Here is a 55557-nt window from a genome sequence, read left to right on the forward strand (position 1 = left end):
CTACAGCGACGGTTCGGTGAAGGAAGTTCCGCTTCTTTGCCGCATCGATACGCTGGATGAAGTGATCTACATGAACAATGGCGGCATTCTGCAGACGGTTCTTCGCGATCTGGTTGCCTGACAAAGCTCAGACCAGCAAAGGACGCCGGGATTTTTCCCGGCGTCTTTGCGTTTCATCATCTCTTTTTTTGTGATTGCCACTCACCCCTTCGTGACTTTCTATTGAAGTGGAATAGACGTTATTTTCCGGTTTGAATCCGGTTGGGTTGATCGCATCAATTCGTCTGGATATCTGCTCCGGACAAAGGTTCTTGTAATGCCGCTGAAATTGCCCCTGTCGATATGTCTTCTCGGCACGTTCCTCGTCACATCCGCGCATGCGCAGGAAGCTGTGAAGGGCGTTGTCGAGTTGTTTACATCGCAGGGATGCGCGTCCTGCCCGCCGGCGGACGAAGCGTTGCGCAAGATGATCCAGAAGGGTGATGTGGTCGGCCTCTCCTACCATGTCGACTACTGGAATTATCTTGGCTGGACAGATTCCCTGGCATCGAAGGAAAATACAGAGCGGCAATATGGCTACATGCGCGCCCTCGGCCGCAACGGTGTCTATACGCCGCAGGCCATCCTGAACGGTCGCGACCACGTCAAGGGTGCGGATGTCCGCGGGATTTACGACAGGCTGGATGCTTTCAAGCGGGAGGGCCAGGGGCTGAACGTGCCGGTCGCGTCCAAATTTGCCGGTGACGAGGTGGAGATCGATATTGGCGCCGGTAGCGGCAAGGCCGATGTCGTGGTCGCCTATTTCACGCGCGAACAGACGGTGGATGTGCAGAAAGGCGAAAACCAGGGGAAGAAAATGTCCTACTGGCACAGCGTCTATGACGTGCAAACGGTTGGAATGTGGGATGGTTCACCGATGACGGTGAAGCTCCCGGCGAGCGTGGTGGCAAAGGTGAAAAAGGGCGGCTGCGCCGTGCTGTTGCAAACGGCAAATGCCAGCGGCGATCCGGCGGCAATCGTCGGCGCAAGTATTTTACTGGGGAATGAAACACCCTGATCGCCTGTCTGGCGATGGAAGATCCGATCCGGGCATTGGGGGCTGGGGGTAAAGGGTCAATGCACCGGATCGGGTCATCTTGGTGCCTAGGCATCAATTGACAATAGGACTATTCCATTCAATTCGGGCCATGGTTTGACCGAAATACGGCAGGCCGTGCTAAAATGGCTGCCTAAATGGTTACCTTTTTTACCCCTGCTTTTTTCTAAGGCAACGTCCTTATGGGCATCGGAGGGCGTCTTTCTGCGTCGCAGACGCCGGGTTTCGCTGCCGTCCTAAGACCGTAAAACCCGCCTCCAAAGTTGCGATCTCATGTTCAATGGCTGTTCGAGACTTGCAATTTTGTCTTCTCCGGCTCACATTAATCGGACGACTTGGGTGGAATCGGAGGTATTGGATGACCGATCAACCGGATGTGCAGCAGGTTCAGACCGCTTCACGCGACAGTTCCACCGTTGTCGATCTCCGCGAGTACAAAAAAGACAAAGACCCTCTGCCAATTACATTCCACCGGCGTGAGCTAGATGCGATCCTGCGCATCTATGGCCGCATGGTGGGAGAGGGCGAGTGGCGCGACTATGCCATCGACCACTTGAGGGAAAAGGCGGTATTTTCAGTCTTTAAACGCTCGGGTGAAATGCCGCTCTACAGGATCGAGAAGAACCCCAAGCTGGCGGCTAAACAGGGGGCCTATTGCGTTGTGAATACGGATGGCCGCATTCTCAAACGTGGCCACGAACTGCCGCAGGTTCTCAAGGTTTTCGACAAGGTCCTGAAGCTCATCGAGTGAGATGAGACGGGACGAGCTACCCTGCCGCAGCTTCATGCGGACACGCGGGTGGAGAGGCGATCAAGTCTCGAATTTCGGTAAATAAAAAGGCGGCCGAATGGCCGCCTTTTGCATGTTTGCCAGTTGGGTTCCTGCCCTTACTTGTCACGGTTGCCCATGAACTGCAGGAGGAACATGAACAGGTTGATGAAGTCGAGATAGAGCGTCAGCGCACCCATGATCGCCTTGCGGCCAGCCACGGCAACTTCGTCGCCATCGAAATACATTTCCTTGATCTTCTGCGTGTCATAGGCGGTGAGGCCAGCGAAGATCAGCACGCCAATCGCGGAGATCGCGAACTGCAGCGCGGAAGAGGCGAGGAAAATGTTGACGATGGACGCGATGATCAGGCCGAACAGACCCATGATCAGGAACGAACCCATGCCCGAAAGGTCTTTCTTCGTGGTGTAACCGTAAAGCGACAGCGCGCCAAACGAGGCAGCGGTCACGAAGAACGTCTGTACGACGCTCTGGCCGGTATAGACCAGGAAGATCGAAGACAAGGACACGCCCATCAGCGCCGCATAGACCCAGAAGGTCATCTGGGCGGCAGAAACGCTCATGTTCTGGATACGGAAGCTAAGAAAGAACACCAGTCCGAGCGGTGCGAGCATCACAACCCAGCGCAACGGCGATGCATAGAGCAACTGGGCGAAAGCCGGATTGGTGGTCGCGAGCGTGAAGGTAGCGAACGCAGCAACACCGGTGATGACCAGAGCCAGTGCCATAAGGTTGTAAACCTTAAGCATGTAGGCGCGAAGACCTTCGTCGATCATCGCACCAGTCTGTGCACGGGTCTGGGCCATGCGGTTCTGGTAGTTATTGAAGTCAGCCATTGTTTCCTCTTTTGAGCTCCGTAATTGCTACGGTGTCGGGATACCTCCCGGGCGCCGCTGCGGAGCTTCAGCAAGCCTGCCCAAGAATATGATGGCAGAACGTGTCCGATACAAGGCCTTTCACAGTCGAAAAGACACCATATGCGCGAAAAGCGCTCACGTTTCAGCGATCATTACAAAGAATTAATCGTTAAAGTTAAGCAGCGCACAACCGAAGATTATTCACCCGCCTGCCGCAAAACCGGAGCGGCCTTCTGCCCGAGAATTCGCCATGTGCCCATGAGGCCGATGCCTACCGTCATGACGAGGGCGACGACGACCGTGCCGATCGCCACATCCGGCAGGAAGCTGGAGGGCAGCTTCATGATGCGGGAAATGACGAACCAGGCGGAGACGCCGCCGGCGAAAAGCGCAAAAACGGCGGTGGCGAGACCGAGCATCATATATTCATAGGAGAAGGCGCGGATCAGCAGGCTGCGTGTACCGCCCAGTGTTTTCAGGATGACCGCATCATGGGTGCGGGCACGGTTTCCGGCGGCAAGAGCGCCGGCGAGGACGAGGACGGAGGCTATGAGCGCAACGGCCGCTGCGGCGCGAATTGCGGTGGCAAGCTGGCCGACCAGCCGGTTGACCACATCGAGCGCGTCCTTCACGCGTACGCTTGTTATCGTCGGGTAGGCGTTGGTGACGGCGCGCAATATCTGGCCCTCCTCGCTTGCGGATGCGGAGGGGTCAGCGAGTGTGGCAAGCCAGGTATGTGGTGCGCCACGGAAGGTATTGGGTGAAAACACCATGACGAAATTGATCGACAGCGATTCCCATTCGACATTGCGCAGATTGGCGATCTTTGCCGTGATGCTGCGGCCGAGCACGTTGACGGTAACGGTGTCGCCGATCTTGAGGCCCAGTTCCTGCGCCTCTTTCGCCGCAAAAGAGACCAGCGGCTCGCCGCTATAATCCGGTCCCCACCATGTTCCTTCGGTCAGCTTGGCGTTTTCGGGAGCATCCTGCGAATAGGTTATGCCCCGATCACCGCGCAGCAGCCAGCGACCGGATGGCGGCACGTCTATCTTCGTCACGTCCTCGCCATTGAGCGCCAGAATGCGGCCGCGCAGCATCGGCACCTCGGTCAGCGTGCCCTGAGGCGCTTCTTGCCTGAGAAGATCGCGGAAACCCTGCAACTCGGTGCCCTGAATATCCACGAAGAAGAAATTCGGCGCTCGTTCCGGCAGGCTGTCGGTCAGTTCGCGGCGCAGATTGCCGTCGATAAGCGTCAGGGTCACCAGCAACGTCAGCCCGAGGCCGAGGGAGAGAACGACGGAGGGGGTGAGCGCACCCGGCCGGTGAATATTGCCGATCGCCAGGCGAAGGGCGGCGGAATGAACGCGCGGGCTGCGTTTGGCGATGGCCTTGACGCCCGACGCCACCAGTCGCAGCACCACAAACGCGAAGGCGATGGCGGCAAGGAAAACCGAGGCGATGAAACGTTCTTCTGCCGAAAAGATGGCAAGTATGGCCAGCGCAGCCAACAACAAGCCCGTCACTGCGAGATAAGGCCAGGACGGCCAGCTGCCCTCCTCGAACCCCTGCTCTCGAAAAAGGGCGGTCGCGGGAACTTCGCGCGCCTGGCCGAGTGGCACGATGGCGAAGGCAAGTGTCGTCAAGATGCCGAACAGGGCGGCAAGACCAAGTGCTGCCGGATAAAAGGCAAGCTCTTTCGGCACCGGAAGCACACCCTCCAGAAACCGCATGGCAATCAGCGGGGCGATGGCGCCCACAGCGAGGCCGATGATGATGCCAACGGCGGCAATGAACACGATCTGGAAGAGATAGGTCATGGTGACCACGGAAGCCGGCGCGCCGAGGCATTTCAGCGAGGCGATCGTGGTGCGCTTGGAATCGAGGAACGCGCGAACGGCGTTCGCAACGCCGACGCCGCCAACGATGAGGGCGGTCAGGCCCACCAGCGTCAGGAATTGCGAGAAGCGGTTGACGTTTTCGGTAAGCGATGGCGCTGCCCGGTCACTCGTGCGGATGGACCAGCCGGCATCGGGAAACGTCTTGTTGGCCGCATCGGTCATCGTGGCCCGCGCTGCAGGATCGTTCAGCATGATCTTGTAGGCGTGTTCGACCAGACTTCCGTTCTGAACGAGGCCTGAGGCGAAAAGCGCATCGCGGCTGACCATCAGCCTTGGGGCAAAACCGAAGCCGTCGGACAGGGCATCCGGCTCGTCGACAACCGTGCCGGTCAGTTTCAGCTTCACATTACCGAGAAGGATGTCGTCGCCGACCTTAATGCCCAGCCGCTCCAGGAGAAGCGGCGCGGCCACGGCGCCATAGGTATCGCCGTTCGCAGCCAGAAGCTCGCTCAGAGGCCGGTTTGGATCTGCCACGAACGCGCCGTAGAGCGGATAGGCGCCGTCTACGGCCTTGACTTCCGTCAGCGTCTGTTCGGAACCATCGGCAAGGCGCGCCATGGAGCGCAGCCCGGTGGAAACGGCGATTTTGCCGAGGCCATCGAGGTAGGCCCGTTCCTCTGCGGTTGCCTCCCTGTTGCGCAGCTCGAAGCGCACATCGCCAGCCAGTATCGATTGGCCTTCCGTCGCAATCGCGCTGGTGACGGCGCGTGACACGGAGTTAACGGCGGCAATGGCGCCGGTTCCGAGCGCGATGCAGGCGAGGAAAATATAGAAGCCACGAAGGCCGCCGCGAATTTCGCGCCGCGCGAGCCTGAATGCGTTTTTGATGTTGGCAACAGACGGGAGAATGGAGCCGATCATGCCGATACCGCCCGGGCCATATGTGCAGTGGCGCTGTCACCCTCTATCTCGCCGGAGCGCACCTTGATCTGCCTTGAGCAACGGGCGGCCAGTGACGGATCATGGGTGACAAGGATCATCGTCATGCCGCGTTCGGCCTGTTTTGAGAAAAGAAGATCGGCGATCTGCTGGCCCGTATCCGCATCCAGATTGCCGGTCGGTTCGTCTGCGATCAACACGGCGGGGGAGGGTGCAAGCGCGCGGGCGATCGCAACACGCTGCTGTTCGCCACCCGAGAGCTGGCCGGGATAATGGTTGAGGCGTTCGCCGAGACCGACAGCAACGAGTTCCCGTTTGGCGATCTCGAAGGGGTTCGGCACGTTGGCCAGTTCCAGCGGAACGGCTACGTTTTCCAGCGCCGTCATATTGGCGATGAGGTGGAAAGACTGGAAAACGATGCCGATATTCTTGCCGCGGAAATCCGCGAGAGCATCCTCGCCGAGCTTATGCAATTCCGTGCCCGCTATGACGATCTCGCCGCTATCCAGCCTTTCGAGACCGGCAAGCACCATGAGAAGGGTCGATTTTCCCGAACCGGAAGGGCCGACGATCCCCACCGCCTCGCTTTCGCCAATGGCAAGATCGATGCTCTTGAGAACGTGAACGGAGGCGGCGGCGTTGCCGAGCGTGAGGTCGGCCTTCTTAAGCTCTATGATGCTTTTCGTCACAATTCTCGTTCCTATATATGATGAAAACAGTCTGGCGGTGTCGATGCGGACGGTATTTCAGACAATGCAAACCAAGTTAGGAAAGCCGTGATGAGATTTAAAGCTGCCCTGTTTCACTTCATCGTCATTTTCGCCGCCGCCTTTTCCGCCTCGGCGGCCATGGCGCAGGAGCGGACATTGCAATTGGTTGGCCTGGGCGACAGTCTCATGGCGGGTTACCAGTTACCCCCCACCGATGGCTATACGGCACAGCTTGAAGCTGCATTAAAGGCCAAGGGCATCAATGTTACCGTCACCAATGCCGGTGTGTCCGGCGATACGTCCTCAGGCGGTCTGGCTCGGGCGGAGTGGTCGGTTCCCGATGGCACGGACGGGGTCATTCTGGAACTCGGCGCCAATGATGCGTTGCGCGGTATTGCGCCGGAACAGACGGAAAAGAACCTCGACGCCATCATTTCCAGCTTTCAGAAACGCAACATAGCGGTGCTGCTAGTCGGCATTATGGCACCGCCGAACATGGGTGACGATTACGCCAAGCGCTTCAACCCGATCTATCCGAAGCTAGCAGAAAAATACAACCTGCCGCTTTATCCGTTTTTTCTGGATGGCGTGGTGACGGATGATAAGTTGAAGCTGGAGGACAAGATGCATCCCAATGCGCAGGGTGTGGCGATGATGGTGGAGAAATCTTTGCCGGCTGTTGAAAGCTTCATCAAGACAATCGGTGCGCAAAAAAAATAAGCACTTGCGCCCGCCTGCATTGCATGATTCGCTATGCTTGTTCTGCCAAGAGATTCGGGGAGCTCGCCATGCCGAGACTGTTTATCGCCCTCGAAATTCCGCGCAATGCGGCTATGAGCCTGTCATTGTTGCGCGGTGGTCTGCCGGGAGCCCGGTGGATCGATGTGGAGAATTATCACATAACCCTGCGTTTTATCGGCGATATCGACGGGAGAACCGCCGATGAGGTCGTTGACAGGCTGGACCGGATCGACAGGCCGGAATTCCAGCTCAGTCTCAACGGGATGGGTTCCTTCGGCTCCAAGAAACCGCATTCGATCTGGGCGGGGGTTTCCCCCTCGCCGGAAATGAATGCGCTTCAGTCGGAGGTCGAAAGAATCTGTCAGAGGATCGGCCTGCCGCCGGATCCGCGCAAGTTCATGCCGCATGTGACGCTGGCGCGGTTGCGCTCTTCACGGCTGGACGATGTGGTGCAGTATCTTTCCGGGCGCGGCAATTTCCGCACATCCGCCTTCACGGTCGGTCGTTTCGTGCTGATGTCGTCCAAGGAATCGGTGGGTGGCGGACCCTACATCGTGGAAGAGGTTTTCCCGCTTCACGAAGCGCGGTCCAGCGCCATCTTCTCGAGCAACGAGCTGCATCCTGCAAAAAGCATGTTGTAGACGGCCAGAAATCCGTCGTCGCCACCGAAGTAGGGATCGGGCACGTTTTCGTGGCGTCCCGAAGCGTAGTCCAGGAACAGGTGGATTTTGTGCTTCCGGTTTTCGGGCGCCTTTCGGAGCAGTTTCGCGAGATTTCCTCCGTCCATGGCAAGGATGAGATCGAAGGTTTCGAAATCGGCCTGGCTGACCTGCCGTGCACGCTGCAGGGAAATATCGATGCCATGCTTGCGGGCGATTGCGATGGATCTGCGATCCGGGGCGGTACCGGTGTGCCAACCGCCGGTGCCGGCGGAATCGACAGTGAGTTGGCGAGATACGCCTTCGGTTTCGGCAAGGTTTGTCAAAATGCCTTCGGCAAGCGGTGAGCGGCAGATATTGCCCATGCAGACAAAAAGAACGGCTGTATGTTTCATTGAATATGCGTCGATCCGGTCGTTGAGGCGTTAATGTTTGTCCGAAACAGCGGATCGCATGTCAAGCGGAGGCAAGATGCATGAAATATCCCAGACTTGAACCGGAAGCCGTCCGGCAGGCGCTTTTAAAACTCGAAGGCTGGTCCTTGCGCGAGGACGGGGCGGCAATCGTCCGGTCGTTCAAATTTGCGAGTTTTGCGGAGGCTTTTGGTTTCATGGCCGAGTCCGCACTCGTGGCAGAAAAGCTCAATCATCATCCAGAATGGTCCAACGTCTATTCGCGCGTCAGGGTCTGCCTCACCACCCACGATTCGCAGGGCGTTACCGAGCGGGATTTTCTGCTCGCGGAGGCCATGCAGAAGGCGGCAATGGGCCGTGGGAATTGAACGGCGGGCTTTAACTCCCATATAATAACCGTGACCGGAGGACCGTCGATCATGGATGATGTGAAAATCGGTGAAATTCTTTTGCCCGGGGAAACGGGCAGCCAGGGCGAACGCGAACGCGTCGTGCGCGCCAAATTCTGGCCGAAGCTGAAGCGTGTGATGACCAAGGTGCCCTTCGCGCGCGATGCGGCAGCAGCCTATTATTGCGCGATCGACCGGGATACTCCGCTGCGTGCCAAGGGCATTATTCTGGCCGCGCTTGCCTATTTCATCATGCCGTTTGATGCCATACCGGACATGCTGGCGGTCGTTGGTTTTACCGACGACATCGCGGTCATTACGGCCGCGCTTGCGATGATCCGCGCCCACATCAAGATGGAGCACTACGATGCAGCGGATGCCATGCTGAAACGGCAGCAGGAGGCCGAATAACACGTCTGTGATGACGAGGCTCCTCGGAGCCGGGCAGGTGACAAATTGTTGCCTGAATTTGTGTGTCATAGACATGACGGGGAGGGCGTGCCACGCCTTTCTTCTCAGGGTGCGGGCGTAGCCGATCTGTAACACTTCAAGACGTTTTCGGCATTTTATACGTGTTGTTGACGGTTTGGTAACCGCTTCCTGACCACAATGAGAAAAGACGATCCGCACCTGAACGTGGCCGATCCATAAACATGGAGCCCGCCGCTGCTTCGGGCCAATGGAAGACAATAACCCGGCAGGAAATTCTATGTTTGTAAGAAGTGTAGCAACCGCAGTGGCCATTTTGCTGACCAGCGTCGGCGTAGCATCTGCACAGTCGCCCACGCGCATCCAGCAGTTCAATGCATGGGGCGCCTATTCGTACAAATCGGGCAACAGCACCGTCTGCTACGTTCTTTCCATCCCCACTTCCAAGGAACCGGCGAGCGTCGATCACGGCGATATCTTCTTCATCGTGTCGCAGCGTCCGGGCCAGAATATTTCCTACGAGCCGCAGGCCATGGTGGGTTACCCGCTGAAGCAGGGCTCCAAGGTCAATGTCACGATCGACAACAAGAACTTCGTGATGTTTACCAAGGACAAGGCTGCCTGGGTTGAAAATGCTGCCGAAGAACCCGCTCTCGTGGCCGCGATGAAGGGCGGCAAGTCGATGACGGTGAAGGCGGTCTCCGGCCGCGGCACCGCGACTTCCTATTCCTATTCGCTTTCGGGCATTTCGGCTGCTTTCAAGCAGATCGAAAGCTGCAAGTAATCCTGACGCTTCGTCAGCTTTGTGATTGGCCGGTCATCGACCGGCCATTTGCGTTTTTGCTTGTTTGATGCTAAAGGCGCGGCAACATTGACAGGCGGATGCGCGAAAAGTGCTCCGCCTTTGATTTTCTCGACATGCAGACGATTTTCCGCCTTTCCTAAAGGCCGGTCGTGCGATGCATTGGATGATGGGATAGCGTGATGTCCGTATTGCATGCCCCTGCCGGTCTGGCAGTCAAAACTCCCCTGATCGCCAATAGCGATCTCATGTCCGGCAAGCCGTCGCTGATCGGCATGACGCGGGAGGAAATGGGCGAGGCGCTGGCCGAGATCGGCGTGCCGCAGAAGCAGGTGAAGATGCGTGTCAGCCAGTTGTGGAACTGGCTGTATGTGCGCGGCGTCTCGGATTTCGACAACATGACCAATGTTGCCAAGGAACTCAGGGAAAAGCTGAAAGCAGCCTTCACCATTGCCCGCCCGGAAATCGTCGAGGAGCAGATTTCCAACGACGGCACCCGCAAATGGCTGATGCGTTTTCCGCCGCGCGGTGCGGGACGTCCTGTCGAGATCGAGACGGTCTATATTCCCGAAGAAGGACGCGGCACGCTTTGCATTTCGAGCCAGGTGGGCTGTTCGCTGACGTGTTCCTTCTGTCACACCGGCACGCAGCGTCTGGTGCGGAACCTGACGGCCGAAGAAATTCTCTCCCAGCTTCTGCTCGCCCGCGACCGGCTCGGCGATTTTCCTGACGGTTCGACGCCGGTCGGCGCCTACGTGCCGAGTGAAGGCCGCAAGGTCTCCAACATCGTGATGATGGGCATGGGCGAACCGCTCTACAATTTCGAACATGTGAAGACCGCACTTCTGATCGCCACCGATGGTGACGGCCTGTCGCTCTCCAAGCGTCGCGTGACCCTGTCCACCTCGGGCGTCGTGCCGGAAATCTTCCGCACGGGCGATGAGATCGGCGTCATGCTGGCGATTTCACTGCATGCGGTGCGCGACGATCTGCGCGACATGCTGGTGCCGATCAACAAGAAATACCCGCTGAAGGAGCTGATCGAGGCTTGCCGCAATTATCCGGGTGTCTCCAACGCCCGCCGCATCACCTTCGAATATGTGATGCTGAAGGATGTGAACGACAGTCTGGAAGACGCCAAGATGCTGGTGCAGCTTCTGAGGGGCGTTCCAGCCAAGATCAATCTCATTCCGTTCAATCCGTGGCCAGGCACGAATTACCAGTGCTCCGAATGGGCGCAGATCGAGAAGTTCGCGGATTTCATCAATCAGGCGGGTTACGCTTCGCCGATCCGTACGCCGCGCGGCCGCGATATTCTCGCTGCCTGCGGCCAGCTGAAATCGGAATCCGAGCGCATGCGCAAAACCGAAAGGCTGGCTTTCGAGGCGATGATGATTGCCAACCACGGTGCAGACGACTGAATCGACGCCAATCGCGGCAGAAAGCTTGGTTCGTTACGGTTCTTTGATTGATTTCGGGCGGTCTTGTTTCTAATAAGACGGCAATAAGAAACCAACTGGAGGATACCTATGCGTGCATTCATTCTGGCGCTCGCGGCCGCGAGCGCCCTCGTTCTGCCAGCCAAGGCTGAAAACGTCACCGTTGCCGTCACCGCCATTGTCGAACATCCGGCGCTTGACGCCGCACGTGACGGCGTCAAGGCAGCGCTTGCCGAAGCCGGTTACAAGGAAGGCGAGAACCTCAAGTTCCTCTACGAGTCCGCGCAGGGTAATCCAGGCACCGCAGCGCAGATTGCGCGTCAGTTCGTGGGCGAAGCCCCCAATGTCATCGTGCCGATCTCCACACCGTCCGCCCAGGCTGTCGTTGCAGCGACGCGCGACATTCCGGTTGTCTTCACGGCTGTTTCCGATCCGGTTGGCGCACAGCTCGTTAAGGACATGCAAAAGCCCGGCCGCAACGTGACCGGACTTTCCGACATGCTGCCGGTTGCTGAGCATCTGGCGCTGATCAAGGAAATTTCGCCCAACGCCAAGTCCATCGGCTTTATCTACAACTCCGCCGAGGCCAACTCCGTCTCGACGCTTGCAGCGCTGAAGGCTGAGGCCGAAAAGGCCGGCCTGAAGGTCGTTGAATCTGTCGCCACAAAATCCGCCGAAGTGCAGGGCGCGACGCGCGCACTGGTCGGCAAGGCCGACGTGATCTACGTGCCGACCGACAATACCATCGTTTCCGCTTTCGAGGCGGCAGCTGGCGTTGCGAGTGAGGCGAAAATTCCGCTTTATGCCGCCGATACGGATTCCGTTGCGCGCGGTGCGGTTGCGGCTCTCGGCTTCAATTATTTCGACGTTGGCAAGCAGACCGGCGCTGTCGTTGTTCGCATTCTTAAGGGTGAGAAGCCCGGCGACATTCCGGCAACCGTTGCCGTCGGCACCGATCTGGTGATCAACAAGAAGGCTGCTGAAAAAGCTGGCGTCACCTTCCCCGAAAGCGTGACGAAGCGCGCCACCAAGGTCATCGACTAAACCGGACTTCGGGCGGCGGTCACTCGCCGCCCGCTTTGCGCGGCACGCAACGGTGCCCGTATCCGCCGACGCGGCGGCAATAACAAGGACATTACCGTGAGCCAAATCGCTTTCTGGGGTGCCGTGGAACTGGGACTGGTCTTCGCCTTCGTGGCGATCGGCGTCTATCTCGCTTTCCGGGTACTTGATTTTCCTGATCTGACCGTTGACGGTTCCTTTCCGCTCGGCGCAGCCGTTGCGGCCGTGATGATCATCGCCGGCCTCAATGCGTGGGTCGCGACGGCGATTGCGATGGTTGCCGGCGCCGGTGCTGGCATCGTTACGGCCACGCTCAACGTTCGGTTCAAGATACTCAACCTGCTTGCGTCAATCCTGACGATGATCGCGCTATTTTCGGTGAACCTTCGGGTGATGGGAAAACCGAATGTGGCGCTGCTCAATCAGGATACGATGATCTCGCCGTTCTACGGTCTCGGTCTTTCCGAATATCTCGTGCGGCCACTCTTTATCGGCGTTCTGGTGTTGCTCGCTGTCATTCTCGTCTGGCGTTTCCTTGAGAGCGACGCGGGCCTTGCCATGCGGGCGACGGGCGCGAATGCGCGGATGGCGCGCGCCCAAGGGGTGAAGACAGGCAACCAGATCTATCTTGGCATGGCGCTTTCGAATGCACTGGTCGCGCTCGGCGGCGCGCTTTTTGCGCAGACCAATGGCTTTGCCGATGTGACTGCCGGTGTCGGCACCATCGTCGTCGGGCTTGCGGCCGTCATCATCGGCGAAACGCTGTTCGGCTCGCGGGGCATTCTGATTGCGCTCATCGGCTGTGTTTTCGGCTCCATCGCCTACCGCCTTGCCATCCAGCTCGCTTTGTCGAGCGATGTGCTGGGTCTCAAGGCCTCCGATCTCAATTTCGTTACGGCGGTATTGGTAGCCATTGCATTGATCCTGCCTCGACTGCGCCGCGGGGGAGCAACATCGTGATTTCCCTTTCCGACATTCAGGTCATCTTCGGGCGTGGCACACCGCTGCAAAAGCAGGCGCTGGCCAAGATCGATCTTACCATCGAGGATGGTTCCTTCGTTACCGTGATCGGCTCCAACGGTGCCGGCAAATCCACGCTTCTCGGCGTTCTCGCGGGCGATGTCCTGCCTACGGCCGGAAAGGTGATGGTTGGTGGCGCCGATGTCACACGCAAAACGACCGCCAGCCGGGCTGGGCGGGTGGCGCGCGTGTTTCAGGACCCATTGGCTGGCAGCTGTGGCGCGCTCACAATTGAGGAGAACCTTGCGCTTGCGGCGTCTCGCGGAGAGCGTCGCGGCTTGTTGCCGGCGCTTGGGCGCGGCAGGCGGGATTTCTTCCGGGAGCGTATCGCTTCGCTCAATCTCGGTTTGGAAAATCGTTTGAAGGACCGCATGGACCTGTTGTCCGGCGGGCAAAGGCAGGCGGTCTCGCTTGTCATGGCAACGCTTTCCGGTTCGGACGTGTTGCTGCTTGACGAACATACGGCAGCACTCGATCCCGGCATGGCGGAGTTCGTGATGGAGCTGACCCGCAAGGTGGTTTCCGAGCGCAAGCTGACGACACTGATGGTTACCCATTCCATGCGTCAGGCGCTGGACTATGGCGACCGCACGATCATGCTGCACGCCGGTGAAATCGTGCTCGATGTGTCCGGCGAAAGCCGCAAGGGTCTTCAGGTCGAAGATCTTATCGACATGTTCCGCAAGATACGCGGCCAGACGCTTGATGACGATGAGCTATTGATCGGCTGATGAGTTATCCGAAAGGCGCCTGCGGGCGCCTTTTTTATTTGTGCGTCATCGCGTCTGGGTGAGGAAAATCTTGACGGCGAAAAGCGAAAATACACCGGCGATCGTATAATCCAGCCCGCGCAGAACCTTCTTGTTGCGCTGGAGCCAGGCCGACAGCACATCGGCGGCAACGACGATGCCGATGCCGATCGGCAGCGCCACGATGATTGACCAGAGCCCAAGGAAAATAAGCTTGCCGGTGACATGCGGATCGGATGCGCTGACGAATTGCGGCAGGAAGGTCATGAAAAAGATGATGACCTTTGGATTGAGCAGATTGACCCAAATACCGTTCAGCAAGGCGGATTTCAGTGAGGATTGCTGTTTTTCGCCCGTGGTCTTGACCATCACGAAATCCGAGCCCTTGCGGATCGCCTGAATGGCGAGCCAGACAAGATAGGCGGCCCCGCCGGTCTTCAGGATGAGGAAGGCTGTCGGCGATGCGACGATGAGGGCCGCGACGCCGAAGGCAACCAGCATTGTATGCACGGTAATACCGAGATTGGTGCCCACAAGGGTCATGAAACCCGCTGCCCGGCCCTCGCGTATTGACCGGCTGATCCATAGCGTCATGTCAGGCCCGGGCGTTACCGCCAGAAGCAGGATGGCGACGGTGAAGGCGGCAAGTGTTGGCAGGCTCGGAACGAAATCCATCGCGGCACCCGTAAAGCTGGAGACTGCCGTTGCTTAACGCGAATTCGCGTTTCTGCCAATGTTTTTGCGCGCCGGGACATTGGTACGAAAACCGGGGATGATCAAAAGTGGATAGCCGCCGCAACTTTCAAAGTGCGGCGGCGTCGGGCGATCAGTTTTTGAGGAAGCTGGTGAAGGCGGCGGAATATTCGGTGTGCCAGCGCGACAGTGGCGGACGATTTTGGACGATGTCTTGAGCGGCCCACAGAATGCGTTTCTCGTCCGTCGGGCGATCCACTTCGCCATCCGGGCAGAGAATGTAGAAATCGCCCCTGGCGATGCTCTCGATCATGAAATCAACGGTCTGCTCGCCGGTCCAGGCTCCTGCTGGTTTTTCCGTCCTGCCATTTGCCGTGAGGCCGGTGAAGACGAAACCGGGGATCAGGAGATGGGCGGAAACCGCGCTGTTCGGAATATTGCGCAGCTCGTGCTGTAGCGCTTCCGTGAAGGCTTTGACGCCGGCCTTCGAGACATTATAGGCCGGATCGCCCGGCGGGGTGGTGATGCCCTGTTTCGAACCGGTATTGATGATGAGCGCGGCCTCGCCATGGGCGACCATGCCCTGCCCAAACACCCGGCTGCCGTTCACGACACCCATCAGGTTGACGTTGATGACTTTTTCCCAGTTGGCCTGAGCGCCGAAGATGGCGCTGCCCGGCTGGATGCCGGCATTGTTCATCAACACATGAACCCGCCCGAAACGCTGGATGACAGCGCGTTCCAGCGCCTCAAGCTCATCGAGTTTCGACACGTCGGTCGGTATTGCGACGATCTGTGCTTCGCCGTCCTTTGCGATGGTCAGAATATCAGCATGCGCTGCGGCAAGCCTGTCACCGTCGAGATCGACGAGGACGACGCTCATGCCGAAACCGGCAAATTTCCGGGCCGCGGCAAGTCCGATACCGGAGGCCGCGCCGGTGATGACGGCGACATTATCTTCCTTGAATGCGGGGTGGATGGTCGTCATAGGTTTTCCTTTCGCGTCGTTTTGTGCTGTTTCCAGCCGTTTGCAACGTTGCCTGAACCCTGAGTGGCTTCATTCACGGTCTTCAAGTTGATCGCGCCGCTTCATGTTAAAGCGCGAAATCGCATAATGCATGTGACAATTCGTTCGTTCCAGTCATGACGCGCTGTTGCGGGGATCTGACCTTTCGCAAATGCCTATTGCCCTTTCGTCCTATTCGTTGTTTTGTCGGGCATCTTTTCCGAAAATCGCTTCACAGTTTTCGGGTTGCACTGTAAAAGTGCCGAAATCCCAAGGAAATGGCGGTACCCCGATGCCGTCATCATGCAGATGGACATCATAATGGCACTCCCGAAAGACGTTAAGAAAGTCGTTCTCGCCTATTCCGGCGGCCTCGACACCTCGATCATCCTGAAGTGGCTTCAGACGGAACTCGGCGCTGAGGTCGTGACCTTTACCGCCGATCTCGGCCAGGGCGAAGAGCTTGAGCCGGCGCGCAAGAAGGCCGAGTTGCTGGGCATCAAGGAAATCTTCGTCGAGGACGTCCGCGAAGAGTTCGTGCGTGATTTCGTTTTTCCGATGTTCCGTGCCAACGCCGTTTATGAAGGTGTCTATCTGCTCGGTACCTCCATCGCCCGCCCGCTGATTTCCAAGCACCTGATCGAGATCGCCAAGAAGACCGGTGCCGATGCCATTGCGCATGGCGCCACCGGCAAGGGCAACGACCAGGTCCGTTTCGAGCTTTCGGCCTATGCGCTGAACCCGGATATCAAGATCATCGCCCCTTGGCGCGACTGGACTTTCAAGAGCCGGACCGACCTTCTGGAATTTGCCGAAAAGAACCAGATTCCCGTGGCCAAGGACAAGAAGGGCGAAGCGCCTTTCTCCGTCGACGCCAACCTGCTGCACTCCTCGTCCGAGGGCAAGGTTCTGGAAGACCCGGCTAAGGAAGCTCCGGAATATGTGCACATGCGCACCATTTCCCCGGAAGCGGCGCCTGACAAGGCAACCGTTATCAAGGTCGGTTTCCGCAAGGGTGATGCCTGCTCCATCAACGGTGTGGAAATGTCGCCTGCCACGCTTCTGGCGACGCTCAACAATTATGGTCGCGAAAACGGCATCGGCCGTCTCGATCTGGTCGAGAACCGCTTCGTCGGCATGAAGTCGCGTGGCGTCTACGAAACGCCCGGCGGCACCATCCTGCTGGCTGCGCATCGCGCGATCGAATCCATCACGCTCGACCGGGGTGCCGCGCATCTGAAGGACGATCTGATGCCGCGTTACGCCGAACTCATCTATTACGGCTTCTGGTTCTCGCCCGAGCGCGAGATGCTGCAGGCCCTGATCGACAAGAGCCAGGAGCATGTGGAAGGTGAAGTGACGCTGAAGCTCTACAAGGGCAATGTCATGGTGACCGGCCGCGAGAGCGCGAAGTCGCTCTATTCCGACGCGCTGGTGACGTTCGAGGACGACCACGGTGCTTATGACCAGAAGGACGCAGCTGGCTTCATCAAGCTTAATGCCCTGCGCCTTCGCACCCTTGCGAAGCGTAATCTCGGCAAGTAATTCTGCTGAAGCATGAATTGGAAAAACCCGCAGGTGGCAACGCCTGCGGGTTTTTTCATGTCTCTCTTCTGGAAACGGCGCGAAAGCCGATGTAGCTGGCAACGGCCACGAATTCCATAACCGGAATGATGATGCCGAAGCTGGTCAGCGGGGAACCAATGAGCGAGGCCATTGCCCCACCCGCAAAACCAGATCCCATCTGGATGAAACCCATCATGGCCGATGCCGAGCCGGCGATATGCGGGAAGGGGGCAAGGGCCGCCGTGACCATCGAAGGCGTCAACAGCGCGATCCCGACCGTCGCCACTGCGACGGGCCCCATGATGGAGAGGAAGGATGGCGGCACGAGGAAAACCGACAGCATGATGAGAAGACCGCCCGTGCCGGAAAAACAAAGGCCAAGCACGACGGAACGCCGGTCGCCCAGTCTTGGCGCAATGTAACGCAACGCAATCGAACCGAAGAAATAGGCGCCTGTTTGCATCAGCATGCCGACACCGAAGGCCGTGGGGGACATGCCGACTTCGTTGATAAGGATGAAGGTCAGCATGGTGGCTTGCGCATAAAGTGCGCCGATGGAGCCGCCGAGCACGAGGGCGGCCAGAAGAAAACGCGGCTGCTTTAGCAATGTGGCATAGGCAGACAGAAGGTGTCGGGGTCGGATCCTGGTTTTGTCAGGCACCGTCGTTTCACGCAGAAAAAGCACCACCGAAAGGATGGCGATAGCTCCGAGACCGGCCATGAGGAAAAACACCGATTGCCAGCCAAAAGCCGCAAGCGACAGACCACCGATCGTCGGCCCCATCGCAGGGCCGATCGCCAGCATGATGCCGATGAGGTTCATGATGCTGGAGGCTTCCGGGCCGGTGAACTGATCGCGCACCACGGCGCGCGCAACAGTCATGCCAACGGAAGCGCCGATGCCCTGAACGAGGCGCGCGAACAGCAGCACTTCGATGGTTGGGGCCAAGAGGGCGAGCACACCACCGCCCAGAAAGATCGACAGGAAGACGAGGCTCGCCTTGCGCCGCCCGAAGGCGTCGGATGCCGGCCCGGCAAGCAATTGGGCTAAGGCAAAACCGGCAAAATAGAGCGAGAGGCTGAGTTTTATGGCAGATTCGGTGGTTGCGAAAACCCGTGTCAGTTCCGGCATGGCCGGCGTGTAAATCGACATGGAAATGGGCGCCAGCGCTGTCAGCAATGCTCCGAGCAAAGCCGTGCGTTTTCTGGACATGATCGTTTTCGACATTGCGATCAGCCGTTCTGGCCCTGCTGTTCCGGTTGCAGATTGTTGCGAAGTGTCTGCAGGAAGCTACGGAAAAGCGCGACTTCCTCTTCGTTCAGTCCCTGTGTGGCCTGAAGAACGAGCTGGTCGATTTCATGACCGACAGCTTCCAGCATGTCGGCGGATGTTTTCGTCAGGACGATACGTTTGGAACGCCTGTCCTGCGGGTCCTGCTGGCGTTCTATCAGATTGAGTGACTGCAACTTGTCGAGATAGGCGCAGATCGTCATGGGTTCGATGCCGAGACGGGCGGCGATGTCAGCCTGTTTGCTGCCATCGATAACCGCAACTGTCAGCAATGCTCTTGCTTCGCCGGGGGTAAGGCCCAGTCCGGCTTCCGAGATACGGCGCTCAAATGCACTGTTCAGCAGGCGTGCGCCGCTGTTCAGCAAAAATGCCAATGAATCTTTTTCGCGTGTGCCCATGCTTCGCCTTTTGGTAAGTCAGCCTTACTAAGTTTCGGACGATAAGCAATGGCGCATAAATCATATTATCGAAAATTGCGTAAAGTATTCGTCAGTTTGATTGCGGGACGTCCAACAACATTGCCTGTCATCGTCACGTCGAAGCAAAAAAAGACAATACACCCTGCATTTTTTCCACTTCATCCGTCGTGCCAATGGAACGGGCAATCTCGATCCGGTCAGAAAAATACGTCACAAAGTCGAAATCCGTGTCGTCGGTCACGTCGGCAATGTCAATCACCTCGCCATTGGCATTCAGCGTCTGTGCCGGAAGTTCGGACGAAAGCTCAAGCCAGGTATCGTGGCTGATTTTTCCGGTATCGTAATATTCCTCCGCGATTTCCCGCAATTGCCGGGGGCTGACGCGGGTGAAATCGATTCGGTCTATCGTTTCTTCAAAGCCGGTGGCCGCGTCGGATGGGGCTGCCTTGCCGAAATCGGGGCTTCCCACGGGTCTGCTGTTTTTGGAATTGTCCCTGAAAAGGAAACTATTGGCAGACCTTAAAGAATAAATCTCCATAATACATATCTCCATCATGGGATATTATTACGATAAATCAAAACATGCCGTCGACATGCCAGTCAATACTTGGCGGTGTTGACGATCATGTCTTCCACACCAAATTCCGGCATATTGAATTGGCGGTGGAGGCATGCCCATATGGGCGTAAACCGGAATTGTACAAGGAAGATGAAATGCCATCCACGACCGCGCCCTATCCCGCACTCGTTACCTGGAACGGTCAGAACGGTCTGCCGAAATTCGATGCGGTCAAGGATGAGGATTTTGCTCCGGCCTTTGAAGCCGCCCTTTTGTCCCATGAACAGGAAATCGATGCGATTGCCGGCAATCCGCAGGCGCCGACCTTCGAAAACACCGTGACCGCGCTTGAAATCGCAGGCGACGAACTCTCGCGCATTTCGGCGCTGTTCTGGAACAAGGCGGGTGCCCACACCAACGGCGTCATTCAGGCACTGGAGCGGGAAATCGCGCCGAAAATGTCACGGCACTATTCCAAGATCGGCATGAACGAGTCGCTGTTCAGACGCATCGACACGCTATGGGAAACGCGCGATGCGCTTTCCCTGACCGGCGAGGAAAAACGCGTTCTCGAACGGCACTGGAAGGGTTTCGTGCGCTCCGGCGCAAAGTTGCAGAAGGACCGTCAGGAGCGTCTGGCGGCCATCAATGAAGAGCTTGCCGGTCTCGGCGCCAAATTCGGGCAGAATGTTCTGGCGGATGAAAAGAGCTGGAAACTTCTGCTTTCTACCGACGACGAGCTTTCCGGCATTCCCGGTTTTCTGCGTGATGCCATGGCGGGTGCCGCGCGCGAACATGGCGAAGACGGCAAATTTGCCGTTACCCTTTCCCGCTCCATCATCGAGCCATTCCTGACCTTCTCCGAACGCCGCGACTTGCGCGAGCAAGCCTTCAAGGCCTGGGTGGCTCGCGGCGAAAATGGTGGCGATACCGACAACCGCGCGACCGTCCGCCGTACGCTGGAACTGCGTGAGGAAAAGGCACAGCTTCTCGGCTACAAGAATTTTGCTGCCTACAAGCTGGACGACACGATGGCAAAAACGCCGGATGCCGTGAACGGTCTTCTGGGCCAGGTCTGGGAAAAGGCCGTGCTGCGCGCAGGTGAGGAGGAGGCTGAACTTGCCGCCATCATCGCCGCGGAGGGCAAGAACCACGAGGTGATGCCCTGGGACTGGCGCCATTACGCCGAAAAGCTGCGGGCACAGAAATTCAGCTTCTCCGAGACCGAATTGAAGCCGTATCTGCAATTGGAAAAGATCATCGATGCGTGTTTCGATGTGGCCAACCGGCTCTTTGCAATTCGTGCCGTCGAGATCAAGGGTGTCTCCGCCTATCATCCCGATGTGCGGGTTTTTGAAATCCGCGACGACAAGGGCGACCTGAAGGCCATGTTCCTCGGCGATTATTTCGCCCGCCCGTCCAAGCGTTCCGGCGCGTGGATGAGTTCGTTCCAGTCGCAGCACAAGCTGCCTTTGAAGAACGGCACCGTCGGTGAAATGCCGATCATCTACAATGTCTGCAATTTTGCAAAACCGGCAGAGGGGAAGCCTGCGCTGCTTTCGCTCGATGATGCGCGCACGCTGTTTCACGAATTCGGCCACGCCCTGCACGGCATGTTATCTGATGTCACCTATCCTTCCGTTTCTGGAACGGGTGTGTCGCGCGATTTCGTCGAGTTGCCGTCGCAGCTTTACGAACACTGGCTGACCGTGCCGGAAATTCTGGAGAAATATGCCCTGCATTATGAAACCGGGGCACCGATGCCAAAGGCGCTGCTGGACAAGGTTCTGGCAGCACAGACCTTCAATGCCGGCTTCAGCACGGTGGAATTCACTTCTTCGGCTATCGTCGATATGGCGTTCCATACCCGTGACAGCGTCGGCGATCCCATGGTCGTGCAAGGTGAGGTGCTTTCCGCCCTGAACATGCCGAAGTCCATCGTCATGCGGCACGCGACGCCACATTTCCAGCATGTGTTTTCCGGTGATGGTTATTCGGCCGGTTATTACTCCTACATGTGGTCGGAGGTGCTGGACGCCGACGCGTTTTCTGCCTTCGAGGAAACCGGCAACGCCTTCGATGGTGAAATGGCGCGCAAGCTGAAAGAGAATATCTATTCAGTCGGTGGCTCGATCGATCCGGAGGAGGCGTATCTCGCTTTTCGCGGCAAGATGCCAAGTCCCGATGCCATGCTTTTGAAGCGCGGCCTCGTATAAAAGACTGTCATATTCTTGAGCTAGAACCTGAGCGCAGGGGGCATATGACAATGCCCCCCTTTCGCATTTGCAAAAAAAAGGTTATGAGCGCGCCAAACTAAATTGGCGCATCTCACGACGGTAGCGCCCAACCTCAGAGATTTTGAACAATGGCAATTCGCAACATCGCGATTATCGCGCACGTTGACCATGGAAAAACGACGCTCGTTGACGAGCTTCTGAAGCAGTCCGGCTCGTTCCGCGACAACCAGCGCGTTGCGGAACGCGTGATGGATAGCAACGATCTCGAAAAGGAACGCGGCATCACCATTCTTGCCAAGGCGACTTCGGTGGAGTGGAAGGGTGTTCGCATCAACATCGTCGACACCCCCGGCCACGCCGATTTCGGCGGCGAAGTTGAGCGTATCCTGTCGATGGTGGATGGCGCGATCGTTCTGGTCGATAGTTCCGAAGGCCCGATGCCGCAGACGAAGTTCGTCGTCAGCAAGGCGCTGAAGGTTGGTCTTCGTCCGATCGTCGCGATCAACAAGATCGACCGTCCGGATGGCCGCCATGAAGAAGTCATCAACGAAGTTTTCGACCTTTTCGCAAATCTCGATGCTACCGACGAGCAGCTCGACTTCCCGATCCTTTACGGTTCCGGCCGTGACGGCTGGATGAACGTCAACCCAGAAGGTCCGAAGGATCAGGGTCTTGCACCGTTGCTCGATCTGGTTCTCGAGCATGTTCCGGAGCCTACGGTTGAAGAAGGTCCGTTCCGTCTGATCGGTACCATCCTCGAAGCCAACCCCTTCCTCGGCCGTATCATCACCGGCCGTATCGCTTCCGGTTCGATCAAGCCGAACCAGGCCGTGAAGGTACTTGGCCAGGATGGCAAGACGATCGAAACCGGTCGTATTTCCAAGATCCTCGCATTCCGCGGCATTGAGCGCACGTCCATCGATGAGGCCCATGCGGGTGACATCGTCGCCATCGCTGGTCTTTCCAAGGGCACTGTTGCCGATACCTTCTGTGACCCTTCCGTCACCGAGGCGATGACCGCGCAGCCGATCGATCCGCCGACCGTTACCATGTCCTTCATCGTCAACGACAGCCCGCTTGCCGGCACCGAAGGCGACAAGGTCACGAGCCGCGTCATCCGCGACCGTCTGTTCAAGGAAGCCGAAGGCAACGTCGCGCTGAAGATTGAAGAGGCTGAAGGCAAGGATTCGTTCTTCGTTTCCGGGCGTGGCGAATTGCAGCTGGCAGTTCTCATCGAAACGATGCGTCGTGAAGGCTTCGAGCTTGCAGTTTCGCGTCCGCGCGTTGTCATGCACAAGGATGAGAACGGCGCCATGATGGAGCCGATCGAAGAAGTCGTGATCGACGTCGATGAAGAGCACTCCGGCGTCGTCGTTCAGAAGATGTCCGAGCGCAAGGCTGAAATGGCTGAACTCCGTCCATCCGGCGGTAATCGCGTTCGTCTGAAGTTCTACGCTCCGACCCGCGGCCTGATCGGCTACCAGTCGGAACTTTTGACCGACACGCGCGGCACGGCGATCATGAACCGTCTGTTCCACGACTATCAGCCGTACAAGGGTGCGATTGCTGGTCGCGTTAACGGCGTTCTTTTGTCGAACGGTTCGGGCGAAGCTGTCGCCTACGCCATGTTCAACCTGGAAGATCGTGGCCCGATGATCATCGAGCCGGGTGAGAAGGTTTATGCCGGAATGATTATCGGCATTCACTCTCGCGATAACGATCTCGAAGTGAACGTGCTGAAGGGCAAGCAGCTGACCAACATCCGCGCCGCCGGCAAGGATGAAGCCGTAAAGCTGACGCCGCCGATCCGCATGACGCTCGACCGCGCGCTTTCCTGGATCCAGGACGACGAGCTGATGGAAGTGACGCCGAAGTCCATCCGTCTGCGCAAGATGTTCCTAGACGCCAACGATCGCAAGCGTTTCGAAAAGGCGAAGCTCGCAGTTTGATTGCGGCTTCCCGTCAAGAATTGAAAAAACCCGGCCGCGAGCCGGGTTTTTTTATGCGCATGTTTTATTTGTGCATGAGTCGAAAGACCCTTGTGTCAAAGGTTAAGGATGCGTTAATTTTTCTCGGTCGTCCACATGAATAGGCTGTGGGTAAGCTTGCTGTCGTTAACCTTTATGGCTGGCAAGTTTTCATGGTCGGGGCCAGAATCGCGTTATGAAAACGTTATCCATAGATGTTCGCCGAGCCGAACCGCAAGATGCGCGCGCAATAGCCGAAGCGCACCGTCTGTCATGGCAACAGGCCTATGCCGGGCTGATCCCGCACCGACCGCTGACGCAGATGCTGGAGCGCCGCGGCGAAATCTGGTGGAAGAAGGCGACCCGGGGTTCCGCAACCATGCTGGTGGTGGAAGTGAAGGGCGTGGTTGCCGGATATGCCACGCTGGGCTTAAGCCGTGCGCGTGGGCTGCCGCATGACGGCGAGATCTACGAGCTTTATCTGCGGCCGGAATATCAGGGCATCGGGCTTGGCTCGCTGCTGTTCACGGAAGCTCGCCGGCTGCTGACCTCGCTCGGCTGCAACGGTGTTGTGGTCTGGTGCCTCGAAGATAGCGAGGTCGCCAATCGGTTTTTCCGTTCGCATGGCGGCCGGGACATCGCCGAGGGCATGGAAGATTTCGGCGGCAGGTCGCTGCGCAAGATCGGTTTCGTCTGGAACTAAGTACGCAGCCGGGTGATTTCACGCCGGTTTCATTTTTTCCGGTCGGCCATTCACAATCCCGATGCCCTCAAATTCGGCATTCTGCCTTATCCGCCTAAAGCCATGTTGCAATACGGCGACTTTCCCAGTATCGAAAACCAAATCCAACCCCGTCGAATGAGGGAAGCGAATGCGTATCGATGCAATTTCCATTGGCAAGAATCCGCCGGAAGACGTGAATGTTATTGTCGAGGTGCCGGTTGGCGGCCAGCCGATCAAGTACGAGATGGACAAGGACGCCGGTGCGCTGATCGTCGATCGCTTCCTCTACACGCCGATGACCTATCCGGGTAACTATGGCTTCGTGCCGCACACGCTTTCCGACGATGGCGACCCGATCGACGTTCTTATCTGCAATACCCGCCCGCTGGTTCCCGGCTGCGTGATCAATGTGCGCCCCATCGGCGTCATGATCATGGAAGACGACGGCGGCAAGGACGAGAAGATCCTCGCCGTTCCGGTTCCGAAGCTGACGCGCCGTTACGACAAGGTCCACAACTACACCGACCTGCCGGAAATCACGCTGAAGCAAATCGAGCACTTCTTCGAGCACTACAAGGATCTGGAGCCCGGCAAGTGGGTGAAGATGGGCGGTTGGCAGGATGTCGACGTTGCCAAGAAGCTGATCGTCGAAGCCATCGAGCGCTACAAGACGCAGGGCTGATTTCAGCCCGTTGCCTTAGACTTCCAGCTTTCTAAAAAGCTTTTCGAAATCCTCCGGGTCGGTATCGATCCGGAGGATTTTTTTACGCGCTGTTTCACCTGAAATGAAGGTGATGGACGATTTGGGCAGGCCGAATTTTTTCGCCAGCAAAATGACCAGGGCCTTGTTCGCCTTGCCGCCTTCAGGCACTGCGCTGACGCGGGCCTTTAGATGGGCATTTCCGGCAGCATCCTGCTCCACGCCGTCAATGGCATCGCGTCCCCCGTTCGGGGTGAGGCGAACGGACAGGCGTATGTGATCGCCGTGTCTTTGCCAGAGGTCGCTCAAGCGACCATGGGATAGAGCGTATTCCACATGAAGGAGCGAATGAAGAAGATGATCAGCAGCAGGATGATCGGCGAAATATCGATGCCGCCGAGATTAGGCAGAATGCTACGGATTGGGCGCAGAACCGGCTCGGTGACGTTGACCAGAAAGCTGCCGATGGCATTCACGAACTGGTTGCGGGAGTTGATGACGTTGAAGGCGTAAAGCCAGGAAAAAATGGCGCTGGCGATCAGCACCCACGTATAGAGGTTCAAAGCCAGATCGATGGTCTGAAACAGGGCAAGCATCAATATCTCCGTATCTTGATTGCAAGACATTTAGACATTCGCTCGTGAACCGGCAAGTGTTGCGCCTATAGGGCTGGCGATTCTTGTCGTATCGCTCTATTGCAGACTTCTCATATTGTCTCGAGAGCACCCAGCCGATGTCCCTGCCTTCTGCCGAAAACCGCTTCGGTGCATTCCGGCATAGTTCCTATCGCCGTTTTTTCAGCGCCCGGTTTTTTTCGGCCTTCGCAATCCAGATCGTCAGCGTTTCCGTGGGCTGGCAGATGTATGAGGTCACCGGCAATGCCTTTTATCTCGGCTTGATCGGTCTTTTCCAGTTTCTGCCATCGCTGCTTTTGATCCTTGTCACTGGAACGGTAGCGGACAGGCACAATCGCCGGCGCATTATGGCCGTATGCCTTCTGATCGCGGCCGGTTGCGCGGCGGCTCTGCTTGGCCTGACGCTGGCACACAGCTTTTCTCCCTGGCCGGTCTTTGCCATTCTCGTCGTGTTCGGCATAGAGCGGGCTTTCATGGGGCCGGCGGTGCAATCGCTGGCTCCCAATCTTGTGCCTGTCGAGGATTTGCCGAACGCCATCGCCTGGAACTCCTCTTCATGGCAGATGGCGTCCATTCTTGGCCCTGTCGCCGGTGGCCTGCTTTATGGTCTCGGCGCTTCCGTGGCCTATAGCGTGGCGCTCGTGCTGTTCATCGTGTCCGCTATGCTGGCGGTGACGATCCGCAAACCGGAGCAACGGGGTCCTGCAAAAGCGATCAGCCTCGAGACCATGCTGGCCGGGTTCAAATTCATCTCGCAGGAAAAAGTGGTTCTCGGCGCCATCTCGCTCGATCTTTTTGCCGTGTTGCTCGGCGGCGCTGTCGCCCTGATGCCGATTTTCGCCAAGGAAGTGCTGACACTCGGGCCTTGGGGGCTTGGGCTTCTGCGCGCGGCACCCGGTATCGGCGCCATAACCGTCGCGGTCATTCTGGCCTTCAGGCCCATCCGCCACCATGCCGGCCTGCTGATGTTCGTCGGTGTCGGGTTTTTCGGCATTTCCACCGTGGTGTTCGGACTTTCTCAAACCGCATGGGTGTCCATTGCCGCTTTGGTGGTCATGGGCGCATCGGACATGGTGTCGGTTTATGTGCGGGAAACGTTGATTGCGCTCTGGACGCCGGATGAGGTGCGCGGACGCGTGAATGCGGTGAACATGGTGTTTGTCGGGGCGTCCAACGAGCTGGGTGAGTTCCGCGCCGGCACCATGGCCCATGTCGTCGGGGCCGTGCCAGCCGTCGTCATCGGCGGGGCGGGCACGCTTGCGGTTGCGGTCATCTGGGCACTCGGCTTTTCGAAGCTGCGCAGGATCGATAATCTCGACGCACCACGCTGACGCTGACGCGCCTCAGCGCTGCGGTTTGCCTTCGAAAACCAGATCAAGGAAATTGCCAAGCCAGGACCGGAGCGGTGTGTCGAACAACATGCGCCCCTCCAGATGCTGGCTGCCGACCTGCGCATTGGGCATGCCGAAACGCTGTGCGCCACGCACCACCCAGCTGTGCATCATCGCGCGGGTCAGTTCTGCGTGAAACTGAAGGCCCCAGGCGTTTTTTCCGTATCGGTAAGCCTGGTTGGGATAGGTTTCGCCCGATGCCAGAAGCTCCGCTCCCCGCGGCAAATCGAACCCTTCGCGGTGGAAATGATAGACCATCTTCGGCCAATGCGGCATCAGCAATCGCCCGTGTTCGGTCGCATGAAGCGGATACCAGCCGATTTCCACCTTGCCTTCACGGTCGGCCTCTACCTTACCACCCAGATGTTTGGACAGCATTTGTGCGCCGAGGCAGATACCGAGAAAGGGTTTGTTTTCCTTCAGCGGCACTTTTAGCCAGTCAATTTCGGCTTTGATATAGTCATGCGGGTCGTTGGCGCTCATGGGACCGCCGAAGATAATGGCGCCCGCATGTTTCTCCAGCGTTTGCGGCAGATCGTCTCCAAGCGCGGGGCGCCTTATATCCAGCCGATAGCCTTTTTCCACCAGCATCTGGCCGACGCGGCCGGGCGTGGAACGTTCCTGATGCAGGATGACGAGCAGCGAAGGCTGTTTTCTCTGTTGCCTGGAGGGGTCAAACAGCATCGTCTTCGTTTTCGCTTTCTTCAGCGGGTCCGGACCTGGTGGCGGCCTGCTGACGTTGCAGAACCCTGTCGCGCACGGAAACACCGAGTAGATCGGCCACGCGCCAGATCACATGATCTTCCATCTCGCTTCGTTCGCCGTCAGCGTAAACAATATCCCAGAGGATGCCAATAAGCTCCACGCGCTGCTCTTCATCGAGATGGCGGCGGATATCGGTGGTGAAGCGATAATAGTCTACGGCTTCCTTGCCGGCCTCCTGGCCGGCGGCAAGAAGCGCGTCCAGCTTGCCGGCATCGAGATGATAATAGTCGTGGAGGATCTCACGAAGGCGATCACGCTCGCTTTTGGAGACCGTGCCGTCCGCTTCCATCACCTGAAAACAGAGGGCGGCCACCGCGACCCTCAGATCATCGGGGCTGAATTCATCCGCATGCTGGCCAACGAGGTTTTGAATAAACGACTGGATCTGGTTGAACATCGATAGCCTGTCAGAAGAGTTTTAGCCGGGTTTTGGGTTCGGCTTCCACGCCGGGTTTCTTGACGCCGGGATCATCCGGTGCACCACCGAAAAATGGCACCGGTTCTGTCTTCGCATCCGCTGGCCTGGCTTCCACCGGAACTTCATTTGTTGCCGGCTTTTTCTCCTTCGGGGCAGATACGTCCGGCTTGACCTCGATGGGTGCGGGTTTCGTCACAACAATGGGCTGAGGTGCCACTTCAACAACGATCGGAGTCGGAGCCTGTTCGGTCCTTGCCGGTGCTGCTGCAATCGCATTTTCGATTGTCAGGTCTTCGACAGGTCCTTCAAGCTGGCCAAAAGGCGCCTTCCACTCGAAGGCGTCGAGACGGCCCGTCACGGGCGAAACCGGAAGCCATTTTTCCGAAGTGACACCATCTGCCACCCAGACGGGATCACGCGGTGCGCGCAGCGCCTGCGCCATCCAGTAACGCACCCGTCCCTGATCGCCGGTTTCGGCTTCCTCGATGTCGGCCATCAGCAGGAAGATGCTTTCACGCGGCTCGATCCGGGCGGCGGCTTCCGCTTTGGCACGCGCCTTGGCAAATTCCTTGGCGTCGAGAGCTGCCTGCGCCACGGCAAACAGGGATTCGATGTTGTTGGGTTTCAGGCTCTCAAGCCGTTCGGCACGTTTAAGGCGATCAATGGCCGTATCGCCGCTGCGCGCCCGAACATAGAGATCGGCGATCTGCGAGTGGGGATCGTTCTTCCATACCGGTTCCAAAACCGCTGCGGCCTTGCGTAGATTGTCTTCGCGCAGATAGGATTTTGCTGCGATCAATGCTGCGGGCACAAGGCTTTTTGCAAGCTTCAGGGCTTGTTTTGCGTCTTCGCGCGCGCCCACCGGGTCGCTCTCCAGTTTTTCACCGGCCTTTGCGGTAAGAAGCACAGCTTTCAGCCGCTCAGCCTCGCCGCGTTGGATGACGCCTGCTGCTTTTTGCTGGTCGAGCAGGCGGATCGCGTCATCCCACTCGCCGTTGCGGCAGCGGGTTTCCAGCGTCGCCTGTGCTGCCCAAGGCAGGTAGGGGGCTTTTTCGGCTGCGTCCTCGGCATATTGCTGGGCTGCTTCATGGGCTCCCTGTCGGCGCGCCTCGATGTAAAGGCCGCGAAGGCCAAGTTCGCGGGTTTCAGGATCGCGGGCCATCGCCTCGAATTTGCGCCGCGCCTCGTCATATTTGCCTTCGATGAGGTCGGCCTGCGCATCAAGCAGGTGGATCAGCGGCTCCTGATCAGCACTGAGAAGCCCCTGCGTGCGGGCCGTCATCTTGCGGGCCAGAATGGCGTTGCCGGCGCCGGCGGCGATGAGGCCGGTGGAGAGCGCCTGATAACCACGGTCGCGCTTGCGGGCGCGAAAATAGCGTCGTGCCGCGTTCGGCGATGTCCATATGGCATTGACGACCCACCAGACCAGCATGACGGCCGCAACGAATGCAGCAACGATGGAGGCGGCGACCATCAGGCTCATTTCGATCAGCTGGCCCTGCCAGACGATTGAGAGGACACCGGGCCTGTCCGCCAGCCAGGAGAAACCGAAACCGAGCGCCAGAACGATGAGGACGAAAGTCAGAATTCTGGTCATGCCTTACCCCTGCTTGCCGGTGCTGGTGATGGCGCGGTTTAACGTGCCTCCCACCAGGTTTTCGACCTCGATGCGCGCATCCAGAGATTTTTTATAGTCGGCGGATGCTGTCTTGGCGGCCTCCGGAAGCCCATTCCATTCAAGTGCCGCACCCTGCAGATCTCCGTTGCGCAACTTGTTTTCCATGCGCGCGATCATGGCGTCGGGGGTCTCGCCTTCGATGTTTCCGACGGGGCGGACCTTCACCAGCGAAAAGGCGCTTTCCGTCAGACGTTCCATGATGCCCTGATTGGGGTCGGGCCGATTGATCGCCGAGAGCATCGCATTCGCAACGTCGGGGAATTTCTGCATCAGCTCCGAGCGCGACGGCACGCCGGTTGCGGCGAAAGACTGCAAGGATGCGATTGCCGGATCGTCCGGGGTTACCTTGGACAATGTGTCGAGTTCAGTGAGGAACGGCCCACCGCGATCGATCGCGGCTTTCAGTGCAGCCGACGCAATGGCGCGGGCGACTTCTATATCGTCGCGCGGTTCATTGATCTTGGTTTCCGCGTCAGTCAGGCGGCGTGTCAGCTCCGCCGTTGCCGAGGCCTGCGCGGAACGCTCTGACGTGAGCGCCGATTCCAGCGCGGTTATTTTTTCCGAAAGTGCGTCCACCTGCGGGGCTTCGCCCTTTGCGCCCTCAAGAGCGGCGATGCGCTGTTCCAGCGCCGAGGTATCCCCTCCTGCCGCGGGAACATTGGCGAGCTGCTGACGCAGGCTCCCTAGCTCGGTTCTCAATGCGGCAATCTCATCGCTTCCGGTCTTGCTCACATTAAACGAGGGCAGAATGCCGGCATATTGCATGCTGCCGGCAGCTGCGAGCGCCACGAGTCCACCCACGATACCCGCCGCGATCACACCGGAGGTTGCCGCCTGTTTGCGCTCGGGTTGCTGTGGCGTGGATGGCTTGGCCGGTCCGAAGGATGACGCGCCTGTCGATGGCTTTGCACCAGTAGTCGCGCTTCCGGATGCTGCGGACGACGATGTGGAAGCAAAAGTCGCAGGCCTTGCGCCCGCCGCGGAAACGGAAGCAGCGTTTGCGTCAATCGCGCTGGTCACCGGTTTCGCTTCGGCTTTTGGCGAAGTTGTCTCGGGCTGTTTGTCGGCAGGTTTTTCCACCTGGGGCTTGCCGGTTGCCGGTTCTGCCTTGTGAACGTTCGGTGCAGGCTCCATGGGTGTTTTATGCGTCTGTTCCCAAACGGGAGCCGGGCTGGACGTTTCGGCTGCTTCTGGCTTGGGAGGAACGTTTGGCTGAGCTGCTGCCGGTGTCGTCTCGCCGGTCTTGTCATCAGTCTTCGCAGCATCCACGTCGGCGGAAATTGCTTTCACGTCTTTTGCGTCCAGGTCGATGGTGACCGGTTCGGCGTTTGACTTGGAGTGGCGTGGCGGCTTTCCCGATACCATGACAACCTCATTTCTGCCTGCAATAGTCTAAACCTAGTCAGTGACGGCGGCAAAGGAAAGAGGCGAGCCTGAATTAGGTTCCAGACTTTCGGTGGAGAAGTTCAAACATGGCTGCCTCGTTTGCCCCTTCGGCGGCTGCGGCGTTCGCGCGGAAGATTTCCGGAACCAGTGAAAGCACATTGCGGCTGATGCAGACGAATTGTGTGGTGGTCAGCGCCGCCACATATTTTTCCGACGATGCGTGGCGGAAAAAGGCCCGTGCGGCTTCCGACGAATAGAGCAGCACCACATCAGCAGCTGTCTTCATAAGTGCTGTTTCGAGCATATCGTCTGAAAGATCTGACGGCTGCATTTCGTAACAATCGACGGTCCGGAAGGAAATTCCCGCAGCGGCAATGCCGTCCTCGAACACGTCGCCTCGCGGGGTGCCGGCAAGATAGAGCAATGGATCTGTGCTCTCCGTTAGGGGGCGATGCTCCGAGACAAGCCCGGCGAGAGCCACCGCATCGCCAGATCCGGTGAGGATGTTTTGGAAGCCGATTTCCCTCGCCGCTTCCGCCGTCGCCTCGCCGACGGCGAAAAGCGGTTTTGAAAGATGGGGCGCAAGTCGGTGGCGGAAGTCTCTAAGCGCCCGCAAGGCCTCGGCGCTGGTCACGGCGATGGCCGACAGCGGCTCCGACAGCGCTGATATGGCGCGCTCGCCGTGGTGGACGGGATGAAACAGCGGAAGAAGCACCGGCTCGTGACCGAGGGCTTCAAGCTTTGCGGCCGTCTTTTCGCCCGAACGAAGCGGCCGGGTGACGACGATCCGCATCGGCTCAGCTCCAGCCGTCGAAGAAGTTGCTGCCTGCCCTGGCGCGCACGTCTTCACCGGCCTTTCGACCCAAGTCCTCGGCATCCTTGCGAGCACCGGAAATCTCGACGCTGTGGCTCGTCTGTCCATCCGGTGTGAGGATCAGGCCGGAGAAATGAAGTTCCTCGCCGTGGCAGGTAGCAAAGCCTGCAATCGGGGTGCGACAGGAACCATCGAGGGCGGCCAGAAAGGCGCGCTCGCAGGTAACGGCATCGTAGGTGGGTATGTCGTTGATAGGTGAAAGCAACTCGTCCATGCGTGTGTCGCCAATACGACTCTCGACGCAGATCGCGCCCTGCGCGGGGGCTGGTGGAAATTCCTTCGGGTCGAGAATGTCCGTCGGGACGTTCTCCATGCCCAGCCGTTTCAGGCCGGCAAAGGCGAGAAGCGTGGCATCCGCCTGGCCTTCCTCCAGTTTGCGCAGGCGGGTTTCGACCTGGCCGCGAAAGATGATGACGCTCAGGTCGGGACGCAGGCGGCGGATCAGCGCTTGGCGGCGCAAGGATGCGGAGCCGACAACGGCGCCCTGCGGTAGTTCCAGAAGCTTTGGTGCGGTGCGACCAATGAAGGCGTCGCGCATATCCTCGCGCGGCAGGAAAGCGGAAAGATAAAGGCCCTTCGGCAAAACGGTCGGCATGTCCTTGGAGGAATGCACGGCAATATCGAGCTCTCCAGAAAGAAGCTGGCTCTCCAGTTCTTCCGTGAACAGGCCCTTGCCGCCGATCTCCGACAAAGCGCGGTCGGTTATCCGGTCACCCTTGGTGGAAAGCACGACGATTTCGAACATATCTTCCGGCAGACCGTGTGCCGACATCAGCCGGTTACGGGTCTCGTAAGCCTGTGCGAGCGCCAGAGGGCTGCCGCGCGTGCCGATTCGGAAAGGTTTTGTTTGCATCCGCGTCTATCCATTGTTACCGGAGTTGTCTTAGACCAACTCAGCGCATGATCGCAATGAACGAACAGAATTGATGACCCCCTTTCTTCGTATCCTCGGCATAGAGACAAGCTGTGACGAAACCGCTGCATCCATTGTGGTTCGGCATGCGGACGGACGTGGCGAGATCGTGTCCGACGTCGTTTTGTCGCAGCTTGAGGAACACAGCGCCTATGGCGGCGTGGTGCCCGAAATTGCTGCGCGCGCCCATGTCGAGGCGCTGGACACGCTGGTGGAAGAAGCGCTGGAACAGGCGGGTGTCACCCTTGCGGACGTCGATGCCATCGCGGCCACATCCGGCCCCGGCCTCATTGGCGGTCTGCTGGTGGGCCTGATGACCGGCAAGGCGATTGCGAAGGCTGCAGACAAGCCGCTTTACGCCATCAACCATCTCGAAGGCCATGCGCTGACGGCGCGTCTGACCGACGGTCTTTCCTTCCCCTATCTGATGCTGCTGGTCTCCGGCGGCCACACCCAGCTTGTGCTGGTTCGCGGTGTGGGTGAATACGAGCGCTGGGGTACGACCATTGATGACGCGCTTGGGGAAGCCTTCGACAAGACTGCTAAGCTTCTGGGATTGCCCTATCCCGGCGGGCCTGCGGTTGAAAAGGCAGCAGCGAAAGGCAACCCTGACCGTTTTGCACTGCCGCGCCCGATGGTCGGCGAGACGAGACTTGATTTTTCCTTCTCCGGTCTGAAGACAGCGGTGCGGCAGGCGGCAACTGCGATCGCTCCGCTTTCGGATCAGGATATTGCCGATATCTGCGCCTCCTTCCAGAAGGCGGTGTCACGCACGCTGAAGGACCGTATCGGCCGTGGCCTTGCGCGCTTTAAGGAAGAGTTTCCGCATCTCGAGACGGAGCCCGCTTTGGTCGTGGCCGGCGGCGTTGCCGCCAATACGGAAATCCGCCAGACCCTCCAGGCGCTTTGTGATGCCCACGGGTTCCGCTTTGTCGCACCGCCGCACCGGCTCTGCACCGACAATGCCGCGATGATTGCCTGGGCCGGGCTGGAGCGGATGGCATGCGGCCGGGAACCCGATGCGCTGGAGATCGCGCCGCGCTCGCGCTGGCCGCTTGATGGCAGCGCGGAGACATTGATCGGTTTCGGCAAAAGGGGAGCCAAGGCCTGATGCAGCGGGAGAAAATCGTCGTCATCGGCGCTGGCGCCTTCGGAACCGCGCTCGCCGTCGTCATCGCGCTGGAGAACCGGCATGACGTGACCCTGCTCGGCCGTGATGCGTCCCTGATGGCCGATCTTAGGGCTGATCGTATTCACGAGGCTGTCCTGCCGGGTGTAGACCTGCCGGATGCGCTGGAATTTTCCGTTGAGCCGGATGTGCTGGCCGATGCAGGCATCGTGTTGTTTGCCATGCCCTCTCAGGCCCATGCCGATGCGGCGCGCCATTACGGTCCTTATCTGGCTAATGATTGTATCATCGTTACCTGCGCCAAGGGCATCGACCGGGTGTCCGGCCGGCTGCTGACGGAACTTCTGGAAGCGGAACTGCCGCATCATCCAATCGCCGTTCTCTCCGGTCCGGGGTTTGCGGCCGATATCGCGCGCGGACTGCCGACGGCGATGGCGATAGCGGCGGAAGACGCTGTCATCGCCGAGCGGCTGGCGACCACGATTTCCGGCAGAACCTTCAGGCTTTATGCCTCGACCGACCGCACGGGCGTGCAGCTTGGCGGCGCGCTGAAGAATGTGCTCGCCATTGCCGCCGGCATCGTTGAAGGTGCGGGCCTCGGCGATTCCGCACGGGCGGCGTTGATTTCGCGGGGGCTTGCCGAGATGTCGCGTCTGGTCGTTGCCATGGGCGGCAAGGCCGATACGGTGCGCGGTCTTTCCGGCCTTGGCGATCTCGTGCTGACCGCCACAAGCCACCAGTCGCGAAACCTGCGTTTCGGCATCGCGCTTGGCCGGGGCGAAGGCAAGGACATGTCCGGCGGGCTGGTGGAGGGCGCCTTTGCGGCAGCCGTTGCCGCCCGGCTCGGCGAACATCACGCTGTCGACATGCCGGTGACCGAGGCGGTTGCGGCCATCATCGACGGCAATCTGGACGTGGCGAGCGCCATGCAACAATTGATGACAAGGCCCATCACCACTGAATGAGTGTGGCCTTCGGATAGTTTTTACGCATGTCCTGGTCCCAAAACCGCTTACACTTTTGGGAGACATGCGCCAGCGAGGAGACGAAAATGCTGTTTGCCTTTATCTGCAAGGACAAGCCCGGCCATCTGAACGTGCGCATGGACACGCGCCCGGCTCATCTGGAGCACCTGAACAAATTGAACGCCGAAGGCACGCTGAAGATTGCCGGACCGTTTCTGGATGCCGAAGGCAAGCCGAATGGCAGCCTTGTCATCGTGGAAGCTGCCGACATCGATGCGGCCAAGGCCCTTGCCGATGCCGATCCCTATGCAAAGGCCGGCCTGTTCGAAAGCGTGGATGTGAAGCCCTATAACTGGGTCTTCAACAATCCGGGGGCGTGACCGGCCATGGCGAATTACTGGCTTTACAAGTCTGAGCCGTTCAAATGGTCCTGGGAAATGCAGAAGGCCAAGGGCGAGGCCGGCGAAGAATGGACCGGCGTGCGCAATTATCAGGCCCGCAACAACATGCGCGCCATGAAAATCGGCGACAAGGGTTTTTTCTACCACTCGAATGAAGGGCTTGATGTCGTCGGCATCGTGGAAGTCTGCGCCCTTTCGCACCAGGATTCGACGGCAGAGGGCGATCTGAAGTGGGATTGCGTGGATATCCGCGCTGTTTGCGACATGCCGAAACCGGTTTCGCTGAAGGATGTGAAGGCCAATCCGAAACTCGAAAAGATGTCGCTGGTCACCTCCATGCGGCTTTCGGTGCAGCCGGTGACGGAAGAGGAATATCTCGAAGTCTGCCGCATGGGTGGCCTTTCCAATCCACCGAAATCTCCGGACTGAGCTTTCGGTGAGGACCGATCCTGAACGCTTCATTCTCGACAATACCGGCATCATGCATCCACCACATGTGCCGGAATTGCGCCTCCATCTTGCGACTGAAGCCCATGAGCTGTGGCTGAAGACGGAGGAGGAGCTGGAAGAGATCGGCCTGCCGCCGCCATTCTGGGCTTTCGCCTGGGCTGGTGGACAGGGACTTGCCCGCTACGTTCTCGATCATCCTGAAAGTGTCTCCGGCAAGCGTGTGCTGGATTTCGCCAGCGGTTCCGGACTGGTCGCCATTGCCGCCGTAAAGGCGGGCGCCGCGGCTGTTGTCGCCGCCGATATCGATCCGTGGACGGAAACGGCCATTCGGCTGAATGCGGCTCTCAATGGTGTGGCCATCGATTTTACCGGCCGCAATCTGGTTGGGACGCCGGTTGAGGCGGATGTTCTGCTGGCCGGCGACGTGTTTTATGATCGCGCCTTTGCCGATCTCCTCGTGCCTTGGTTTCTGGAGCTGGCGGATAGGGGCGTGACCGTGCTCGTCGGCGATCCGGGACGGGCCTACCTGCCCAAACAGCGCCTATACGCCGAGGCAACCTATCAGGTGCCGGTGACGCGGGCTCTGGAAGACAGTGAAGTCAAAAAAACCACCGTCTGGCGTTTTGTCTGATTATATCAGGGCCTGATGATGCAGACGCCGTGCTGGTAATCGCAGGCGTCGCCTGTCGTTTCGGCGCGGACGTTGATGATTTTCGCCTTCGGTGCCAGCTGCGCGCCCATATTGACGGTTGCGCCTTGTCGCGAAAGCCCACCATTGATCGCGAAATAATTGCCGTTCCCGCGGACCCTCAAGGCGGATATTCCACCCACATAAGTGCCGCCGGAAAGCGTGGAGGGCAGTCCGTCCGTGGAGAAGCTCAACTGTGACTGACGATGCTGATAATGGTGGCGACTATAAAAATCACCTGCCGCAGCAGGAGGCAGTGCCGTGAAAATAATGCCTGCAGTCATCACCGCCAGAGCTGCGATTCGACGCTGTAACATGAGCCTCATTCTCCGGATTTTTTCGGTTAACGAATAGTAAATTACATGATTTCGAAATTACGTAAAGGTAAATATTTTGAAGGCGTAAATCTTGGAAATGCTCGTTTTTTTATTTTCGAGCAAAAAAATTCCAAAAAAAATTCGTGAACCAATCGATTAAATTGGAATCGGTCATGAAATGTGCTTGTCGTGATGCTCCCATGTGATTAAACGTCGCGGTTGGTGCAATGCACATTCTTTCGTCATGTGCTGTTGCTTGGGGGCGCCCGATCTGACGGGTGCACGGGAAAACGCCGCGAGGTTCTGATGGCGAACGTGACAAATAACCGGCCTCTGTCGCCGCATCTTCAAATTTACAAGCCGATTCCGACGATGGTCGCATCCATCGTGCACCGCATCACGGGTGCGGCGCTTTATTTCGGAACGCTTCTTGTCGCCTGGTGGCTTATCGCACTTGCTTCCGGCCCTGCCTATTACGACTGGGTCAGCTGGGCAATGGGTACGATCATCGGCAAGCTTATCCTGATCGGATATACCTGGGCTCTCGTTCACCACATGCTGGGCGGCCTTCGCCACTTCATGTGGGATCTCGGCCATGGCTTCGAGAAGAACTTCAACACGAAACTCGCCAAGGCGACCTTTGTAGCGTCGATCTGTCTGACCGCGCTGATCTGGGTCATCGCCCTGATCGTGCGCTAAGGAGATAGCCTGTCATGGATATGCGTACACCTCTCGGAAAGGTTCGTGGCCTCGGCTCCGCCAAGGAAGGCACAGACCATTTCTGGCGCCAGCGCCTTACGGCCGTCGCCAACGTGCCCTTGCTGATCTTATTCGTGGTCTTTCTCATCAAATATGCCGGCGCTCCCTATCCGGAAGTTGCGGCGGCGCTTTCTAACCCTCTCGTTGCGGTCATCATGGGTCTGGTGCTGGTTTCCGGCCTCATTCACATGAAGCTCGGCATGCAGGTCATCATCGAAGACTACGTGCACGGCGAGGTTTCGAAGCTCGTTCTTCTGATGCTCAATACGTTTTTCGCGGTTCTCATTGGCGGTCTTTGCATCTTCGCCATTCTGAAAATCGCATTCGCAGGATAAATCGGCCATGGCATCGATCAGTTCACCTTCCCAGAATGGCAAGGCTTACACCTACGTCGATCACTCCTATGACGTGATCGTGGTGGGCGCCGGCGGCGCGGGTCTGCGCGCAACGCTCGGCATGGCGGAACAGGGGTTCCGCACGGCCTGCATCACCAAGGTTTTCCCGACGCGCTCCCACACGGTCGCGGCGCAGGGCGGTATCGCCGCCTCTCTCACCAACATGACGCCCGACTGTTGGCAGTGGCACCTTTACGACACCGTAAAGGGCTCCGACTGGCTGGGCGACGTCGACGCGATGCAATATCTCGCCATGGAAGCGCCAAAGGCGGTCTATGAGCTGGAGCATTACGGCGTGCCCTTCTCGCGCAATGCCGAGGGCAAGATCTACCAGCGTCCGTTTGGCGGCCATATGCAGAACTACGGCGAAGGCCCACCGGTGCAGCGCACCTGCGCCGCCGCCGACCGTACCGGCCACGCCATTCTGCACACGCTTTATGGCCAGTCGCTGCGCAACAATGCGGAATTCTTCATCGAATATTTCGCGCTCGACCTCATTATGGCGCCCGATGGCCGCTGCACCGGCGTCGTGGCGTGGAACCTCGATGACGGCACGATCCATCGCTTCTCCGCCAAGATGGTGGTGCTGGCGACCGGTGGTTACGGCCGCGCCTATTTCTCGGCAACGTCTGCCCATACCTGCACCGGCGACGGCGGCGGTATGATCGCACGTGCCGGCCTGCCGCTTCAAGATATGGAATTCGTTCAGTTCCACCCGACCGGCATTTACGGCGCGGGCTGCCTGATCACCGAAGGCGCGCGCGGCGAGGGCGGTTATCTCGTCAACTCCGAAGGCGAGCGCTTCATGGAGCGTTATGCTCCTTCGGCGAAGGACCTTGCTTCGCGTGACGTGGTGTCTCGCTGCATGACCATGGAAATCCGCGAGGGTCGTGGCGTCGGCAAGAACAAGGACCACATCTTCCTGCATCTCGATCACCTTGATCCGGCGATCCTGCACGAGCGTCTTCCGGGCATCTCCGAAAGCGCCAAGATTTTCGCCGGCGTTGACGTGACGCGCGAGCCGATCCCGGTCCTGCCGACCGTTCACTACAATATGGGCGGCATTCCGACCAACTATTGGGGCGAAGTGCTGAACGCCAACGCCGAGAACCCGGAACGCATCGCTCCCGGCCTGATGGCCGTTGGCGAAGCCGGTTGCGCCTCGGTTCACGGCGCGAACCGTCTCGGCTCCAACTCGCTGATCGACCTTGTGGTCTTCGGCCGCGCTGCCGCCATCCGTGCAGCCCAGGTCATCGACCGCGATGCGCCGGTTCCTGCTCTTGACACGGCTGCCTGCGACAAGATCATGGATCGATTCGACAGCCTGCGTTATGCCAACGGCTCGACGCCGACGGCGGTGCTGCGTGACAAGATGCAGCGCGCCATGCAGGACGATGCCGCCGTATTCCGCACACAGGAATCGCTGGAAAGCGGTTGCCAGCGCATTTCCGCCATCTGGAAGGAACTGCCTGACGTCAAGGTTACCGACCGGTCGATGGTCTGGAACTCCGATCTGGTGGAAACGCTCGAACTGCACAATCTGATGGCCAACGCGATCACCACGGTCTACGGCGCGGAAGCGCGCAAGGAAAGCCGCGGTTCGCATGCCCGTGAGGATTTCGTCGATGGTCCGTTCGGCGGTCGCGACGACGTGAACTGGCGCAAGCACACGCTTGCCTGGGTCAGCCCTGAAGGTGATGTCAAGCTCGACTACCGCCCTGTTCACACCGACCTGATTGCCGACGGCATCGATCCGAAAAAGATCGAGCCGAAGGCTCGCGTCTACTGATTTGAGGAACTGGATATGGTTGAACTCGCTCTCCCCAAGAATTCCCAGATCAGCGAAGGCAAAGTCTGGCCGAAGCCGGATGGTGCCAAGAACGTTCGCGAATACCGGATCTATCGCTGGAACCCGGATGATGGCCAGAACCCGCGCATCGATACCTATTATATCGATATCGACGATTGCGGGCCGATGGTTCTCGATGCGCTGCTGTACATCAAGAACAATATCGACCCGACGCTGACGCTGCGCCGCTCCTGCCGTGAAGGCATTTGTGGTTCCTGCGCTATGAACATCGACGGCACCAACACGCTCGCCTGCACCAAGGGCATGGAAGAGATCAAGGGAACGGTGAAGGTCTATCCGCTGCCGCATATGCCAGTGGTGAAGGACCTCGTTCCGGACCTGTCGAACTTCTACGCGCAGCACCGCTCCATCGAGCCGTGGCTGAAGACGGTTTCGCCGACGCCTGCCAAGGAATGGAAGCAGAGCCATGAGGACCGCCTGAAGCTAGACGGTCTCTACGAGTGCATTCTTTGCGCCTGCTGCTCCACTTCCTGTCCCAGCTACTGGTGGAACGGCGACCGTTACCTCGGCCCCGCCGTTCTGCTGCAAGCCTATCGCTGGCTGATCGACAGCCGCGACGAAGCAACCGGCGAACGTCTTGATGATCTCGAAGATCCGTTCCGTCTTTATCGCTGCCACACCATCATGAACTGCGCGCAGGCTTGCCCGAAGGGTCTCAACCCGGCCAAGGCGATCGCGGAAATCAAGAAGATGATGGTCGAGCGTCGCGTCTAACTAAAAAATATGCTCTCGAGTTGTGGTATACTTTGGTATTCAACCCGATTCGAGGGCATCTATATGGCAAGAAGATCGCGTGCAGCTAAGACCAAATCGCAGTTGTGGGAAATTACGTCGGAGAAATCTAAAGAGGGTACAAATTCTCTTGAAGTTGTAACGATATTCAAGAAGCGTTTTCCCAATATAGATCAACAAGAACAAGATGACTTAATTGACCTTGGGCTTATGGTGTTAGCTGGTCGTGTTGCAGTATCGAGCAGACCCAATAATGACCAAGCTGACATGTTTGCCACATCTGGTTACCCTGAATTTATACCAATTAGAATCACTTCTGGAAATCGATCTAAGTTGGTTAGGAAAGATGGCAGGGTTGTAACAGCCAGAGAATATTTTAAAAGTCAGACTGTGTCAGCAGAAGAAAATACGAAGCCCCATAAGCAAACTAGCCGCGAATTGTTCCATCAAAGTATGGAGGAAATGCGGGAAAAAGAGCTTTGGGATATGACCGTGCCAGAGTATCTCGAGCAAAAAAAAGATAGCTAGTACCGGCATAACGGTCGTAGGGTAGTGGCCGAAATGTTCTGATAGAACTTCATTAACCAAATCGCTTTACGATAATTCGGTCTCAATTCGATGGCATTTGGATGGAAGCGAATTGATAGCAGGAGCGAGATGATGCAATTCAGATATGTGGTGACGGGTCTTGCGGTTGTAATGAGCCTGGCCGGTTGCCAACGTACCTCCTACGATTACAACAACAACACCAGCAACAATCCCGGTTATACGCCGCCGTTGCAGGCACAGCCGGTTCCCTCCGTTCAGTCTGGCGCCCTGCCGCCACCCGGTGGTGCTTCCGGCAGTCAGTTCCCGTCAGCACCCGCTTCTGCGACGCCTGGCGGCACTGATATGGCGTCTGCCGCTCCGCCGACAACGGCGCTTGATGTCACCAAGGAATCCATGGTTGGGAACTGGCGCGTTTCCAATGGCGGCGCCAATTGCGACATGTTCCTGACGCTTACCAATCTCGGCAGCGGTTCTCGTGGCGGCACGCGTGGCTGCTCCGGCGAACTCACGGCGATGGGGTCCTGGGAAGTGTCCGGCAAGATGGTCCTCTTCAAGAACCGTTCCGGCGATACGATCGGCCGCGTCTACAAGAGCGCCGATGCGCGCTTTGACGGCACGACGAATAGCGGCCAGCCGCTGAGCCTCAGCCGATAGAGCATCTCCGGTGCATCCGGATCGCTTCGCCTGTTTCAAGCCATTCCATTCGTCGCGGGCGTCCGTCCGCGACCGGGGCGCTTTTCCATGAAGCCATTGCCTGACTACAACCATAGTGTCGTTGAACAGCTCAACGCATTGACGGCAGCTGGCACTTTGCAGGCGGATGCCGCGCAACGCGGCGTTGCGGCCCACCTCGACCGTATCCTTGCCGATTTGAAAGCGCGCAAACCCGCCAGGAAAAAAAGCGCACTCGGCTGGATGTTCGCTCGCAAGGCTGGCCCGTCCGCCTTCGTCAAGGGACTGTATGTCCATGGCAGCGTTGGCCGCGGCAAGACGATGCTGATGGACATGTTCTACGAGATGGCGCCCGTCTCTTCCAAACGGCGCTGCCATTTTCACGAATTCATGGCTGATGTCCATAATCGCGTGCACGCGCATCGGCAGAAGCTCAAGAATGGCGAAACCAAGCAGGCCGATCCCATTCCTCCAGTGGCAGCCCAGCTTCTGGCGGAAGCGGAGCTTCTTTGCTTCGATGAGTTCACCGTCACGGATATTGCCGATGCGATGATCCTCGCCCGGCTGTTCAGCGAGCTTTTTGCCAATGGCTGCACATTGGTAACAACGTCCAATGTTGTGCCCGACAATCTTTACAAGGACGGGCTTAATCGCGGCCTGTTTCTGCCCTTTGTCGATTTGCTGAAGAAGCATGTGGAAGTGGTGACGCTGGACAGTCCCACCGATTACCGCATGGAAAAGCTGGAAAGCCTGCCGGTCTATGTCACGCCACTCGACGGTGCGGCGGATCAGGCGATGGATATGGCCTGGCGGCACATGACCGGTGGCCATCTTGTCGCGCCAACCGAAATACCGATGAAGGGCCGCTCCATTCTGGTGCCGCGCGCCAGCGGCCGTGTGGCCCGCTTTTCCTTCTCCGACCTTTGCGAAAAGCCGCTCGGCGCTTCTGATTTTCTCGCGATAGCCAATCGTTTCGATACAGTCTTCATCGACCACATCCCGTTTCTCAATGCCGACAAACGGAACGAAACCAAGCGTTTTATCATTCTCATAGACGCGCTGTACGATCACAGCGTCCGCCTCTTCGCCTCCGCTGCGGCCATGCCCGAAGACCTGCTCGGCAAGCGCAAGGGCACCGAAGGTTTCGAGTTCGATCGCACCGCCTCGCGCCTGTTTGAGATGCGCAGTGCAGATTATCTGGTGCTCCACCATGAAAAACGGCAGAAAGTTTGACACTTTCGTGACGCATTCTCTTACGTTTACGTAAGAAAATATTGATCTAAACGATTGAAAATATTCATGCCAAAAGAATCTGTTGCCAATTTTGGTCAATGGGGCTAATCGAAGTGCGACAATTTGGCTGCCGGTGGCGTGGTGAAATTGAATTGAAGCTCTAGAGGAAGCATTCGATGGCTCGCAAAAAGATTGCACTTATTGGTTCTGGCATGATCGGCGGCACGCTGGCGCATCTCGCCAGCCTGAAGGAACTGGGCGATATCGTCCTCTTCGATATTGCCGACGGCATCCCGCAGGGCAAAGGTCTGGATATTGCCCAGTCCGGACCGGTTGAAGGTTTCAATGCCAAGCTCACTGGCGCTTCCGACTACGCTGCCATCGAAGGCGCTGATGTCTGCATCGTCACCGCTGGCGTCGCCCGCAAGCCCGGCATGAGCCGCGACGATCTTCTCGGCATCAATCTCAAGGTCATGGAGCAGGTCGGCGCCGGCATCAAGAAATATGCCCCGAACGCTTTCGTCATCTGCATCACCAACCCGCTGGACGCCATGGTCTGGGCGCTTCAGAAGTTCTCCGGTCTTCCGAAGAACAAGGTCGTCGGCATGGCCGGCGTTCTCGACAGCGCTCGCTTCCGCCTGTTCCTCGCCGAAGAGTTCAACGTTTCGGTTCAGGACGTAACGGCATTCGTTCTCGGCGGCCACGGCGATACGATGGTGCCTTTGGCGCGTTATTCCACCGTTGGCGGCATTCCGCTGACCGATCTCGTCAAGATGGGCTGGCTCACCGCCGAGCGTCTCGAAGAGATCATCCAGCGCACCCGCGACGGCGGTGCGGAAATCGTCGGCCTGCTGAAGACCGGCTCGGCCTATTACGCGCCCGCCGCTTCGGCGATCGAAATGGCTGAATCCTACCTCAAGGACAAGAAGCGCGTTCTGCCCGCCGCTGCCCATCTGTCGGGCCAGTACGGCGTGGACGATATGTATGTCGGCGTGCCCACCATCATCGGCGCCGGTGGTATCGAGCGCATCATCGAGATCGAGCTGAACAAGGATGAAGAAGCCGCCTTCCAGAAGTCCGTCGGCGCTGTTGCCGGTCTTTGCGAAGCCTGCATCAACATCGCTCCGTCGCTGAAGTAATAGCCTGACGCATCGGCGCAAAACCGGATTGGATTTTTGCAAGGCACGATGCGTAGATTCAACAGCTTGAAGCGCCCTGCGTCAGATAAGGATGCAGGGCGCTTCAAGCGGCTCCAAACAGGGATTATTCCATGAATATTCACGAATATCAGGCCAAGGCTCTTCTGAAGGGCTATGGTGCGCCGGTCGCTGAAGGCGTCGCCATCCTCAAGGTCGAAGAAGCCGAAGCCGCCGCAAAGCAGCTTCCCGGCCCGCTCTACGTCGTCAAGAGCCAGATTCACGCTGGCGGCCGCGGCAAGGGCAAGTTCAAGGAACTCGGCCCCGACGCCAAGGGTGGCGTTCGTCTCGCAAAGACGATCGAAGAAGTCGTTTCCCACTCGAAGGATATGCTGGGCAACACGCTGGTAACGGCGCAGACGGGCGATGCCGGCAAGCAGGTCAACCGCCTTTACATCGAAGACGGTGCGGATATCGCTCGCGAGCTTTACTGCTCGCTGCTGGTCGATCGCTCGGTCGGTCGCGTTGCTTTCGTGGTTTCCACCGAAGGCGGCATGGATATCGAAGCTGTTGCCCACGACACGCCAGAGAAGATCCACACCATCGCCATCGACCCGGAAAAGGGTGTGAGCGACGCTGACGTTGCTGCGATCTCCAAGGCGCTCGAGCTTGAGGGTGTTGCTGCGGAAGACGCCAAGGCGCTGTTCCCGATCCTCTACAAGGCCTTCAACGAGAAGGACATGGCTCTCCTCGAGGTTAACCCGCTGATCGTCATGGAAAACGGTCATCTGCGCGTTCTCGACGCCAAGATGTCCTTCGACGGCAACGCGCTGTTCCGCCATGACGACGTCAAGGCGCTGCGCGACGAGACCGAAGAAGACGCCAAGGAAATCGAAGCCTCCAAGTGGGACCTCGCTTACGTTGCGCTCGATGGCAACATCGGCTGCATGGTCAATGGTGCCGGTCTCGCCATGGCGACGATGGACATCATCAAGCTTTACGGCAAGGAGCCGGCAAACTTCTGTGACGTCGGCGGCGGCGCCGGCAAGGAGAAGGTTGCTGCAGCTTTCAAGATCATCACTGCTGACCCGAAGGTCGAGGGTATCCTCGTCAACATCTTCGGCGGCATCATGAAGTGCGACGTCATCGCCGAAGGTGTTATCGCCGCGGTGAAGGAAGTCGGTTTGCAGGTTCCGCTCGTTGTTCGCCTCGAAGGCACCAACGTCGAACTTGGCAAGAAGCTCCTGAACGAATCGGGCCTTGCGATTACGGCTGCTGACGACCTGGACGACGCAGCCAAGAAGATCGTCGCGGCGATCAACGGCTAATTGAGGGACCGGAAATAATGTCTATTCTTGTTAATAAAGACACCAAGATCCTCGTTCAGGGTCTGACCGGCAAGACCGGTACCTTCCACACCGAACAGGCGCTTGCTTATTACGGCACGCAGATGGTCGGTGGTATTCACCCGAAGAAGGGTGGCGAAACCTGGACCGGCTCCAAGGGCGAAAGCCTGCCGATCTTCGCAACGGTCGCCGAAGCCAAGGAAAAGACCGGTGCAGACGCATCCGTGATCTATGTTCCGCCGGCAGGTGCAGCCGACGCCATCATCGAAGCCATCGAGGCTGAGATCCCCTTCATCACCTGCATCACCGAAGGTATTCCGGTGATGGACATGGTGCGCGTCAAGGCTCGCCTCGACCGTTCTAACTCGCGCCTGCTCGGCCCCAACTGCCCGGGCATCATGACGCCTGAAGAATGCAAGATCGGCATCATGCCGGGCTCGATTTTCCGCAAGGGTTCGGTCGGTATCGTTTCGCGCTCCGGCACGCTGACCTATGAAGCCGTATTCCAGACATCCAACGAAGGCCTCGGCCAGACGACGGCTGTCGGCATCGGCGGCGACCCGGTCAAGGGCACCGAGTTCATCGACGTGCTGGAAATGTTCCTGGCCGACGAAGCCACGCAGTCGATCATCATGATCGGCGAAATCGGCGGTTCGGCTGAAGAAGATGCGGCACAGTTCCTGATCGACGAAGCCAAGAAGGGCCGCAAGAAGCCGATGGCTGGCTTTATCGCGGGCCGTACGGCTCCGAAGGGCCGCACCATGGGCCACGCCGGCGCTGTCGTTTCCGGCGGCAAGGGCGATGCGGAATCGAAGATCGCGGCAATGGAAGCTGCAGGCATCAAGGTATCGCCTTCCCCGGCGCGCCTCGGCAAGACGCTGGTTGAAGTCCTCAAGGGCTGAGACCACATGAGACCGGTAACGGGCGGTGCGGCTTTAACGCCACGCTGCCCGAAGCCGCAAAGAACGACAGACAGACGGCATACCGCCCCGGCGGCAGACAGCAATAATCAAGCGGCAGGCCGATAAACGGCCCTAACGGCATCGAGGAGGCGGACGGACAAGTCCGCAAGAACACAATGGCAAGGCAAGAAGCGAACGAGCAGTTTCAGATCACGTCGTTTCTGGACGGCGCGAATGCAGCCTATATCGAGCAGCTCTATGCCCGGTACGAAGAGGATCCCTCTTCCGTGTCGCCGGAGTGGCAGAGCTTCTTCAAGGCGTTGTCCGACAATCCGGAAGACGTGAAGAAGGCAGCCAAGGGCGCCTCCTGGAAGCGCGCCAACTGGCCGATCCCGGCAAACGGCGACCTGGTATCCGCGCTTGATGGCAACTGGGCTACGGTCGAGAAGGCCATCGAGAAGAAGGTTCAGGCGAAGGCCGAGGCCAAGAGCGCCGATACCGGCAAGGCCGTCAGCCCAGCCGAAGTGCTTCAGGCGACCCGTGACAGCGTCCGCGCCATCATGATGATCCGCGCCTACCGCATGCGTGGCCATCTGCACGCTAAGCTCGACCCGCTTGGCATCGCCAGCGCCGTTGAGGACTATAACGAGCTTTCGCCGAAGTCCTATGGCTTCGAGGAAAGCGACTACGACCGCAAGATTTTCATCGATAACGTCCTCGGTCTCGAATACGCGACCGTGCGCGAAATGGTCGATATTCTCGAGCGCACCTATTGCTCGACGCTCGGCGTCGAATTCATGCATATGTCCAACCCGGAAGAAAAGGGCTGGATCCAGGAACGCATCGAAGGTCCGGACAAGGGTGTGGACTTCACGCCGGAAGGCAAGAAGGCGATTCTGTCCAAGCTCGTCGAAGCCGAAGGCTACGAGCAGTTCCTCGACGTGCGTTTCAAGGGTACGAAGCGTTTCGGCCTCGATGGTGGTGAATCGCTGATCCCGGCACTTGAGCAGATCATCAAGCGCGGCGGCCAGGACGGTCTGGAAGAAGTCGTGCTCGGCATGGCTCACCGCGGCCGCCTGAACGTTCTGACCAACGTGATGGGCAAGCCGCACCGCGCCGTGTTCCACGAGTTCAAGGGCGGTTCGTTCAAGCCTGATGACGTCGAAGGTTCCGGTGACGTGAAGTACCATCTCGGTGCCTCCTCAGACCGCGAATTCGACGGCAACAAGGTTCACCTCTCGCTGACGGCAAACCCGTCGCACCTTGAAATCGTCAACCCTGTCGTCATGGGCAAGGCCCGCGCCAAGCAGGACCAGCTTGCCAAGACATGGGACGGCGACATCATTCCGCTGTCGGAACGCGCAAAGGTGCTGCCGCTCCTGTTGCACGGCGACGCCGCTTTTGCGGGTCAGGGCGTGGTTGCCGAAATTCTCGGCCTCTCCGGCCTGCGCGGTCACCGCGTTGCCGGTACCATGCACTTCATCATCAACAACCAGATCGGCTTCACGACGAACCCGGCCTTCTCGCGCTCGTCGCCCTATCCCTCCGACGTTGCCAAGATGATCGAGGCGCCGATCTTCCACGTTAACGGTGATGATCCGGAAGCGGTGGTTTATGCGGCAAAGGTTGCAACCGAATACCGCATGAAGTTCCACAAGCCTGTCGTCATCGATATGTTCTGTTACCGTCGCTTCGGCCATAACGAAGGCGACGAGCCTGCGTTCACGCAGCCGAAGATGTACAAGGTCATCCGTGGCCACAAGACTGTTGCCCGCATCTATGCTGACCGCCTGATTGCAGAAGGCCTGATCACCGAAGGCGATTTCGAGAAGATCAAGGCCGATTGGCGCGCCCATCTTGAGCAGGAGTTCGAGGCAGGCCAGTCCTACAAGCCGAACAAGGCCGACTGGCTGGATGGTCAGTGGTCCGGTCTGCGGGCCGCCGACAATGCCGATGAGCAGCGTCGTGGCAAGACCGGCGTGCCGATGAAGCAGCTTAAGGAAATCGGCAAGAAGCTGTCGACCATTCCGGAAGGCTTCAGCGCACACCGCACGATCCAGCGCTTCATGGAAAACCGTGCCCAGATGGTCGAGACCGGTGAGGGGCTGGACTGGGCGATGGCTGAGGCTCTGGCCTTCGGTTCGCTGGTCGTAGACGGCCACAAGATCCGTCTGTCCGGTCAGGACTGCGAACGCGGCACCTTCTCGCAGCGCCACTCGGTTCTCTATGATCAGGAGACAGAAGAGCGTTACATCCCGCTTGCCAATCTTTCGCCGACGCAGGCCCGTTACGAAGTCATCAACTCGATGCTTTCGGAAGAAGCGGTTCTTGGTTTCGAATATGGCTATTCGCTTGCCCGCCCGAACGCACTGACGCTCTGGGAAGCCCAGTTCGGCGACTTCGCCAACGGCGCCCAGGTTGTGTTCGACCAGTTCATCTCTTCGGGTGAACGCAAGTGGCTGCGCATGTCCGGTCTCGTCTGCCTCCTGCCGCATGGTTATGAAGGTCAGGGTCCGGAACATTCGTCCGCCCGTCTGGAACGCTGGTTGCAGATGTGCGCCGAAGACAACATGCAGGTTGCCAACGTCACGACGCCGGCTAACTACTTCCATATCCTGCGCCGCCAGATGAAGCGTGACTTCCGCAAGCCGCTCATCCTGATGACGCCGAAGTCCCTGCTGCGTCACAAGCGCGCCACCTCGTCGCTTGCGGAGCTTGCAGGCGAGTCCTCCTTCCACCGTCTCCTGTGGGACGATGCGGAGGTCATCAAGGATGGTCCGATCAAGCTGCAGAAGGATTCGAAGATCCGCCGCGTCGTCATGTGCACGGGCAAGGTCTACTACGATCTGCTCGAGGAGCGTGAAAAGCGCGGTATCGACGACATTTACCTGCTGCGTGTCGAACAGCTCTATCCGTTCCCGGCCAAGGCGCTCATCAACGAGCTTTCCCGTTTCCGTAACGCGGAAATGGTCTGGTGCCAGGAAGAGCCGAAGAACATGGGTGCGTGGTCGTTCATCGATCCCTACCTTGAATGGGTTCTGGCGCATATCGACGCCAAGTACCAGAAGGTCCGTTACACGGGCCGTCCGGCTGCCGCCTCTCCGGCGACCGGCCTGATGTCCAAGCATCTGGCGCAGCTTGCTGCGTTCCTGGAAGACGCGCTGGGAGAGTGAGAACTCTCCCGCATCGCCCCGCAAAAAAGACACCCGAATAACGGAACTAGATCATGGCCACTGAAATCCGCGTACCAACCCTCGGCGAATCCGTCAGCGAAGCGACCGTCGGCACCTGGTTCAAGAAGGTCGGCGATACCGTCAAGGCCGACGAACCTCTCGTTGAACTCGAAACCGACAAGGTTACCGTCGAAGTTCCGGCGCCCGCCTCCGGCGTGCTGACCGAAATCGTCGTGCAGAACGGCGAAACCGTCGGTCTCGACGCCCTTCTCGGCCAGATCGCCGAAGGTGCTGCCGGCGCTGCAACTTCTGCACCCGCGGCAAAGCCTGCTGCGCCTGCTGCTGCACCGGCACCTGCCGCAGCCGTGGCCGCCGCTCCGGCTGGAAGCGCCATGCCGCCGGCACCGGCCGCCGGCAAGCTGCTCGCTGAAAACAACCTTTCCGCCGATCAGGTCGACGGTTCGGGCAAGCGTGGCCAGGTTCTGAAGGGCGACGTTCTCGCCGCTGTTGCCAAGGGTGTTTCGGCACCTGCCGCCGCTCCGGTCGCTGCTGCTGCTCCCCGTCCGGTTTCGGCCGAGCAGGATCAGGTTCGCGAAGAGCGCGTCAAGATGACCCGCCTGCGCCAGACGATCGCACGTCGCCTCAAGGATGCACAGAACACGGCCGCCATGCTGACCACCTATAACGAGGTGGACATGAGCGCCGTCATGGATCTGCGCAACCGCTACAAGGACGTTTTCGAGAAGAAGCACGGCGTCAAACTCGGCTTTATGGGCTTCTTCACCAAGGCCGTGACCCACGCGCTGAAGGAACTGCCCGCCGTCAACGCTGAAATCGACGGCACGGACATCATCTACAAGAACTATTGTCACGTCGGCATGGCTGTCGGCACCGACAAGGGTCTCGTCGTTCCGGTCATTCGCGATGCCGACCAGCTCTCCATCGCTGGTGTCGAAAAGGAACTCGGCCGTCTCGCCAAGGCAGCGCGCGACGGTTCGCTCGGCATGGCCGACATGCAGGGCGGCACCTTCACCATCACCAATGGCGGCGTCTACGGCTCGCTGATGTCCTCGCCGATCCTCAATGCGCCGCAGTCGGGCATCCTCGGCATGCACAAGATCCAGGAGCGTCCGGTCGCCATCGGCGGTCAGGTTGTCATCCGTCCGATGATGTATCTTGCGCTCTCCTACGATCACCGTATCGTTGACGGCAAGGAAGCCGTGACCTTCCTCGTTCGCGTCAAGGAAAGCCTCGAAGATCCGGAACGTCTGGTTCTCGATCTCTGATCGGTCTTGCTTTTCGTTTCAGCGGGGTTTCAAGTCGATCCCGCTGAAATGCCATCAGGAGAGCGAAAGTGCAGCCGACATTTCTTGCCGCGTCACCCTTTTTGCCGCTGATCGGGCTCAGCGTCCTGCTGCTGGCCGCCCACATTGCGCTGCAGGGAATGACGGCAACGCGTGAATTCGGGCTGGACTGGAATGCCGGTCCGCGGGATGCTGAAAAGAAGCCGGAGGGCAGGGTTGCCGGACGCGCCGCGCGTGCCTCGGCGAATTTTCGCGAGACCTATCCCGCTTTCATCGCGCTCGCCTTCGGTGTCATCATGGCTGGCGATCCGTCCGGGCTGGCCTTCACCGGCGCTTTGATCTGGCTGATCTGCCGGGTGGTCTATATTCCACTTTATCTCGCTGGTGTGCCCTATATCCGCTCGCTGGTCTGGCTCGGTTCGATGCTCGGTCTTGGGCTGATGCTTTTCGTGTTGATGTTTTAGAGGTTGATTTTCCCATGCATCAGTATCTGATCGAACTTGCATCCCTGATGGCGATCTTCTTTTTCGCGATCGTTTCTCCCGGCGCCGATCTGGCGATGGTCATGCGTCAGGCCATGGTGCATGGGCGCAAGCAGGCCATCATCACCAGCTTCGGTGTTGGCACATCCCTGATGTTCCACGTCACCTATACGATCCTTGGACTTGGTCTCATCATTTCCCAGTCGATCTATCTCTTCAACATCGTCAAGTGGTTGGGTGTTGCCTATCTGATCTATATCGGCATCAGGGCGCTGCGCGCAGGCAAGACCGAATTGCCGGCTGCGGAAGGCGAAGATGGTGTTCGGGCAAGAAGCGGCCAGACTGCATTGAAGGCGTTCACGCTCGGTTTTGCCGCCAACGCGCTCAACCCCAAACCGGTGTTTTTCTTCCTGTCGATCTTTTCGACGGTGGTTCACGCGCATACGCCTGTTGGCATCAAGTTCGGATATGGGCTCGTCATGGCAAGCTGCCTTATCCTGTGGTTCGTCGGCGTCAGCCTGTTCATGACGACGCCTCGCATGCGCGCAGCTTTTCAGCGCGCCAGCCAATGGATCGACCGCACCAGTGGCGTGGTCTTCATCGCTCTCGGTATAAAACTCGCAACGGAAAAAGCGGCCTGAGTTTCAGGTCAAACGGAAGCAGGGCGGTTAAAAATCCTGCCCGCAATCAATCAGGAACAGAAACATGGCATATGATGTAGTGGTAATCGGTACGGGTCCCGGCGGTTATGTTTGCGCGGTCAAGGCGGCACAGCTTGGCTTGAAGGTCGCAGTGATCGAAAAGCGCGCGACCTATGGCGGCACCTGCCTCAATGTCGGCTGCATTCCTTCCAAGGCATTGCTGCACGCTTCCGAAACCTTCGCGCATGTGGCCCATGGCGTTGATACGCTTGGTATCGAAGTCGCCGCTCCGAAGCTGAACCTCGAGAAGATGATGGGGCACAAGGACAGCGTGGTGAAAGCCAATGTCGACGGCGTTGCCTTCCTGTTCAAGAAGAACAAGATCGATGCCTTCCAGGGCACGGGCAAGGTTGTATCCGCCGGCAAGGTCTCCGTCACCAACGACAAGGGCGAGAGCCAGGAAATCGAAGCCAAGAACATCGTCATCGCCACCGGTTCTGATGTTGCTGGTATTCCCGGCGTCCAGGTGGATATCGATGAAAGCGTCATCGTTTCCTCCACCGGCGCGATTGCGCTCTCCAAGGTTCCGGAAAAGCTCATCGTGGTGGGCGGCGGTGTCATCGGCCTCGAGCTTGGTTCGGTCTGGTCGCGTCTTGGCGCGAAGGTCACCGTCGTCGAATATCTCGACACCATTCTCGGCGGCATGGATAGCGAAGTCTCCAAGCAGGCTCAGCGTCTGCTCGCCAAGCAGGGTCTCGATTTCAAGCTCGGTGCCAAGGTGACGGGCGTTGAAAAGACGGGAACCGGCGCAAAGGTGGTGTTCGAGCCGGTCAAGGGTGGCGCGGCTGAAACGCTGGAAGCCAACGTTGTGCTGATCTCCACCGGTCGCAAGCCCTACACCGAGGGTCTCGGTCTTGCGGAAGCCGGTGTCGTGCTGGACAGCCGCGGCCGTGTCGAAATCGACGGCCACTTCAAGACCAATGTGGATGGCATCTACGCCATCGGCGACGTGGTGAAGGGCCCGATGCTGGCACATAAGGCGGAAGACGAGGGCGTCGCTCTTGCGGAAATTCTCGCCGGCCAGCGCGGCCATGTGAACTACGATGTCATTCCGGCCGTGGTCTATACGCAGCCGGAAGTCGCTTCCGTCGGCAAGACGGAAGAAGAACTGAAGGCCGCTGGTGTCGCCTACAAGGTCGGCAAGTTCCCCTTCACCGCCAATGGTCGCGCCCGCGCCATGCAGGTGACTGATGGGTTCGTGAAGATCCTCGCTGACAAGGAAACCGACCGGGTTCTCGGCGGCCATATCGTTGGTTTCGGCGCTGGCGAAATGATCCACGAGATCACCGTGCTAATGGAATTCGGTGGTTCCTCGGAAGATCTCGGCCGTACCTGCCATGCGCATCCGACCATGTCGGAAGCGGTGAAGGAAGCGGCGCTGGCAACTTTCTTCAAGCCGATCCATATGTGATTTTAGCCAATATTAAATTTCAGCCATAAAGCGAACCCCGGCTTGCAATGCAGGCCGGGGTTCAGCATATTTGCGCCATAGCCTGTCTAACCTTTTGATAAAAGGCAATAAAATGGCGTCCTCCACTCAATTTTCCTTCTCCGTTCCGCAGCGTATCCTTCACTGGACGATGGCGCTTCTGATCTTTTTCAACCTTCTGTTTCCAGATGGCATGGCCCATGCGTATCGGTTGATGCGGCGGGGTGAAACGCTGACGCCGGAACAGATCTCCTCGGCCAATATTCACGCGTATGTCGGCTTTGCCGTCCTGTCCCTTGCGGTTCTGCGCCTCTGTCTGCGGTTTTTCCAGGGGGTGCCGCCGCATCCCGCCAATGAACCGCGCGCTTCTCAAATCGCCGCGAAGGTCGCGCATTTCACCTTTTACGCGCTGTTTTTTGCCCTGCCATTGTCGGGCATTGCGGCCTATTATTTCGGCGCGCGAGTAGCAGGAGAATTGCATTCCGGGCCGTTCAAGGGGCTGATGTGGGTGTTGATCGCCGGCCACGTCGCCGCAGTTCTGGTTCACCAGTTCTATTGGCGCACCAATGTTTTGAAGCGTATGACGCACGGCTAAAGCACTACGCTTTTCCAAAAGCGAAAACGCTCTATCTCTCTGTCTCTTCGTATTTTCTGAAGCTAAACCCGCTCGAATTGCCATTAGCGGCGGTTTGTCACGTTCCCGGATGATCGGAAATAGTGATGATGAGCCTCGCCACACAAGGCGGCAATGAGGTTATGGGATGCGGGATAGCGAAGACATATTGCCGGGCGCGGACTGGCGGGATTGCTTTGAAGGAGAGATGGTGACGGCCGCATCGAGTTCACTCGACGTGAGCAGACTTCTCCTCGATCATCCTCCGGCATGGATCAGCGGCCTTATGGCGCTTCGAAACCGTCTCGTATCGCTTTTTGGTCTCAGAACGGTCGAGCTGGCGGCGGGTACTTCGGCGGGCGGATTTCCCGTGCTGTCGTCTACTTCGGACCGGACCGTGCTCGGCTTTGACGACAACCATCTCGATTTCCGTATCGTCGTCGATGTGGAACAGGAGCTTGGTCGGCAGATCGTGAAGGTCACGACTATCGTCCGGCGCAAGAACCTGTTCGGGCGTCTCTATCTTTTCGTCGTCGGGCCGTTTCATCGTCGCATCGTGCCGGCGACGATGCGGCCGTTTTGCGCCAATGTCCGCCCCGTCAAGACCGGAGACGAGTTTATCAGTCGACCCGTGTGAGGGTAAAGCCCTGCGCACGCAGGAGTTCAATTACGCCTTCTTCGCCCGGCAGGTGCAAAGCGCCGACGGCCATGAAGACATTGCCTTTGGCAAGCTCAGGGGCCGATCGCTCCGCCATGACGTGGTTGCGATCGGTGATGATGCGTTGCTCGAAGGCGGCGTAGCCCTGGTCATTTTCAGACGCTTTCTTGGGATCAATGCTCTTCAGCATGGGCATGGTCATGCCGATATCACCGCTGACATAAAGATCGGTCATGGTCGTCATAATGTCGTCCATGCGGTCGCCCAATTCGAGCGTTTCGATCAGCGCCTGCAGATGAAATTCCATTGGCAGCTCAGACATGGCCGCAAGCTGCTCCACCATGGTCTCCAGCCCGACAAGATGCTTTCCGTCCGCGACTGCATCTTCAGCGAGCTTCTTATCCAGGAAAGACAGGCCAGTGGCCTTGCGGGCAAATTCGCAGGCGGGAAGGGCGACGAAACTCGACAGCATCCATGGCTTCATGCGCGAAACGGCAC

General features: G+C 58.4%; 59 protein-coding genes (2 of these 59 only partly in view). 40 read left to right on the top strand and 19 right to left on the bottom strand.

What is annotated here, in order from left to right:
• The 3 genes from acnA to F617_RS0116365 form a co-directional block, all read left to right on the top strand.
• Positions 1–121, top strand: partial view of an aconitate hydratase AcnA gene (gene acnA, locus F617_RS0116355; protein ID WP_003516634.1) — the 3' end only. The gene continues 2573 nt to the left of window position 1, outside the view; 121 of the gene's 2694 nt are visible here — the last part of the coding sequence; its start codon lies beyond the left edge, outside the window; its stop codon occupies positions 119–121.
• A gap of 195 nt (positions 122–316) precedes the next feature.
• Positions 317–1057, top strand: coding sequence for a thioredoxin family protein (locus tag F617_RS0116360; RefSeq protein ID WP_003516643.1), 741 nt, complete (start codon positions 317–319; stop codon positions 1055–1057).
• Positions 1058–1454: 397 nt separating this feature from the next.
• A complete protein-coding gene (locus F617_RS0116365; protein ID WP_003516645.1) occupies positions 1455–1847 on the top strand; it encodes a DUF2794 domain-containing protein in 393 nt (130 codons plus the stop codon).
• Between the two features lie 137 nt (positions 1848–1984).
• Here F617_RS0116365 and F617_RS0116370 read toward each other — a convergent pair whose 3' ends face one another.
• From F617_RS0116370 to F617_RS0116380, 3 genes are all read right to left on the bottom strand, one after another.
• Positions 1985–2722, bottom strand: a complete 738-nt coding sequence (locus tag F617_RS0116370; protein WP_013636912.1) for a Bax inhibitor-1/YccA family protein — start codon at positions 2720–2722, stop codon at positions 1985–1987.
• Between the two features lie 218 nt (positions 2723–2940).
• Positions 2941–5502 (bottom strand): ABC transporter permease, encoded by a 2562-nt coding sequence (locus tag F617_RS0116375; RefSeq protein ID WP_019566032.1) that lies wholly within the window; start codon positions 5500–5502, stop codon positions 2941–2943.
• Positions 5499–6209 (bottom strand): ABC transporter ATP-binding protein, encoded by a 711-nt coding sequence (locus F617_RS0116380; protein ID WP_003516652.1) that lies wholly within the window; start codon positions 6207–6209, stop codon positions 5499–5501. The genes F617_RS0116375 and F617_RS0116380 overlap by 4 nt, the downstream gene beginning before the upstream one ends.
• A gap of 90 nt (positions 6210–6299) precedes the next feature.
• Between F617_RS0116380 and F617_RS0116385 the strand changes: the two genes are divergently transcribed.
• On the top strand, positions 6300–6950 hold the full coding sequence (locus F617_RS0116385; RefSeq protein ID WP_019566033.1) for an arylesterase: 651 nt from the start codon (positions 6300–6302) through the stop codon (positions 6948–6950).
• Between the two features lie 68 nt (positions 6951–7018).
• Positions 7019–7612, top strand: coding sequence for an RNA 2',3'-cyclic phosphodiesterase (gene thpR, locus F617_RS0116390; RefSeq protein ID WP_026330901.1), 594 nt, complete (start codon positions 7019–7021; stop codon positions 7610–7612).
• Here the strand turns inward: thpR and F617_RS27135 are convergent.
• The gene (locus F617_RS27135) at positions 7546–8025 is read right to left on the bottom strand and encodes a low molecular weight protein-tyrosine-phosphatase (RefSeq protein WP_034502264.1); all 480 of its coding nucleotides are present in this window, start codon (positions 8023–8025) and stop codon (positions 7546–7548) included. The two genes, thpR and F617_RS27135, sit on opposite strands and share 67 nt — an antisense overlap.
• 80 nt (positions 8026–8105) lie before the next feature.
• On the opposite strand from F617_RS27135, the gene F617_RS0116400 reads away from it, so the two are divergent.
• The 7 genes from F617_RS0116400 (at position 8106) to F617_RS0116430 (ending at position 13915) form a co-directional block, all read left to right on the top strand.
• The gene (locus tag F617_RS0116400; RefSeq protein ID WP_003516658.1) at positions 8106–8411 is read left to right on the top strand and encodes a 4a-hydroxytetrahydrobiopterin dehydratase; all 306 of its coding nucleotides are present in this window, start codon (positions 8106–8108) and stop codon (positions 8409–8411) included.
• Between the two features lie 51 nt (positions 8412–8462).
• Positions 8463–8843, top strand: a complete 381-nt coding sequence (locus F617_RS0116405) for a YkvA family protein (protein ID WP_003516660.1) — start codon at positions 8463–8465, stop codon at positions 8841–8843.
• Positions 8844–9141: 298 nt separating this feature from the next.
• Positions 9142–9645 (top strand): invasion associated locus B family protein, encoded by a 504-nt coding sequence (locus F617_RS0116410; protein WP_003516662.1) that lies wholly within the window; start codon positions 9142–9144, stop codon positions 9643–9645.
• 266 nt (positions 9646–9911) lie between these two features.
• The gene (gene rlmN, locus F617_RS0116415) at positions 9912–11084 is read left to right on the top strand and encodes a 23S rRNA (adenine(2503)-C(2))-methyltransferase RlmN (RefSeq protein WP_075807724.1); all 1173 of its coding nucleotides are present in this window, start codon (positions 9912–9914) and stop codon (positions 11082–11084) included.
• A 108-nt stretch (positions 11085–11192) separates the two neighbouring features.
• The gene (locus F617_RS0116420; protein ID WP_003516666.1) at positions 11193–12146 is read left to right on the top strand and encodes an ABC transporter substrate-binding protein; all 954 of its coding nucleotides are present in this window, start codon (positions 11193–11195) and stop codon (positions 12144–12146) included.
• A gap of 96 nt (positions 12147–12242) precedes the next feature.
• Positions 12243–13124, top strand: a complete 882-nt coding sequence (locus tag F617_RS0116425) for an ABC transporter permease (RefSeq protein ID WP_003516669.1) — start codon at positions 12243–12245, stop codon at positions 13122–13124.
• Positions 13121–13915 carry an ABC transporter ATP-binding protein gene (locus tag F617_RS0116430; RefSeq protein ID WP_019566037.1) on the top strand — a complete coding sequence of 265 codons (795 nt, stop codon included), beginning with the start codon at positions 13121–13123 and terminating at the stop codon, positions 13913–13915. Before F617_RS0116425 ends, F617_RS0116430 begins: the two co-directional genes overlap by 4 nt.
• Positions 13916–13960: 45 nt before the next feature.
• Here the strand turns inward: F617_RS0116430 and F617_RS0116435 are convergent, their stop codons facing one another.
• Together F617_RS0116435 and F617_RS0116440 are read right to left on the bottom strand one after the other, a co-directional pair.
• Complete coding sequence (locus F617_RS0116435; RefSeq protein WP_003516674.1) at positions 13961–14608, bottom strand: LysE family translocator; 648 nt, start codon at positions 14606–14608, stop codon at positions 13961–13963.
• A gap of 151 nt (positions 14609–14759) precedes the next feature.
• Complete coding sequence (locus F617_RS0116440) at positions 14760–15614, bottom strand: SDR family NAD(P)-dependent oxidoreductase (RefSeq protein WP_003516675.1); 855 nt, start codon at positions 15612–15614, stop codon at positions 14760–14762.
• A gap of 339 nt (positions 15615–15953) precedes the next feature.
• On the opposite strand from F617_RS0116440, the gene F617_RS0116445 reads away from it, so the two are divergent.
• On the top strand, positions 15954–17177 hold the full coding sequence (locus F617_RS0116445; protein WP_003516677.1) for an argininosuccinate synthase: 1224 nt from the start codon (positions 15954–15956) through the stop codon (positions 17175–17177).
• A 55-nt stretch (positions 17178–17232) separates the two neighbouring features.
• Here F617_RS0116445 and F617_RS0116450 read toward each other — a convergent pair whose 3' ends face one another.
• The 3 genes from F617_RS0116450 to F617_RS0116460 form a co-directional block, all read right to left on the bottom strand.
• The gene (locus tag F617_RS0116450; protein ID WP_026330902.1) at positions 17233–18411 is read right to left on the bottom strand and encodes a multidrug effflux MFS transporter; all 1179 of its coding nucleotides are present in this window, start codon (positions 18409–18411) and stop codon (positions 17233–17235) included.
• 20 nt (positions 18412–18431) lie between these two features.
• Complete coding sequence (locus tag F617_RS0116455; protein WP_003516681.1) at positions 18432–18887, bottom strand: MarR family winged helix-turn-helix transcriptional regulator; 456 nt, start codon at positions 18885–18887, stop codon at positions 18432–18434.
• Positions 18888–19020: 133 nt separating this feature from the next.
• On the bottom strand, positions 19021–19377 hold the full coding sequence (locus F617_RS0116460; protein ID WP_245260811.1) for a hypothetical protein: 357 nt from the start codon (positions 19375–19377) through the stop codon (positions 19021–19023).
• Between the two features lie 245 nt (positions 19378–19622).
• Between F617_RS0116460 and F617_RS0116465 the strand changes: the two genes are divergently transcribed.
• The 4 genes from F617_RS0116465 to ppa all read left to right on the top strand — a co-directional run bounded on the left by F617_RS0116465 (position 19623) and on the right by ppa (position 25077).
• A complete protein-coding gene (locus F617_RS0116465) occupies positions 19623–21683 on the top strand; it encodes a M3 family metallopeptidase (RefSeq protein ID WP_003516683.1) in 2061 nt (686 codons plus the stop codon).
• 149 nt (positions 21684–21832) lie between these two features.
• Positions 21833–23653 carry a translational GTPase TypA gene (gene typA / locus F617_RS0116470; protein ID WP_003516684.1) on the top strand — a complete coding sequence of 607 codons (1821 nt, stop codon included), beginning with the start codon at positions 21833–21835 and terminating at the stop codon, positions 23651–23653.
• A gap of 214 nt (positions 23654–23867) precedes the next feature.
• Positions 23868–24374, top strand: coding sequence for a GNAT family N-acetyltransferase (locus F617_RS0116475; RefSeq protein WP_003516685.1), 507 nt, complete (start codon positions 23868–23870; stop codon positions 24372–24374).
• Positions 24375–24543: 169 nt separating this feature from the next.
• Entirely contained in the window at positions 24544–25077 is a 534-nt protein-coding gene (gene ppa / locus F617_RS0116480) for an inorganic diphosphatase (RefSeq protein WP_003516686.1), read from the top strand.
• Between the two features lie 15 nt (positions 25078–25092).
• Here the strand turns inward: ppa and F617_RS0116485 are convergent, their stop codons facing one another.
• A complete protein-coding gene (locus F617_RS0116485) occupies positions 25093–25404 on the bottom strand; it encodes a DUF167 domain-containing protein (RefSeq protein ID WP_019566041.1) in 312 nt (103 codons plus the stop codon).
• Positions 25401–25691, bottom strand: coding sequence for a YggT family protein (locus F617_RS0116490; RefSeq protein WP_003516688.1), 291 nt, complete (start codon positions 25689–25691; stop codon positions 25401–25403). Before F617_RS0116490 ends, F617_RS0116485 begins: the two co-directional genes overlap by 4 nt.
• A gap of 137 nt (positions 25692–25828) precedes the next feature.
• Here F617_RS0116490 and F617_RS0116495 point away from each other — a divergent pair, with 137 nt between their 5' ends.
• A complete protein-coding gene (locus F617_RS0116495) occupies positions 25829–27061 on the top strand; it encodes an MFS transporter (protein WP_003516689.1) in 1233 nt (410 codons plus the stop codon).
• A gap of 12 nt (positions 27062–27073) precedes the next feature.
• Here F617_RS0116495 and F617_RS0116500 read toward each other — a convergent pair whose 3' ends face one another.
• The 6 genes from F617_RS0116500 to hemC all read right to left on the bottom strand — a co-directional run bounded on the left by F617_RS0116500 (position 27074) and on the right by hemC (position 33095).
• Positions 27074–27805, bottom strand: coding sequence for a glutamine amidotransferase (locus tag F617_RS0116500; RefSeq protein ID WP_003516697.1), 732 nt, complete (start codon positions 27803–27805; stop codon positions 27074–27076).
• Positions 27795–28283, bottom strand: coding sequence for a TerB family tellurite resistance protein (locus F617_RS0116505; protein ID WP_003516699.1), 489 nt, complete (start codon positions 28281–28283; stop codon positions 27795–27797). Before F617_RS0116505 ends, F617_RS0116500 begins: the two co-directional genes overlap by 11 nt.
• Positions 28284–28293: 10 nt before the next feature.
• On the bottom strand, positions 28294–29901 hold the full coding sequence (locus tag F617_RS0116510) for a heme biosynthesis protein HemY (RefSeq protein ID WP_019566042.1): 1608 nt from the start codon (positions 29899–29901) through the stop codon (positions 28294–28296).
• Positions 29902–29904: 3 nt separating this feature from the next.
• On the bottom strand, positions 29905–31347 hold the full coding sequence (locus F617_RS0116515; RefSeq protein ID WP_019566043.1) for a COG4223 family protein: 1443 nt from the start codon (positions 31345–31347) through the stop codon (positions 29905–29907).
• A 73-nt stretch (positions 31348–31420) separates the two neighbouring features.
• A complete protein-coding gene (locus F617_RS0116520; RefSeq protein ID WP_019566044.1) occupies positions 31421–32161 on the bottom strand; it encodes a uroporphyrinogen-III synthase in 741 nt (246 codons plus the stop codon).
• Positions 32162–32165: 4 nt separating this feature from the next.
• Positions 32166–33095, bottom strand: a complete 930-nt coding sequence (hemC, locus tag F617_RS0116525; RefSeq protein ID WP_019566045.1) for a hydroxymethylbilane synthase — start codon at positions 33093–33095, stop codon at positions 32166–32168.
• A 73-nt stretch (positions 33096–33168) separates the two neighbouring features.
• Here hemC and tsaD point away from each other — a divergent pair, with 73 nt between their 5' ends.
• From tsaD to F617_RS0116550, 5 genes are all read left to right on the top strand, one after another.
• The gene (tsaD, locus tag F617_RS0116530) at positions 33169–34266 is read left to right on the top strand and encodes a tRNA (adenosine(37)-N6)-threonylcarbamoyltransferase complex transferase subunit TsaD (protein ID WP_013636893.1); all 1098 of its coding nucleotides are present in this window, start codon (positions 33169–33171) and stop codon (positions 34264–34266) included.
• Positions 34266–35249 (top strand): NAD(P)H-dependent glycerol-3-phosphate dehydrogenase, encoded by a 984-nt coding sequence (locus F617_RS0116535; RefSeq protein ID WP_013636892.1) that lies wholly within the window; start codon positions 34266–34268, stop codon positions 35247–35249. Before tsaD ends, F617_RS0116535 begins: the two co-directional genes overlap by 1 nt.
• Before the next feature lie 86 nt (positions 35250–35335).
• Positions 35336–35629: a YciI-like protein gene (locus F617_RS0116540; protein WP_003516711.1), complete on the top strand. Its 294-nt coding sequence runs from the start codon at positions 35336–35338 to the stop codon at positions 35627–35629.
• A 6-nt stretch (positions 35630–35635) separates the two neighbouring features.
• The gene (locus F617_RS0116545) at positions 35636–36079 is read left to right on the top strand and encodes an EVE domain-containing protein (RefSeq protein ID WP_019566046.1); all 444 of its coding nucleotides are present in this window, start codon (positions 35636–35638) and stop codon (positions 36077–36079) included.
• A gap of 7 nt (positions 36080–36086) precedes the next feature.
• The gene (locus tag F617_RS0116550; RefSeq protein ID WP_003516713.1) at positions 36087–36731 is read left to right on the top strand and encodes a methyltransferase; all 645 of its coding nucleotides are present in this window, start codon (positions 36087–36089) and stop codon (positions 36729–36731) included.
• A gap of 5 nt (positions 36732–36736) precedes the next feature.
• Here F617_RS0116550 and F617_RS0116555 read toward each other — a convergent pair whose 3' ends face one another.
• Positions 36737–37105, bottom strand: a complete 369-nt coding sequence (locus F617_RS0116555) for a hypothetical protein (RefSeq protein WP_019566047.1) — start codon at positions 37103–37105, stop codon at positions 36737–36739.
• A 306-nt stretch (positions 37106–37411) separates the two neighbouring features.
• Between F617_RS0116555 and sdhC the strand changes: the two genes are divergently transcribed.
• The 17 genes from sdhC (at position 37412) to F617_RS0116640 (ending at position 55038) form a co-directional block, all read left to right on the top strand.
• On the top strand, positions 37412–37804 hold the full coding sequence (sdhC, locus tag F617_RS0116560) for a succinate dehydrogenase, cytochrome b556 subunit (RefSeq protein ID WP_013636889.1): 393 nt from the start codon (positions 37412–37414) through the stop codon (positions 37802–37804).
• A 14-nt stretch (positions 37805–37818) separates the two neighbouring features.
• Entirely contained in the window at positions 37819–38199 is a 381-nt protein-coding gene (gene sdhD, locus F617_RS0116565) for a succinate dehydrogenase, hydrophobic membrane anchor protein (protein ID WP_019566048.1), read from the top strand.
• 7 nt (positions 38200–38206) lie between these two features.
• Positions 38207–40048 (top strand): succinate dehydrogenase flavoprotein subunit, encoded by a 1842-nt coding sequence (gene sdhA, locus F617_RS0116570; protein WP_013636888.1) that lies wholly within the window; start codon positions 38207–38209, stop codon positions 40046–40048.
• A gap of 15 nt (positions 40049–40063) precedes the next feature.
• Positions 40064–40843, top strand: a complete 780-nt coding sequence (locus tag F617_RS0116575; protein WP_003516718.1) for a succinate dehydrogenase iron-sulfur subunit — start codon at positions 40064–40066, stop codon at positions 40841–40843.
• 63 nt (positions 40844–40906) lie between these two features.
• Positions 40907–41389 carry a hypothetical protein gene (locus F617_RS28405; RefSeq protein ID WP_065705224.1) on the top strand — a complete coding sequence of 161 codons (483 nt, stop codon included), beginning with the start codon at positions 40907–40909 and terminating at the stop codon, positions 41387–41389.
• A gap of 132 nt (positions 41390–41521) precedes the next feature.
• Positions 41522–42064, top strand: coding sequence for a protease inhibitor Inh/omp19 family protein (locus tag F617_RS0116585; protein ID WP_003516719.1), 543 nt, complete (start codon positions 41522–41524; stop codon positions 42062–42064).
• A gap of 87 nt (positions 42065–42151) precedes the next feature.
• Entirely contained in the window at positions 42152–43315 is a 1164-nt protein-coding gene (gene zapE / locus F617_RS0116590; protein ID WP_003516721.1) for a cell division protein ZapE, read from the top strand.
• A 176-nt stretch (positions 43316–43491) separates the two neighbouring features.
• Positions 43492–44454, top strand: a complete 963-nt coding sequence (gene mdh / locus F617_RS0116595; RefSeq protein ID WP_003516723.1) for a malate dehydrogenase — start codon at positions 43492–43494, stop codon at positions 44452–44454.
• A 131-nt stretch (positions 44455–44585) separates the two neighbouring features.
• Positions 44586–45779: an ADP-forming succinate--CoA ligase subunit beta gene (gene sucC / locus F617_RS0116600; protein WP_003516725.1), complete on the top strand. Its 1194-nt coding sequence runs from the start codon at positions 44586–44588 to the stop codon at positions 45777–45779.
• Positions 45780–45796: 17 nt separating this feature from the next.
• Positions 45797–46699 (top strand): succinate--CoA ligase subunit alpha, encoded by a 903-nt coding sequence (gene sucD / locus F617_RS0116605; RefSeq protein ID WP_003516727.1) that lies wholly within the window; start codon positions 45797–45799, stop codon positions 46697–46699.
• A 176-nt stretch (positions 46700–46875) separates the two neighbouring features.
• Positions 46876–49872, top strand: a complete 2997-nt coding sequence (locus tag F617_RS0116610) for a 2-oxoglutarate dehydrogenase E1 component (RefSeq protein WP_003516728.1) — start codon at positions 46876–46878, stop codon at positions 49870–49872.
• Between the two features lie 53 nt (positions 49873–49925).
• Positions 49926–51158, top strand: a complete 1233-nt coding sequence (gene odhB, locus F617_RS0116615; RefSeq protein WP_019566052.1) for a 2-oxoglutarate dehydrogenase complex dihydrolipoyllysine-residue succinyltransferase — start codon at positions 49926–49928, stop codon at positions 51156–51158.
• 68 nt (positions 51159–51226) lie between these two features.
• A complete protein-coding gene (locus tag F617_RS0116620; RefSeq protein WP_003516731.1) occupies positions 51227–51640 on the top strand; it encodes an MAPEG family protein in 414 nt (137 codons plus the stop codon).
• 14 nt (positions 51641–51654) lie between these two features.
• Complete coding sequence (locus tag F617_RS0116625; RefSeq protein ID WP_019566053.1) at positions 51655–52299, top strand: LysE family translocator; 645 nt, start codon at positions 51655–51657, stop codon at positions 52297–52299.
• Between the two features lie 64 nt (positions 52300–52363).
• A complete protein-coding gene (gene lpdA, locus F617_RS0116630; RefSeq protein ID WP_019566054.1) occupies positions 52364–53770 on the top strand; it encodes a dihydrolipoyl dehydrogenase in 1407 nt (468 codons plus the stop codon).
• Between the two features lie 112 nt (positions 53771–53882).
• The gene (locus F617_RS0116635) at positions 53883–54383 is read left to right on the top strand and encodes a cytochrome b (RefSeq protein ID WP_019566055.1); all 501 of its coding nucleotides are present in this window, start codon (positions 53883–53885) and stop codon (positions 54381–54383) included.
• A gap of 166 nt (positions 54384–54549) precedes the next feature.
• Positions 54550–55038: a DUF2867 domain-containing protein gene (locus tag F617_RS0116640; RefSeq protein WP_026330903.1), complete on the top strand. Its 489-nt coding sequence runs from the start codon at positions 54550–54552 to the stop codon at positions 55036–55038.
• On the opposite strand, the gene F617_RS0116645 is transcribed toward F617_RS0116640, so the two are convergent.
• On the bottom strand, positions 55022–55557 hold the 3' portion of the coding sequence (locus F617_RS0116645; RefSeq protein WP_019566057.1) for a TraB/GumN family protein. 559 nt of this gene lie beyond the right edge of the window; 536 of the gene's 1095 nt are visible here — the last part of the coding sequence; its start codon lies beyond the right edge, outside the window; its stop codon occupies positions 55022–55024. The genes F617_RS0116640 and F617_RS0116645 overlap by 17 nt on opposite strands.

This window comes from Agrobacterium sp. 10MFCol1.1 (assembly GCF_000381165.1).
In the GTDB taxonomy this organism is placed as follows: Bacteria; Pseudomonadota; Alphaproteobacteria; order Rhizobiales; family Rhizobiaceae; genus Agrobacterium; species Agrobacterium tumefaciens.

What these genes read in the sequence shown, in the direction of transcription:
- F617_RS0116360 (WP_003516643.1), top strand. Translation starts at nt 317, where the DNA reads ATGCCGCTGAAATTGCCCCTGTCGATATGTCTTCTCGGCACGTTCCTC.
- F617_RS0116365 (WP_003516645.1), top strand. Translation starts at nt 1,455, where the DNA reads ATGACCGATCAACCGGATGTGCAGCAGGTTCAGACCGCTTCACGCGAC.
- F617_RS0116370 (WP_013636912.1), bottom strand. Translation starts at nt 2,722, where the DNA reads ATGGCTGACTTCAATAACTACCAGAACCGCATGGCCCAGACCCGTGCA.
- F617_RS0116375 (WP_019566032.1), bottom strand. Translation starts at nt 5,502, where the DNA reads ATGATCGGCTCCATTCTCCCGTCTGTTGCCAACATCAAAAACGCATTC.
- F617_RS0116385 (WP_019566033.1), top strand. Translation starts at nt 6,300, where the DNA reads ATGAGATTTAAAGCTGCCCTGTTTCACTTCATCGTCATTTTCGCCGCC.
- thpR (WP_026330901.1), top strand. Translation starts at nt 7,019, where the DNA reads ATGCCGAGACTGTTTATCGCCCTCGAAATTCCGCGCAATGCGGCTATG.
- F617_RS27135 (WP_034502264.1), bottom strand. Translation starts at nt 8,025, where the DNA reads ATGAAACATACAGCCGTTCTTTTTGTCTGCATGGGCAATATCTGCCGC.
- F617_RS0116400 (WP_003516658.1), top strand. Translation starts at nt 8,106, where the DNA reads ATGAAATATCCCAGACTTGAACCGGAAGCCGTCCGGCAGGCGCTTTTA.
- F617_RS0116405 (WP_003516660.1), top strand. Translation starts at nt 8,463, where the DNA reads ATGGATGATGTGAAAATCGGTGAAATTCTTTTGCCCGGGGAAACGGGC.
- F617_RS0116410 (WP_003516662.1), top strand. Translation starts at nt 9,142, where the DNA reads ATGTTTGTAAGAAGTGTAGCAACCGCAGTGGCCATTTTGCTGACCAGC.
- rlmN (WP_075807724.1), top strand. Translation starts at nt 9,912, where the DNA reads ATGTCCGGCAAGCCGTCGCTGATCGGCATGACGCGGGAGGAAATGGGC.
- F617_RS0116420 (WP_003516666.1), top strand. Translation starts at nt 11,193, where the DNA reads ATGCGTGCATTCATTCTGGCGCTCGCGGCCGCGAGCGCCCTCGTTCTG.
- F617_RS0116435 (WP_003516674.1), bottom strand. Translation starts at nt 14,608, where the DNA reads ATGGATTTCGTTCCGAGCCTGCCAACACTTGCCGCCTTCACCGTCGCC.
- F617_RS0116440 (WP_003516675.1), bottom strand. Translation starts at nt 15,614, where the DNA reads ATGACGACCATCCACCCCGCATTCAAGGAAGATAATGTCGCCGTCATC.
- F617_RS0116445 (WP_003516677.1), top strand. Translation starts at nt 15,954, where the DNA reads ATGGCACTCCCGAAAGACGTTAAGAAAGTCGTTCTCGCCTATTCCGGC.
- F617_RS0116450 (WP_026330902.1), bottom strand. Translation starts at nt 18,411, where the DNA reads ATGTCCAGAAAACGCACGGCTTTGCTCGGAGCATTGCTGACAGCGCTG.
- F617_RS0116455 (WP_003516681.1), bottom strand. Translation starts at nt 18,887, where the DNA reads ATGGGCACACGCGAAAAAGATTCATTGGCATTTTTGCTGAACAGCGGC.
- F617_RS0116465 (WP_003516683.1), top strand. Translation starts at nt 19,623, where the DNA reads ATGCCATCCACGACCGCGCCCTATCCCGCACTCGTTACCTGGAACGGT.
- typA (WP_003516684.1), top strand. Translation starts at nt 21,833, where the DNA reads ATGGCAATTCGCAACATCGCGATTATCGCGCACGTTGACCATGGAAAA.
- F617_RS0116475 (WP_003516685.1), top strand. Translation starts at nt 23,868, where the DNA reads ATGAAAACGTTATCCATAGATGTTCGCCGAGCCGAACCGCAAGATGCG.
- ppa (WP_003516686.1), top strand. Translation starts at nt 24,544, where the DNA reads ATGCGTATCGATGCAATTTCCATTGGCAAGAATCCGCCGGAAGACGTG.
- F617_RS0116490 (WP_003516688.1), bottom strand. Translation starts at nt 25,691, where the DNA reads ATGCTTGCCCTGTTTCAGACCATCGATCTGGCTTTGAACCTCTATACG.
- F617_RS0116495 (WP_003516689.1), top strand. Translation starts at nt 25,829, where the DNA reads ATGTCCCTGCCTTCTGCCGAAAACCGCTTCGGTGCATTCCGGCATAGT.
- F617_RS0116500 (WP_003516697.1), bottom strand. Translation starts at nt 27,805, where the DNA reads ATGCTGTTTGACCCCTCCAGGCAACAGAGAAAACAGCCTTCGCTGCTC.
- F617_RS0116505 (WP_003516699.1), bottom strand. Translation starts at nt 28,283, where the DNA reads ATGTTCAACCAGATCCAGTCGTTTATTCAAAACCTCGTTGGCCAGCAT.
- F617_RS0116510 (WP_019566042.1), bottom strand. Translation starts at nt 29,901, where the DNA reads ATGACCAGAATTCTGACTTTCGTCCTCATCGTTCTGGCGCTCGGTTTC.
- F617_RS0116515 (WP_019566043.1), bottom strand. Translation starts at nt 31,347, where the DNA reads ATGGTATCGGGAAAGCCGCCACGCCACTCCAAGTCAAACGCCGAACCG.
- F617_RS0116520 (WP_019566044.1), bottom strand. Translation starts at nt 32,161, where the DNA reads ATGCGGATCGTCGTCACCCGGCCGCTTCGTTCGGGCGAAAAGACGGCC.
- hemC (WP_019566045.1), bottom strand. Translation starts at nt 33,095, where the DNA reads ATGCAAACAAAACCTTTCCGAATCGGCACGCGCGGCAGCCCTCTGGCG.
- tsaD (WP_013636893.1), top strand. Translation starts at nt 33,169, where the DNA reads ATGACCCCCTTTCTTCGTATCCTCGGCATAGAGACAAGCTGTGACGAA.
- F617_RS0116535 (WP_013636892.1), top strand. Translation starts at nt 34,266, where the DNA reads ATGCAGCGGGAGAAAATCGTCGTCATCGGCGCTGGCGCCTTCGGAACC.
- F617_RS0116540 (WP_003516711.1), top strand. Translation starts at nt 35,336, where the DNA reads ATGCTGTTTGCCTTTATCTGCAAGGACAAGCCCGGCCATCTGAACGTG.
- F617_RS0116545 (WP_019566046.1), top strand. Translation starts at nt 35,636, where the DNA reads ATGGCGAATTACTGGCTTTACAAGTCTGAGCCGTTCAAATGGTCCTGG.
- F617_RS0116555 (WP_019566047.1), bottom strand. Translation starts at nt 37,105, where the DNA reads ATGTTACAGCGTCGAATCGCAGCTCTGGCGGTGATGACTGCAGGCATT.
- sdhC (WP_013636889.1), top strand. Translation starts at nt 37,412, where the DNA reads ATGGCGAACGTGACAAATAACCGGCCTCTGTCGCCGCATCTTCAAATT.
- sdhD (WP_019566048.1), top strand. Translation starts at nt 37,819, where the DNA reads ATGGATATGCGTACACCTCTCGGAAAGGTTCGTGGCCTCGGCTCCGCC.
- sdhA (WP_013636888.1), top strand. Translation starts at nt 38,207, where the DNA reads ATGGCATCGATCAGTTCACCTTCCCAGAATGGCAAGGCTTACACCTAC.
- F617_RS0116575 (WP_003516718.1), top strand. Translation starts at nt 40,064, where the DNA reads ATGGTTGAACTCGCTCTCCCCAAGAATTCCCAGATCAGCGAAGGCAAA.
- F617_RS28405 (WP_065705224.1), top strand. Translation starts at nt 40,907, where the DNA reads ATGGCAAGAAGATCGCGTGCAGCTAAGACCAAATCGCAGTTGTGGGAA.
- F617_RS0116585 (WP_003516719.1), top strand. Translation starts at nt 41,522, where the DNA reads ATGCAATTCAGATATGTGGTGACGGGTCTTGCGGTTGTAATGAGCCTG.
- zapE (WP_003516721.1), top strand. Translation starts at nt 42,152, where the DNA reads ATGAAGCCATTGCCTGACTACAACCATAGTGTCGTTGAACAGCTCAAC.
- mdh (WP_003516723.1), top strand. Translation starts at nt 43,492, where the DNA reads ATGGCTCGCAAAAAGATTGCACTTATTGGTTCTGGCATGATCGGCGGC.
- sucC (WP_003516725.1), top strand. Translation starts at nt 44,586, where the DNA reads ATGAATATTCACGAATATCAGGCCAAGGCTCTTCTGAAGGGCTATGGT.
- sucD (WP_003516727.1), top strand. Translation starts at nt 45,797, where the DNA reads ATGTCTATTCTTGTTAATAAAGACACCAAGATCCTCGTTCAGGGTCTG.
- F617_RS0116610 (WP_003516728.1), top strand. Translation starts at nt 46,876, where the DNA reads ATGGCAAGGCAAGAAGCGAACGAGCAGTTTCAGATCACGTCGTTTCTG.
- odhB (WP_019566052.1), top strand. Translation starts at nt 49,926, where the DNA reads ATGGCCACTGAAATCCGCGTACCAACCCTCGGCGAATCCGTCAGCGAA.
- F617_RS0116625 (WP_019566053.1), top strand. Translation starts at nt 51,655, where the DNA reads ATGCATCAGTATCTGATCGAACTTGCATCCCTGATGGCGATCTTCTTT.
- lpdA (WP_019566054.1), top strand. Translation starts at nt 52,364, where the DNA reads ATGGCATATGATGTAGTGGTAATCGGTACGGGTCCCGGCGGTTATGTT.
- F617_RS0116635 (WP_019566055.1), top strand. Translation starts at nt 53,883, where the DNA reads ATGGCGTCCTCCACTCAATTTTCCTTCTCCGTTCCGCAGCGTATCCTT.
- F617_RS0116640 (WP_026330903.1), top strand. Translation starts at nt 54,550, where the DNA reads ATGCGGGATAGCGAAGACATATTGCCGGGCGCGGACTGGCGGGATTGC.